The 57,671-nt window shown below is 72.5% G+C and carries 44 protein-coding genes, 1 tRNA gene and 2 pseudogenes (2 of these 47 running past the window's edge); 30 read left to right on the top strand and 17 right to left on the bottom strand.

Annotation, left to right across the window (positions count from 1 at the left end):
• The 6 genes from pknB to GBN72_RS21910 form a co-directional block, all read right to left on the bottom strand.
• Positions 1–427, bottom strand: partial view of a Stk1 family PASTA domain-containing Ser/Thr kinase gene (gene pknB / locus GBN72_RS21940; RefSeq protein WP_151773584.1) — the start only. 1,514 nt of this gene lie to the left of the window's left edge; 427 of the gene's 1,941 nt are visible here — the first part of the coding sequence; its start codon is at positions 425–427; its stop codon lies beyond the left edge, outside the window.
• Positions 428–622: 195 nt separating this feature from the next.
• Complete coding sequence (locus GBN72_RS21930) at positions 623–2,074, bottom strand: penicillin-binding transpeptidase domain-containing protein (protein ID WP_151773583.1); 1,452 nt, start codon at positions 2,072–2,074, stop codon at positions 623–625.
• Positions 2,071–3,495, bottom strand: coding sequence for an FtsW/RodA/SpoVE family cell cycle protein (locus GBN72_RS21925; protein ID WP_151773582.1), 1,425 nt, complete (start codon positions 3,493–3,495; stop codon positions 2,071–2,073). Before GBN72_RS21925 ends, GBN72_RS21930 begins: the two co-directional genes overlap by 4 nt.
• A gap of 27 nt (positions 3,496–3,522) precedes the next feature.
• On the bottom strand, positions 3,523–5,010 hold the full coding sequence (locus GBN72_RS21920) for a Stp1/IreP family PP2C-type Ser/Thr phosphatase (protein WP_151773581.1): 1,488 nt from the start codon (positions 5,008–5,010) through the stop codon (positions 3,523–3,525).
• A gap of 153 nt (positions 5,011–5,163) precedes the next feature.
• On the bottom strand, positions 5,164–5,685 hold the full coding sequence (locus GBN72_RS21915; protein ID WP_151773580.1) for an FHA domain-containing protein FhaB/FipA: 522 nt from the start codon (positions 5,683–5,685) through the stop codon (positions 5,164–5,166).
• Between the two features lie 10 nt (positions 5,686–5,695).
• Positions 5,696–6,577, bottom strand: a complete 882-nt coding sequence (locus GBN72_RS21910) for an FHA domain-containing protein (RefSeq protein WP_151773579.1) — start codon at positions 6,575–6,577, stop codon at positions 5,696–5,698.
• A gap of 510 nt (positions 6,578–7,087) precedes the next feature.
• Between GBN72_RS21910 and GBN72_RS21905 the strand changes: the two genes are divergently transcribed.
• The 7 genes and pseudogenes from GBN72_RS21905 to GBN72_RS21875 all read left to right on the top strand — a co-directional run bounded on the left by GBN72_RS21905 (position 7,088) and on the right by GBN72_RS21875 (position 13,873).
• Positions 7,088–7,171: transfer RNA gene (locus GBN72_RS21905), tRNA-Leu, on the top strand.
• A 418-nt stretch (positions 7,172–7,589) separates the two neighbouring features.
• Entirely contained in the window at positions 7,590–9,011 is a 1,422-nt protein-coding gene (locus tag GBN72_RS21900) for a DUF2252 domain-containing protein (protein WP_151773785.1), read from the top strand.
• Between the two features lie 186 nt (positions 9,012–9,197).
• Positions 9,198–10,034: a hypothetical protein gene (locus tag GBN72_RS21895; RefSeq protein ID WP_151773578.1), complete on the top strand. Its 837-nt coding sequence runs from the start codon at positions 9,198–9,200 to the stop codon at positions 10,032–10,034.
• Positions 10,035–10,139: 105 nt separating this feature from the next.
• A complete protein-coding gene (locus GBN72_RS21890; RefSeq protein WP_151773784.1) occupies positions 10,140–10,469 on the top strand; it encodes a rhodanese-like domain-containing protein in 330 nt (109 codons plus the stop codon).
• Between the two features lie 205 nt (positions 10,470–10,674).
• Positions 10,675–11,355 (top strand): DUF5819 family protein, encoded by a 681-nt coding sequence (locus GBN72_RS21885; RefSeq protein WP_246212748.1) that lies wholly within the window; start codon positions 10,675–10,677, stop codon positions 11,353–11,355.
• Positions 11,352–12,635 (top strand): annotated as a pseudogene (locus GBN72_RS21880) (HTTM domain-containing protein); the annotation flags it as partial. The gene GBN72_RS21885 and the pseudogene GBN72_RS21880, both read left to right, overlap by 4 nt.
• Before the next feature lie 467 nt (positions 12,636–13,102).
• Entirely contained in the window at positions 13,103–13,873 is a 771-nt protein-coding gene (locus GBN72_RS21875; protein WP_151773576.1) for a TrmH family RNA methyltransferase, read from the top strand.
• 85 nt (positions 13,874–13,958) lie between these two features.
• Here GBN72_RS21875 and paaN read toward each other — a convergent pair whose 3' ends face one another.
• Entirely contained in the window at positions 13,959–15,695 is a 1,737-nt protein-coding gene (gene paaN / locus GBN72_RS21870) for a phenylacetic acid degradation protein PaaN (RefSeq protein WP_151773575.1), read from the bottom strand.
• A 150-nt stretch (positions 15,696–15,845) separates the two neighbouring features.
• On the opposite strand from paaN, the gene GBN72_RS21865 reads away from it, so the two are divergent.
• Both GBN72_RS21865 and GBN72_RS21860 read left to right on the top strand, forming a co-directional pair.
• Positions 15,846–17,363: a 3-hydroxyacyl-CoA dehydrogenase gene (locus GBN72_RS21865; RefSeq protein WP_151773574.1), complete on the top strand. Its 1,518-nt coding sequence runs from the start codon at positions 15,846–15,848 to the stop codon at positions 17,361–17,363.
• A gap of 14 nt (positions 17,364–17,377) precedes the next feature.
• Positions 17,378–17,962, top strand: a complete 585-nt coding sequence (locus GBN72_RS21860) for a TetR/AcrR family transcriptional regulator (RefSeq protein WP_151773573.1) — start codon at positions 17,378–17,380, stop codon at positions 17,960–17,962.
• Positions 17,963–17,977: 15 nt separating this feature from the next.
• On the opposite strand, the gene GBN72_RS21855 is transcribed toward GBN72_RS21860, so the two are convergent.
• Positions 17,978–18,514 carry an Lrp/AsnC family transcriptional regulator gene (locus GBN72_RS21855; RefSeq protein ID WP_439959793.1) on the bottom strand — a complete coding sequence of 179 codons (537 nt, stop codon included), beginning with the start codon at positions 18,512–18,514 and terminating at the stop codon, positions 17,978–17,980.
• A gap of 173 nt (positions 18,515–18,687) precedes the next feature.
• Between GBN72_RS21855 and pdhA (GBN72_RS21850) the strand changes: the two genes are divergently transcribed.
• The 10 genes and pseudogenes from pdhA (GBN72_RS21850) to GBN72_RS21805 all read left to right on the top strand — a co-directional run bounded on the left by pdhA (GBN72_RS21850) (position 18,688) and on the right by GBN72_RS21805 (position 29,040).
• Positions 18,688–19,845 carry a pyruvate dehydrogenase (acetyl-transferring) E1 component subunit alpha gene (gene pdhA, locus GBN72_RS21850; RefSeq protein ID WP_151773572.1) on the top strand — a complete coding sequence of 386 codons (1,158 nt, stop codon included), beginning with the start codon at positions 18,688–18,690 and terminating at the stop codon, positions 19,843–19,845.
• The gene (locus GBN72_RS21845; RefSeq protein WP_151773571.1) at positions 19,842–20,870 is read left to right on the top strand and encodes an alpha-ketoacid dehydrogenase subunit beta; all 1,029 of its coding nucleotides are present in this window, start codon (positions 19,842–19,844) and stop codon (positions 20,868–20,870) included. The genes pdhA (GBN72_RS21850) and GBN72_RS21845 overlap by 4 nt, the downstream gene beginning before the upstream one ends.
• Positions 20,870–22,351, top strand: coding sequence for a dihydrolipoamide acetyltransferase family protein (locus GBN72_RS35910; RefSeq protein ID WP_151773570.1), 1,482 nt, complete (start codon positions 20,870–20,872; stop codon positions 22,349–22,351). The genes GBN72_RS21845 and GBN72_RS35910 overlap by 1 nt, the downstream gene beginning before the upstream one ends.
• A gap of 25 nt (positions 22,352–22,376) precedes the next feature.
• Positions 22,377–22,749, top strand: a pseudogene (locus tag GBN72_RS21835) (NTP transferase domain-containing protein); the annotation flags it as partial.
• Between the two features lie 281 nt (positions 22,750–23,030).
• Positions 23,031–23,933 (top strand): DUF6457 domain-containing protein, encoded by a 903-nt coding sequence (locus GBN72_RS21830; RefSeq protein WP_151773782.1) that lies wholly within the window; start codon positions 23,031–23,033, stop codon positions 23,931–23,933.
• Positions 23,930–25,405, top strand: a complete 1,476-nt coding sequence (locus GBN72_RS21825) for a molybdopterin molybdotransferase MoeA (RefSeq protein ID WP_151773569.1) — start codon at positions 23,930–23,932, stop codon at positions 25,403–25,405. The genes GBN72_RS21830 and GBN72_RS21825 overlap by 4 nt, the downstream gene beginning before the upstream one ends.
• On the top strand, positions 25,402–26,529 hold the full coding sequence (locus GBN72_RS21820; RefSeq protein ID WP_151773568.1) for a potassium channel family protein: 1,128 nt from the start codon (positions 25,402–25,404) through the stop codon (positions 26,527–26,529). Before GBN72_RS21825 ends, GBN72_RS21820 begins: the two co-directional genes overlap by 4 nt.
• Positions 26,530–26,574: 45 nt before the next feature.
• A complete protein-coding gene (locus GBN72_RS21815) occupies positions 26,575–27,561 on the top strand; it encodes an NAD(P)H-quinone oxidoreductase (protein ID WP_151773567.1) in 987 nt (328 codons plus the stop codon).
• Positions 27,562–27,790: 229 nt separating this feature from the next.
• Positions 27,791–28,360, top strand: coding sequence for a hypothetical protein (locus GBN72_RS21810; RefSeq protein ID WP_151773566.1), 570 nt, complete (start codon positions 27,791–27,793; stop codon positions 28,358–28,360).
• A gap of 143 nt (positions 28,361–28,503) precedes the next feature.
• Positions 28,504–29,040: a bacterial proteasome activator family protein gene (locus GBN72_RS21805; RefSeq protein ID WP_151773565.1), complete on the top strand. Its 537-nt coding sequence runs from the start codon at positions 28,504–28,506 to the stop codon at positions 29,038–29,040.
• A 117-nt stretch (positions 29,041–29,157) separates the two neighbouring features.
• Here the strand turns inward: GBN72_RS21805 and GBN72_RS21800 are convergent, their stop codons facing one another.
• A complete protein-coding gene (locus tag GBN72_RS21800) occupies positions 29,158–30,789 on the bottom strand; it encodes a protein kinase domain-containing protein (RefSeq protein ID WP_151773564.1) in 1,632 nt (543 codons plus the stop codon).
• 387 nt (positions 30,790–31,176) lie between these two features.
• Between GBN72_RS21800 and GBN72_RS21795 the strand changes: the two genes are divergently transcribed.
• From GBN72_RS21795 to GBN72_RS21780, 4 genes are all read left to right on the top strand, one after another.
• Complete coding sequence (locus GBN72_RS21795; RefSeq protein ID WP_151773563.1) at positions 31,177–32,871, top strand: protein kinase domain-containing protein; 1,695 nt, start codon at positions 31,177–31,179, stop codon at positions 32,869–32,871.
• 491 nt (positions 32,872–33,362) lie between these two features.
• A complete protein-coding gene (gene pdhA / locus GBN72_RS21790) occupies positions 33,363–34,565 on the top strand; it encodes a pyruvate dehydrogenase (acetyl-transferring) E1 component subunit alpha (RefSeq protein ID WP_151773562.1) in 1,203 nt (400 codons plus the stop codon).
• 2 nt (positions 34,566–34,567) lie between these two features.
• Entirely contained in the window at positions 34,568–35,575 is a 1,008-nt protein-coding gene (locus GBN72_RS21785) for an alpha-ketoacid dehydrogenase subunit beta (RefSeq protein ID WP_151773561.1), read from the top strand.
• Positions 35,576–35,589: 14 nt separating this feature from the next.
• Positions 35,590–37,035, top strand: coding sequence for a dihydrolipoamide acetyltransferase family protein (locus GBN72_RS21780; RefSeq protein ID WP_151773560.1), 1,446 nt, complete (start codon positions 35,590–35,592; stop codon positions 37,033–37,035).
• A gap of 139 nt (positions 37,036–37,174) precedes the next feature.
• Here the strand turns inward: GBN72_RS21780 and GBN72_RS21775 are convergent, their stop codons facing one another.
• Positions 37,175–38,137 carry a D-alanyl-D-alanine carboxypeptidase family protein gene (locus tag GBN72_RS21775; RefSeq protein ID WP_246212744.1) on the bottom strand — a complete coding sequence of 321 codons (963 nt, stop codon included), beginning with the start codon at positions 38,135–38,137 and terminating at the stop codon, positions 37,175–37,177.
• 207 nt (positions 38,138–38,344) lie between these two features.
• On the opposite strand from GBN72_RS21775, the gene GBN72_RS21770 reads away from it, so the two are divergent.
• Positions 38,345–38,995: a GntR family transcriptional regulator gene (locus tag GBN72_RS21770; RefSeq protein ID WP_151773558.1), complete on the top strand. Its 651-nt coding sequence runs from the start codon at positions 38,345–38,347 to the stop codon at positions 38,993–38,995.
• Complete coding sequence (locus GBN72_RS21765; protein WP_151773557.1) at positions 38,992–40,323, top strand: MFS transporter; 1,332 nt, start codon at positions 38,992–38,994, stop codon at positions 40,321–40,323. The genes GBN72_RS21770 and GBN72_RS21765 overlap by 4 nt, the downstream gene beginning before the upstream one ends.
• A gap of 49 nt (positions 40,324–40,372) precedes the next feature.
• Here GBN72_RS21765 and GBN72_RS21760 read toward each other — a convergent pair whose 3' ends face one another.
• Positions 40,373–41,197, bottom strand: coding sequence for a maleylpyruvate isomerase family mycothiol-dependent enzyme (locus tag GBN72_RS21760; RefSeq protein ID WP_151773556.1), 825 nt, complete (start codon positions 41,195–41,197; stop codon positions 40,373–40,375).
• A gap of 146 nt (positions 41,198–41,343) precedes the next feature.
• Here GBN72_RS21760 and GBN72_RS21755 point away from each other — a divergent pair, with 146 nt between their 5' ends.
• On the top strand, positions 41,344–42,147 hold the full coding sequence (locus GBN72_RS21755) for a carbon-nitrogen family hydrolase (protein ID WP_151773781.1): 804 nt from the start codon (positions 41,344–41,346) through the stop codon (positions 42,145–42,147).
• A 64-nt stretch (positions 42,148–42,211) separates the two neighbouring features.
• Here GBN72_RS21755 and GBN72_RS21750 read toward each other — a convergent pair whose 3' ends face one another.
• On the bottom strand, positions 42,212–44,335 hold the full coding sequence (locus tag GBN72_RS21750; protein WP_151773555.1) for a YncE family protein: 2,124 nt from the start codon (positions 44,333–44,335) through the stop codon (positions 42,212–42,214).
• A gap of 1,289 nt (positions 44,336–45,624) precedes the next feature.
• Positions 45,625–46,128, bottom strand: a complete 504-nt coding sequence (locus tag GBN72_RS21745) for an LURP-one-related/scramblase family protein (protein WP_151773554.1) — start codon at positions 46,126–46,128, stop codon at positions 45,625–45,627.
• Between the two features lie 120 nt (positions 46,129–46,248).
• On the opposite strand from GBN72_RS21745, the gene GBN72_RS21740 reads away from it, so the two are divergent.
• Entirely contained in the window at positions 46,249–48,072 is a 1,824-nt protein-coding gene (locus GBN72_RS21740) for a thioredoxin-like domain-containing protein (RefSeq protein WP_151773553.1), read from the top strand.
• A 113-nt stretch (positions 48,073–48,185) separates the two neighbouring features.
• Here GBN72_RS21740 and GBN72_RS21735 read toward each other — a convergent pair whose 3' ends face one another.
• The 3 genes from GBN72_RS21735 to GBN72_RS21725 form a co-directional block, all read right to left on the bottom strand.
• Complete coding sequence (locus tag GBN72_RS21735) at positions 48,186–48,407, bottom strand: DUF6458 family protein (protein ID WP_151773552.1); 222 nt, start codon at positions 48,405–48,407, stop codon at positions 48,186–48,188.
• Positions 48,408–48,487: 80 nt separating this feature from the next.
• The gene (locus tag GBN72_RS21730) at positions 48,488–49,783 is read right to left on the bottom strand and encodes a M18 family aminopeptidase (RefSeq protein ID WP_151773551.1); all 1,296 of its coding nucleotides are present in this window, start codon (positions 49,781–49,783) and stop codon (positions 48,488–48,490) included.
• Positions 49,784–49,898: 115 nt separating this feature from the next.
• Positions 49,899–51,719 (bottom strand): acyl-CoA dehydrogenase, encoded by a 1,821-nt coding sequence (locus GBN72_RS21725; RefSeq protein WP_151773550.1) that lies wholly within the window; start codon positions 51,717–51,719, stop codon positions 49,899–49,901.
• A gap of 276 nt (positions 51,720–51,995) precedes the next feature.
• On the opposite strand from GBN72_RS21725, the gene GBN72_RS21720 reads away from it, so the two are divergent.
• Positions 51,996–53,027 (top strand): endonuclease/exonuclease/phosphatase family protein, encoded by a 1,032-nt coding sequence (locus tag GBN72_RS21720; RefSeq protein WP_151773549.1) that lies wholly within the window; start codon positions 51,996–51,998, stop codon positions 53,025–53,027.
• A 22-nt stretch (positions 53,028–53,049) separates the two neighbouring features.
• Here GBN72_RS21720 and GBN72_RS21715 read toward each other — a convergent pair whose 3' ends face one another.
• Positions 53,050–55,119: a PhoX family protein gene (locus GBN72_RS21715; RefSeq protein ID WP_151773548.1), complete on the bottom strand. Its 2,070-nt coding sequence runs from the start codon at positions 55,117–55,119 to the stop codon at positions 53,050–53,052.
• A gap of 281 nt (positions 55,120–55,400) precedes the next feature.
• Between GBN72_RS21715 and GBN72_RS21710 the strand changes: the two genes are divergently transcribed.
• Together GBN72_RS21710 and metG are read left to right on the top strand one after the other, a co-directional pair.
• Positions 55,401–57,332: a VWA domain-containing protein gene (locus GBN72_RS21710; protein ID WP_151773547.1), complete on the top strand. Its 1,932-nt coding sequence runs from the start codon at positions 55,401–55,403 to the stop codon at positions 57,330–57,332.
• A gap of 130 nt (positions 57,333–57,462) precedes the next feature.
• Positions 57,463–57,671: the 5' portion of a methionine--tRNA ligase gene (gene metG / locus GBN72_RS21705; RefSeq protein ID WP_151773546.1), read on the top strand. 1,501 nt of this gene lie beyond the right edge of the window; the window shows 209 of its 1,710 coding nt (coding positions 1–209); it begins with the start codon at positions 57,463–57,465; its stop codon lies off the right edge, out of view.

Genomic DNA, 57,671 nt, shown 5'->3' with positions numbered 1-57,671 from the left:
TCGCCGGCTTGATGTCGCGGTGGACGATGCCGTTGCGGTGGGAGTACTCCAGCGCCTGGAGGATGCCGATGGTCATCTCCATGGACCGCTCCGGCAGCAGCTTGCGCCCGCTGTGGAGCAGCTCACGGAGGGTGGAGCCGTCGACGTACTCCATGACGATGTACGGGATCGAGACCCCGTCGATGTAGTCCTCGCCCGTGTCGTAGACCGCGACGATCGCGGGGTGGTTGAGCGAGGCGGCCGACTGGGCCTCACGGCGGAACCGGGCCTGGAACGACGGGTCACGTGCGAGGTCCGCCCGTAGCGTCTTCACCGCCACGGTGCGGCCGAGCCGGGTGTCCTGCGCGAGGTAGACCTCCGCCATGCCACCACGGCCGAGCACATGGCCCAGCTCGTACCGGCCGCCGAGGCGACGCGGCTCTTCCATAGCTACCTACCAGCCCTCTCCGTCGGTCCCAACCGCACCCTTCATGGATTCGGCGGTGTGCCGTCCGGGCATACCGTACCCGGCTCGCGGTGTCTCGCCCGGCCACGCCCGTCACCCGATACACGACCGGTATGGACGGCCCTCGCGGGCGTCGCGGTGGGTGACGGAGAGGCGGCGGGAGTCACTCCCCGGCCATCACTTGCCGAGCACGGCTTCCATGATGTCCTTCGCGATGGGCGCGGCGAGGCCGCCGCCGGAGATGTTCTCGCGGACCGCGGAACCGTCCTCGACGACCACCGCGACCGCGACGGACTTGCCGTTGGAGTCCTTCGCGTACGAGATGAACCAGGCGTACGGGTTCTTCTCGTTGTTCTCGCCGTGCTGGGCCGTACCGGTCTTGCCGCCCACGGTCACACCGGGGATCTTCGCGGTGGTGCCGGTGCCGGTCTCCACGACCGTCTCCATCATGTCCTGCAGCTTCTGGGCGTTCTCCGGCGAGACCGCCTGGGAGAGCTCCTCCGGCTCGGTCTTCTCGATCGTGTCCAGGTCGGCCGAACGCAGCTGGTCCACCATGTACGGCTTCATCAGCTTGCCGTCGTTGGCGACGGCGGCGGCGACCATGGCCATCTGCAGGGGCGTGGCGCGGTTGGACGCCTGGCCGATGCCCGCCATGGCGTTCTGCGGCGGGACGTCCTTGGGGTAGATGCTGGCGTCCGCGCGGACCGGGGTGAAGATCTCCTCGTTGAACCCGAACTTGTCCGAGTGCTCGATCATCGTCTTGTTGCCGAGCTCGTCGCTGATCTTGCCGAAGACGGTGTTGCAGGAGATGCGCATCGCCTCGCGCAGGCTCACGTTCTCGCAGACGCCGTGGTCGTTGGTGAGCTTGGAGGACGACTGCGGCAGCGGGAACGGGTCCGGGCTGTCGGTGGAGGCGTCGATGTCGTCGATCAGCCCCTCCTCCAGCGCGGCCGCCGCGGTGACGACCTTGAAGGTGGAACCGGGCGGGTACGTCTGGCGCAGCGCCCGGTTGAGCATCGGGTCGTCCTCGTTGTTCTTCTTCTGCAGCGAGTTCCACGCCTCGGAGTCGGAGTTCATGCTGCCGGCGAACGTCGACGGGTCGTAGGAGGGCGCGGAGACCAGGGCGAGGATCTTGCCGGTGGCCGGGTCGAGCGCGACGGCCGCGCCCTTCTTGCCCTTCAGCCCGTTCCAGGCGGCCTTCTGGGCGGCGGTGCTGAGCGTGGTGACGACGTTGCCGCCCTGGCGCTCCTCACCGGTGAGCATGTCCAGGGTGTTGCGGAAGAAGAGCCGGTCGTCGTTCCCGGTGAGGATGCCGTCCTCGAGCTTCTCCAGCTGGTTGGAGTCGAACGCCTGCGAGGAGTAGCCGGTGACCGGCGCCCACATGGGGCCGTTCTTCCAGGTCCGCTTGTACTGGAACTCGCCGTCGGTGCGCTTGGAGCCGGTGATCGCCTTGCCGTCGACGATGATGTCGCCGCGCGGGATCGAGTAGCGCTCGATGCGGACCCGGCGGTTGTCGGAGTCCTTGGCGAGCGCGTCGGCCTGGGCGTACTGGAGCCAGTTGTCGCGCAGCAGCAGGGCCAGCATCAGCAGGCCGCAGAAGATCGCGATCCGGCGCAGGGGCTTGTTCACGGTCGGACCACCTGGGTCATCTCGGCGTCGGGGTTGGGAGCCGGGGCGGGCGCGGGCCGTCGTGCGGTGTCACTGATCCTGAGCAGCACGCCGATGAGCGCCCAGTTGGCGATGACGGACGAACCACCGTACGCCACGAACGGCAGGGTCATACCGGTCAGCGGGATGAGCCCCATCACGCCGCCGGCCACCACGAACACCTGGAGCGCGAACGCGCCGGACAGGCCCACCGCCAGCAGCTTGCCGAACGGGTCGCGGGCGGCGAGGGCGGTGCGGATGCCGCGCTGCACGATGAGCACGTACAGCAGCAGGATCGCCATCACACCGGTCAGGCCGATCTCCTCGGCGAAGGTCGCGAGGATGAAGTCGGAGTTGGCGGCGAAGCCGATCAGGTCGGAGTGTCCCTGGCCCCAGCCGCTGCCCAGGGTGCCGCCGGAGCCGAAGGCCCACAGCGCCTCCTGTGACTGCTCGGTGTGGCCGACCACGCCCTGGCGGCTCAGCTCCCACTCGCGCATCGGGTCGAGCCAGGCCTGGACGCGCTGCTGGACGTGCGACTCGAAGGTGGCCACCGTCACGGCGCCGACCGCGGACATCAGCAGACCGAAGACGATCCAGCTGGTCCGCTCGGTGGCGACGTACAGCATGATCACGAACATGCCGAAGAACAGCAGCGAGGTACCGAGGTCGGTCTCGAAGACCAGGATCAGGATCGAGACCGCCCAGACCACCAGGATGGGGCCGAGGTCGCGGCCGCGCGGCAGGTAGAGACCGAGGAAACGACGGCTGGCCAGGGCCAGGGCGTCCCGCTTGACCATCAGGTAGCCGGCGAAGAAGACCGCGATCACGATCTTGGCGAACTCGGCCGGCTGGATGGTGAACCCGCCGACCTTGATCCAGATCTTGGCGCCGAAGATGTTGACGCCCAGTCCTGGGACCAGCGGCAGCAGCAGGAGGACGAGCGCCGCGAGCATGGAGATGTAGGTGTAGCGCTGCAGGACGCGGTGGTCCTTGAGCAGGAACAGCACGGCCGCGAACAGCACGATGCCGAGACCGGAGTAGATCAGCTGGTTGGTCGCGGCCTCCACGAAGGCGTCGCGGGCCTGGAGCCGCTCCGACTGGTCCAGCCGCCAGATGGCGACCAGGCCGAGCCCGTTGAGCAGGGTGGCCAGCGGCAGCAGCAGCGGGTCGGCGTACGGCGCCAGCTTGCGCACCGCCAGGTGGCCGAGGGCGGCCATGGCGCCCAGGCTCAGGCCGTAGGTGGCCAGCCCGGCCGGGATCGAACCGTCGATGGCCAGGCCCACGTTGATGTAGGCGAAGACCGGGATGGCGACGGCGAACACCAGCAGCGCGAGTTCCGTGTTGCGCCGGCTGGGCGCGCCGACGGCGCCGATGGTGGACGTCTGATGGGTACTACTGCTCATCGTGTTCCAGGGCCCCTCACGGCTTGCCTACTGATCGCCGCACAGCGAGACCAGCTTCATCTCCTCCTCGGAGAGGCTGGGGCCGGGGCTGGGAGCGGACGTCGTGTTCTTGGTCGGGGACGGGCTCGCGGTCACCGCGTCGGGGTTGGTGGCTTCGGCGGAGTCCGCGGGCTTCTTCCCCTTCGGGTTCTGCTCCTCGGCGGCCTGCTGCTCGGCGTTCTTGCGGCAGGCGGAGGCCTGGACCTTGAGCTCCTCGATCTTCTCCACCGCCTCGCCGCGTCCGCCCTGGGCGATGGTGGCCTTGACCTGCTTCTGCTGGTACGCCGGCAGGTACTTGAGTTCGATCTCGGGGTGGTCCTTCTCCACCTTCGAGAGCGACACCCAGCCCAGGTCCTGGCTGATGCCCCGGTACAGCGCGACGTGTTCGTCGTTGGTGCCGACGTAGAACTGGGTCTGCGTCCAGCGCCAGCCGCCGTACAGGCCGCCGCCGATCACACCGAGCGCCAGCGCCGTGTAGAACGATCTCTTCAGCCACCGGCGCCCCTTGCGGGGCTTGGCGAGGTCCTCGTCGGTCCAGTCGCGGAAGTTCTCGCCGCCGGCCAGGTAGCCGGTGTCGCCGCTGCCGGGCGGGCCGAACTCGCCGCCCTGGCCGGGCGCGGGACGGCCCAGGCCGGCCGCGCGGCCGGCGGGCGTCTGCATGGCGCCGTTGTCGTTGCTGACCTGGTTCTCGGCGACCGCGCCGACCACCACGGGGGTGTCGGACAGCCGCGCCCCGGCGAGGGTCTCGCCGGTGTCCAGGTCGAGGACGTCGGCCACGATCACGGTGATGTTGTCCGGGCCGCCGCCGCGCAGGGCGAGCTGGATGAGTTCCTGGACGGTCTCGTCGGGCCCCTGGTAGCTGGCGAGGGTGTCCTCCAGGGTCTGGTGGGACACCACGCCGCTCAGGCCGTCGGAGCAGATCAGGTACCGGTCGCCCGCCCGGACCTCGCGGATGGAGAGGTCGGGTTCGACGTGGTCGCCGCTGCCCAGCGCGCGCATCAGCAGGGAGCGCTGCGGGTGGGTGGTGGCCTCCTCCTCGGTGATGCGGCCCTCGTCGACCAGACGCTGCACCCAGGTGTGGTCCTGGGTGATCTGGGTGAGGGCGCCGTCACGCAGGAGGTAGGCGCGGGAGTCGCCGACGTGGACCAGGCCGAGGCGCTGGCCGGTCCACAGCAGGGCGGTGAGCGTGGTGCCCATGCCCTCGAGACGGGGGTCCTCCTCGACCATGATCCGCAGCTGCTCGTTGGCGCGCTGCACGGCCGTGCCGAGGGAGGTAAGGATGTCGGAACCGGGGACGTCGTCGTCGAGGGCGACGATGGTGGAGATCACCTCGGAGGAGGCGACCTCACCGGCGGCCTGGCCGCCCATGCCGTCGGCGATGGCGAGCAGGCGCGGACCGGCGTAGCCGGAGTCCTCGTTGCCCTCCCGGATCATTCCCTTGTGCGATCCGGCGGCGAAACGCAGTGACAGACTCATGCGCACCTCACCCGCCGGTTGTTCCGACGGCTGTTGCGGGGAAAGCCGCAGCCGGTCCTGTCGAGCCACCCTGCCCACCCTCCGGTCGGGAGCGCGCCGGCGTCCTGGGTGGGGACGTGTGCCGCGTGCTCGCTCCGCTCGCTCATTCTCGTACTACTTCCGCAGCTCGATGACGGTCTTGCCGATGCGGATCGACGCGCCCAGCGGGATCGGCACGGGAGTCGTCAGCCGGTTCCGGTTCATGAACGTGCCGTTGGTGGATCCGAGGTCCTCGACGATCCACTGGCCGTCGCGGTCCGGGTAGATCCTGGCATGGCGGCTGGACGCGTAGTCGTCGTCCAGCACGATCGTGCTGTCGTGGGCGCGGCCCAGGGTGATCGTCTGGCCCTGGAGGGCGACGGTGGTGCCGGTCAGGGTGCCTTCGGTCACCACCAGCTTGGTCGGGGTGTTCCGCCCGCGTCGGCCGCCCGCGGCGGCCTGACGGCCCTGCGGCTGCGGCGCGGCGGGCTGGCGGCCGGCCCGCTCCGCGGGCCGAACGGCCTCGCGGCGGGCACCGCGCTGGGTGACCCGCACGCCGAAGAGGTCACTGCGGATGACCTGCACGGCCACGATCACGAACAGCCACAGGACGGCCAGAAAACCCAGCCGCATGACCGTGAGGGTCAGCTCTGACATTGCCCCCGCTTCACCCTTCGGCTTGCCGGTAAATGATGGTGGTGCTGCCCACGACGATCCGCGAGCCGTCGCGGAGCGTAGCGCGGGTGGTGTGCTGTCCGTCCACCACGATGCCGTTGGTGGAACCGAGATCCTGCACGACGGACGGGTTTCCGGTGTGGATCTCGCAGTGTCTGCGGGAGACCCCGGGGTCGTCGATGCGGACGTCGGCGTCGGTGGACCGGCCGAGCACCAGCGTGGGACGCGAGATCTGGTGGCGGTTGCCGTTGACCTCGATCCAGAAGCGGGTGCGTCCGCCTGCCGCCGGTCCGCCCGTTCCGGGACCCGCTGCCGGGCGTCCGCCCGCGGGCGGATAACCGTAGCCCCCGGGCGCGCCCGGGGCGCCCATGCCGGGCGGGGTGGAGGGCATCGGGGGAGGCGGGGCGGCCGCACCCGGCCGGCCCGCGGCGGGAGCCGGGTAGCCGTAGCCGCCGGGGGCGGGACCGCCCGCGGCCGGAGGCGCGCCCTGCTGGTCCGTGGAACCGGCGAGGGTGCGGCTGCGGACCCGGTACAGACCCGTGTCCAGGTCGTCGGCCTTGGAGAGGTGGACCTTGATGGGGCCCATGAAGGTGTAGCGCTGGTGCTTGGCGTAGTCGCGCACCATGCCGGCCAGCTCGTCACCCAGCTGGCCCGAGTACGGGCTGAGCCGCTCGTAGTCGGGTGTGCTGAGTTCCACGATGAAGTCGTTGGGGACGACGGTGCGGTCCCGGTTCCAGATCGTGGCGTTGTTGTCGCACTCGCGCTGCAGCGCGCCGGCGATCTCCACGGGCTGGACCTCGGCCTTGAACACCTTGGCGAAGGTGCCGTTGACCAGACCTTCGAGACGCTGCTCGAACTTCTTCAGGACTCCCATGGGGCACCTCCTCCGTCCCTGTCCTTGCCGTGCAGCGGGTGCCGCTGCGGGTACCGCTTCCGGTACTGCTTACTGATCGTATCCACGCGGACGTGAATCGCCTGGTTCCCCCTGTCGGCCCAAGTGTGGCTCCGTGCGGTCGCCGCTTCCGGCCGACTGTGGCCGACTGCGCTGACTGCGAAGGTTCCCTGCGAAGTCCGCCTTCGAACTTGCTCGGCGGGTCTTGCCGCTTGCTGCTGTTCGGTGCTGCTGTTCGGTCCTGTCCCTGGATCGTACGGGCGGTCCACGACCAGTGTCCCGCACCTGTGGACGGAGCGGTCTCCTCTGTGGGGAGGACTACATGGACCGGTACAAGGTTGATACGTAAACCAGTCTGTAGGCCCAGGACCTGGGAGGGTCTTGTGGATCATCGCCGAAAAGGGATGTGAACCCACCCAGGAGGCGTGCTAATGTTCTGCATGTCGGAAGGCGGCGGCGCCGAAAGGGCCGAAGCCGGAAGGCACACCCAATGCGCGGGTGGCGGAATAGGCAGACGCGCTGGATTCAGGTTCCAGTGCCCGCAAGGGCGTGGGGGTTCAACTCCCCCCTCGCGCACAACAGGGCAACGGGCGGCATCGTGATCACGATGCCGCCCGTTCCTTTATGTCCCGATGCCCCAGCCTGATGTCCATGCCTGATGCCTGATGCCTGATGTCTGATGCCCATGCCTGATGTCCGATGGTCAGGGCGGGCGTCGGGTGGGCGGGGAACCCGGGCCCCGCCGAGGAACACTGCTGTGTGCGGTCCCCCACAGTTCGGCGTGAACCACCGGCCCCGGGCACCGGTCCGCCATCACCGGCCGCCGGTCACTGGTCGATCCTTGCCCTGTCGCGGGCGGGGGCACGGCGATAGCGTCAGCGCCGTTCGCTTGTTCGGTGGTGCGGGAGAAGGTGGTCCGGTGGCCGGTACCGGGGTGGAGACGGGGACAGGGACGACGGCCGCGCCGCCCCGGCAGCGCCAGGGTGGACAGCCGCTGGAAGGCCGGGAGACCGGGGGGAGCGGGCCGCGGCTGCCGGTGGTGCGGGGGTTCGCGCCCTGTTCCGTGCCCGGCGGGGCGGCCGGTGCCAAGGCGCGCGGCAAGGCGCTGCGCCGGGCGGTTCCCCGGGCGGAGCACGCCCGCCTGGACCTCGCTCCCGGGCGGCCAGACGCGCTGCGCGCGGTGGAGGAGTCCGGCCGGGGCCGCATACCCGAGCTGACCCCGCTGCGGGTGGGGCGGATGGCCGCGAGCCCCTTCGCCTTCCTGCGGGGCACGGCCGGCCTGATGGCGTACGACCTGGCGCGCACCCCCGTGACCGGGGTCACGGCGCAGATCTGCGGAGACGCCCACGCCGCCAACTTCGGCCTCTACGGCGATGCCCGCGGTGGCCTGGTGATGGACCTCAACGACTTCGACGAGACGGTGCGCGGCCCCTGGGAGTGGGACCTCAAGCGGCTCGCCGCCTCGCTGGTGCTGGCCGGCCGGGAGGCGGGCGTGGACGAGGACGGGTGCCGGGAGGCCGCCCGGGACGCGGCGGGCTCCTACCGCCGCACCCTGCGGCTGCTGGCCCGGATGCCCGCCGCCGAGGCGTGGAACGCCATCGCCGACGAGCGGCTCGTCTCGCACGCCGATGCCCGTGACCTGCTCGGCACGCTGGAGCGGGTGGCCGCCAAGGCACGTTCCAACACCAGTGGGCGGTTCGCCGCCAGGTCCACGGAGGCAGCGCCGGACGGTGGGCGGCGCTTCGTGGAGGCACTGCCGGTGCTGCGGCGGGTGCCGGACGCGGAGGCCGCGGCGGTGGCGCTCTCCCTGGAGAGCTGGACCGCCACGCTGCCCGAGGACCGGCTGCCGCTGCTGGCCCGGTACGCGGTGCACGACGTCGCGTTCCGCGTGGTGGGCACCGGCAGCGTCGGTACCCGTTCCTATGTGGTGCTGCTGCTCGACCACCGTGGTGAGCCGCTGGTCCTCCAGGTGAAGGAGGCCCGCCCCTCGGCGCTGCTGCCGCACCTGGCGGCGGCCGGGACGGCCACACCGCCGGTGGAGCACGAGGGCCGCCGGGTGGTGCTGGGGCAGCGGCACATGCAGGTGGTCAGCGACTTCCTGCTCGGCTGGACGACGGTCGAGGGGCGGCACTACCAGGTGCGCCAGTTCCGCAACCGCAAGGGCAGCGTGGACGCCACCTCGCTGACCGCCGGGCAGATAGACGACTACGCCCGGATGACCGGCGCCCTGCTGGCCCGTGCGCACAGCCACAGCGCCGACCCGCGGCTGCTGGCCGGGTACTGCGGCAAGAACGGGGAGCTGGACGAGGCGGTGGCCTCGTTCGCGGTGGCCTACGCCGACCGGACCGAGGCCGATCACGCGGATCTGGTGGCCGCTGTGCGGTCCGGGCGGATCGCGGCGGAGACGGAGGGCTGAGCGGGACGGCTGAGCGGGAGGGCTGAGCGGGACGGGCTGAGGGGTCCGCGCCGAGCGGTGCGGCGTGGCGAGGGCCGGAGTGCGGCCCGGCACTCCCCCGGACGCGGGTCCGGAGCCGGTCACGGGCCGGGCGTGAGCGATCACCGTGGACGGCACGGGACTTGGCAGGTGGCCTACGCTGGGCGGATGACCACCCCGGAAGCTGACCGGACTCCGCCCGAGCCCGCGGAGGGAGCCGGCGGAGCCGCTCCCCGTCCCGAGGAGCGTCTGGAGCGCGCCGTCATGGCCGCCGAGAAGGCGCTGATCGAGTACGAGATCGCCGTGGAGACGTTCCGCGTCGAGATCGAGAACTTCTCCCGGCTCCACGAACAGCGGCTCGGCCCGCTGTACGCGCGGCTGGAGGAACTGGACGCCCTGATCGCCGAGGCCCGTGCGGCCCGTACCGGCGACCCGGAGGACGTGCGTCTGGCGCAGGAGGCCCGTGCGCGCGTGACGCCGATACCCGGTGTCGAGGAACTGCTGCACGGCTGGATGGACGGGCAGGGGCTGTTCCCCGAGTCCGTGGCGATGCTCACCGACCAGAGCGTGCAGCCGCCGCCGCGGGTCCGGCCGGGTGAGGAGGCCCGCCGGCTCTACCGGGAGCTGGTCCGCAAGGCCCACCCGGACCTCGCGCAGGACGAGGGCGAGCGCAAGCGGCGCGACGAGTTCATCTCCCGGGTGAACGCCGCCTACGCCCGGGGCGACGAGAAGCGGCTGCTCGCGCTGCAGGAGGAATGGGCGGCGGGTCCGGTCGTGAAGCGCCGCGCGACCCCCGCCGACGAGCTGTACGACCGCCTCGAGTGGCTCGCGGCCCGCAAGGAGATGCTCACCGAGCTGGCGGCCAAGCTGGAGGAGAGCGCCATCGCCTCCATGCTGCGGCTGGCCCCGGACGACCCGGACGGGCTGCTGGAGGACATCGCCCGTCAGCTCACCGGTGACATCACCGAACGCGAGGCCCGGCTGATGGAGCTGCACCAGCCGTAGAGGTGGCCGCGGCGTCGCGGTGGCTGTGACGTAGCGGGCCCGCGACCGTAGCGGTGGTACCGGTGGTGGTCGGGTAGCGTCGGTGGCATGAACTTTGGAGCTGGTGTGCCCACCGTCCAGGTCACGGACCTCAAGGACGGCGACTTCCTGCTGGACGTCCGGGAGGACGACGAGTGGCGGGCGGGTCATGCCGCCGGCGCGCTGCACATCCCGATGAGCGGGTTCGTGGCCCGCTACGGCGAGCTCACCGAGGCGGCGCCGCAGGACGGCCGGGTGAACGTCATCTGCCGCTCCGGCGCGCGGTCCGCGCAGGTCACCGTGTACCTGGCGCAGCAGGGCATCGACGCCGTGAACGTGGAGGGCGGCATGGGCGCCTGGGCGGCCGCGGGCAGGCCGGTCGTCGACGACGAGGGCAAGCCGGGACAGGTCGTCTGAGACCCCGGTCCGGCACCGCGGTGTCCGCGGTGCCGGTCACGGGGCCGCACCCGTTCAGGTCGCCCGCGGAACGTAGGGTGTCGACCGCTGTGGAAGACCTGGGCGCCCCGTCGTCCGCACTCCTGTTGTCCACAGGGGTGTCCCGGGGCCGCCGTTACTCAGTACGGTGCGTGCGAACGACCGGGACGGGGGAGACGGGGCGCGAATGGAAACACACCAGGGCGGGCCTCCGCCCGAGGAGACGAATCCCCCGACCGGTGTGGCGGCGCTCGGTCTGCCCGGCCGGATCGCGGCGGCGGTGGCGCTCGCGGCGGTCGCGGCCCTCGCCTGTGCGCACCTCGGCATGGTGTTCCTGCACGTCGCGCCGTCGAACACGCTCAGCAAGCGGCACGCGGAGGTCGTGGACGACTGGGTCTACCCCGAGTTCGAACAGAACTGGAAGCTCTTCGCCCCCAACCCGCTCCAGCAGAACATCGCCGTGCAGGTCAGGGCGGAGATACGGACGGGGGACGGGGACGTACGGACGGTGGACTGGACCGATCTCTCCGCCGAGGACGGCCGCGCCATCGACGGCAACCCGGCCCCCAGTCACACCCAGCAGAACGAACTCCGCCGTGCCTGGGACTTCTACGTCTCCTCGCACGACGACGAGAACCGTGCGGTCGGTCCCCGGGGCCGGCTGGCGGAGGAGTACCTGCGGCGCATCGTGGTGATGCGGCTGGGCCGCACCTACCAGGCCGAGGTGGACCGGATGCAGATCCGCTCCCGGACCCTTCAGGTGACGCCGCCTGCCTGGAGCGGTGAGAAGACGGAGTCCGAGCCCCGCTTCCGGGTCCTGCCCTGGTGGAACGTGTCCGCGGACGACGTCCCGGGAGGCAGCCTGTGAACCGCCCGGACCTCGCCCTCGGAAAGCTGGCCTCCCGGGTCACCGACGCCGCGCTCGGCCCGTACCAGAGCGCGGTGATACGCATAGGCTTCGCGGCCACCTGGCTGCTCTTCCTGCTGCGGGAGTTCCCGCACCGCCACGAGCTGTACGGGCCCGACGGCCCGTGGAGCTGGGAGCTGGGGAACCGGCTCGTCTCGGACAACGGCGCCTTCACGGTGCTGCTGTGGACCGACTCGGAACTCTGGTTCGAGGCCGTCTACCTCCTCGCCGTCCTGGCGAGCCTGCTGCTCGCGCTGGGCTGGCGCACCCGGGCCATGTCGGTCCTCTTCATGGTGGGCGTGCTCTCCCTGCAGAACCGCAGTGTCTTCATGGGCGACGGCGGCGACAACGTCGTGCACCTGATGGCGGTCTACCTGGTCTTCACCCGGTGCGGCCGGGTCTGGTCGCTGGACGCGCGCCGGGCGCGTCGTCGCGAGGCCGCCCGGCGTGACGTGGGCGTGGGGCGGGCCGGGGGTCCTTCGGGCCGGCGTCCTGCCGACCTGGGCGGGCCCGTGCTGTGGAGCGTCTTCGGGCTGGTGCTGGTGCCGGCGACGCTGCTGGGCGGCCTGGACGGTGATCCGTTCGTCCCCTGGCTGCTGTGGGTGATGTGGATCGCCCTGGGCGCCTGGGGGGTCGTCGAGCGGGCCGCGCCGCGTTCCCAGGTGCGCGCGCTGTTCGACGTGGTGGGCAACATCGTCCACAACGCGGCACTGCTGGTCATCATGGTCGAGGCCTGCCTGATCTACGCGACGGCGGGCTGGTACAAGATCCAGGGATCGCGCTGGCAGGACGGCACCGCGCTGCACTACCCGCTCCACCTGGACTACTTCTCGCCCTGGCCGGCGCTGGCCGACCTGCTCGCCTCCAACGGCACGCTGGTCATGCTGATCACCTACGGCACGGTCGCGGTGCAGGTCGCGTTCCCGTTCACGCTGTTCAACCGCCGGGTGAAGAACGTGCTGCTGGCGGCGATGATCACCGAGCACGTGGCGATCGCGGTGGTGCTCGGGCTGCCGTTCTTCTCGCTGGCGATGATCGTGGCCGACTCGGTGTTCCTGCCGACGACGTTCCTGCGCCGCGTGGGCGGTGCCGCCACGCGCCTGGCCGGCCGGCTCCGGCCGGGGGGTCGCGGCGGTGCCGTGGCCGCGGCCGCGGAGGCGGCCGTGCCGTCGTCCGGGTCGGTGGTTGCCGCGGCGGGGCCGACGCCGGGTGCGCCGGAGCGGGAGCTGGGCGCGCGGGTGCCGGCCCAGGGCGGCCCTCGGTGGGCAGCGGAGGAGAGGGCGGAGGCCGGGGCTCCCGTGCACAGGACTCCCACCGCGCCGGACGACGCGGCCACCGAGCCGCCACGCCCGGAGCACGCGGCGGCCGAAGGCGCTGACGCGGCCGAAGGCGCTGACGCGGCCGGAAGCGCTGACGCGGCTGACGCGGCCGGTGCGGTCGACGTGGTCGGGGCCGAGGGGCACGGGGAGGGCGTCGGGCCCAGGCAGTCCGGCGGAACCGCCGGACCCGGGCGGCCCGGCTAAGGCGTCGGGGACCGGTGCGTGGCGCAGGCTTGCGGGACTGGCGTGCGGCCGGCCCGCGGGGCGGAGGGGAAGAAGGGCTCGCGCGGCCGAAGGGGCCCGCACGGCCGTAGGGCCCGTGCGGAGCGGGGAGGCCAGGGGTTGGCCGCCGCGTGGACGTGTGGGGAGGCCCGCCTAGGCTTCGGTCCATGACCGCCTCCCCCGACATTCCGCGCGCCTGGCACCGGCACGGCGCCGACGGCACGGTTCTCCTCGACGGGTTCCACGCGCTGAAGCACGCCCTGCGTTTCGGGGCCTCCGTGCCGCTGGCCGTCGCGACCGACCGGGCCGCGGCGCTGGCCCTCGCGGAGGACCTGGCCCCGGATGTCCGGGAGGCGCTGGACGGTCTGCTGACCGAGGTCGACGAGGAGGTCTACGCGCAGCTGGTACCACGCCCCCACCCCACCGGCGTGGCGGCGCTGGCCAGGCGCCCGGACCGCGAGGCCGGGCTGCGCGCCCTCGGGCGGCTCCCCCGCACAGCCCCCGTCGTGGTGCTCGACCAGCCCCGCAACCTCGGCAACGCGGGCGCCGTGGTCCGCCTGGCCGCCGGGTTCGGAGCGACCGGCGTCGTCACCACGGGCACCCTCGACCCCTGGCATCCCACCGTGGTGCGCGGCGGGGCCGGGCTGCACTTCGCGACCGTCGTGGAGCGGCTGGACGTCGCCGCACTGCCGCCCGGGCCGGTGTTCGCGCTGGACGCCGAGGGCGAGGACATCCGCGGCGTCCAGCTGCCGGACGACGCCGTGCTGGCCTTCGGGTCCGAGCGCAGCGGGCTCACCCCCGAGCTGCGGGCCCGGGCCGACCGGCTGCTGTCGCTGCCGATGCGGCCCCAGGTGTCCAGCTACAACCTGGCGACCAGCGTCGCCATGACGCTCTACCACTGGAGCGCGCAGTCCCCGGCGGGGGCGCCCCGGCCGTGACCGGCACCGCCCCGGCCGTGACCGAGGCCGCCCCGGCCGTGACCGGCACCGCCCGCGGGGATGGGCGGCCGCGCGCACCCCGCGCCTAAGCCTCCCGGCGCACCTCCACCACACGGAAGCGGTTGGCGACGAACGCGGCGTCGCACAGCGCCGCGTTGGCCGCCGGGTTGCCGCCGGAGCCGTGGAAGTCGGAGAAGGCGGCCGTCTGGTTGACGAAGACCCCGCCGGTCAGGTTGAGGGAGAGCTGGGCGCACTCCTCGAGGCAGACCTCCTCGACCGCCCGCTCCACCTCCGGCGAGGTGGTGTACGCGGCGACCGTCATGGCGCCCTTCTCCCGGACCGTGCGCCGCAGCAGCTCCACGGCGGCGTCGGCGGAGTCGACGGCCACGGCGAACGAGACGGGGCCGAAGCACTCCTCCAGGTAGGCCGGGTCGTCGTCGGACTTGGCCGCGTCGAGGCGGACCATCACCGGCGTGCGGACCACCGCGCCGGGGAAGTCCGGGTGGGCCACCTCGCGCGAGGGCAGCACCACCTCGCCCAGCTCGGCCGCGGCCTCCAGACGCGTCCTGACGTCCGGGTTGACGATCGCGCCGAGCAGCCCGGCCGCCCGGGCGTCGTCGCCGAGCAGCTTGGAGACGGCGGCCGCCAGATCGGCCGTCACCTCCGCGAAGGAGCGGTGGCCCTGGTCGGTGTCGATGCCGTCCCGGGGGATCAGCAGGTTCTGCGGGGTGGTGCACATCTGGCCGCTGTACAGCGAGAGGGAGAAGGCCAGGTTGGACAGCATGCCGCGGTAGTCGGCGGCCGACTCGATGAGCACCGTGTTGACGCCGGCCTTCTCGGTGTAGACCTGCGCCTGGCGGGCGGTGGTCTCCAGCCAGTCTCCGAAGGCCGTGGAGCCGGTGTAGTCGATGATCCGGATCTCCGGGCGCACCGCCAGCGTCTTCGCCAGGCCCTCGCCGGGCCGCTCGGCGGCCAGGGCGACCAGGTTGGGCTCGAAACCGGCCTCGGCCAGCACCTCGCGGGCGATCCGCACGGTGAGCGCCAGCGGCAGCACGGCCCGCGGGTGCGGCTTGACCAGGACCGGGTTCCCGGTGGCCAGGGAGGCGAAGAAGCCGGGGAAGCCGTTCCACGTGGGGAAGGTGTTGCAGCCGATCACCAGCGCGATGCCGCGCGGCACGGCCGTGAACTCCTTGGTCAGGCGCAGCGGGTCGCGCTTGCCCTGGGGCTTGCTCCAGTCGGCCGAGCCCGGTACCCGGGTCTGCTCCTGGAAGGCGTGGGCGACCGCCTCGAGCCCGCGGTCCTGCGCGTGCGGCCCGCCGGCCTGGAGGGCCATGACGAAGGCCTGGCCGCTGGTGTGCATGACGGCGTGCGCGAACTCGTGGGTGCGGGCGTTGATCCGCTTGATGATCTCCAGGCAGACCAGGGCGCGCAGCCGCGGTCCGGCGTCCCGCCAGCCGCGCATGCCCGCCCGCATTGCCGGGAGCAGCACGTCGACGTCCGGATGGGGGTAGGTGACGCCCAGCTCGACGCCGTAGGGGGAGGTCTCGCCGCCCACCCAGTCGTCCGTGCCGGGCTGGTCGAGCTCGAAGCGGCTGCCGAGCAGGGCTTCGTAGGCGGCCTGGCCCTCCGCGGCGGACAGCGTGCCGTTCTCCCCGTACGCCTTGGGGTGTTCGGGATGGGGCGACCAGTAGGCGCGGGTCCGGATGGTCTCCAGCGCCTGGTCGAGCGTGGCCTGGTGGCGGTCCGCGAGTTCGGCGGCGGTGAGGCCGCCCTCGCCGGACGGGGTCGTGGCGGGGACGTGCGCGGTCGGTGCGGTGGCCATGGGTGGACCCACCTCCTCCTCGGACCGGCTCCTCGTCGAACCGGCGCGCTGGGCAGGAACAGAAGGACAGGGCTAGAGTAACCGAACGATCGGTCGGGACAAGGGGGTCCGCCGCGGCTGTGGACAACCCGGTGCGGGAGGATCGCGCTCATGACAGCACTCGACCTGAACAGCCCCGTGGCAGTAGTCGGTTCCGGCACCATGGGCCAGGGCATCGCCCAGGTCGCACTGGTCGCCGGACACCCCGTCCGGCTCTACGACGCCGCCCCCGGCCGGGCCGGGCAGGCCGCGGCCGAGATCGTGGCCCGCCTGGACCGGCTCGTCGAGAAGGGCCGTCTCGCCGCCGCCGACAGGGACGCCGCCCGTGGCCGGCTGGAGGCCGTCGGAACCCTCTCCGAGCTGGCCGGATGCGGCCTGGTGGTGGAGGCGGTACTGGAGCGCCTGGACGTCAAGCAGCAGCTGTTCCGCGACCTCGAGGAGGTCGTCGGTGAGGACTGCCTGCTCGCCACCAACACCTCCTCCCTCTCCGTCACCGCCATCGGCGGCGCGCTGCGCCTGCCCGGCCGCTTCGTCGGACTCCACTTCTTCAACCCGGCCCCGCTGATGCCGCTGGTCGAGGTGGTCTCCGGGTCCGCCACCGACGCCGGGGCCGCCGGTCGCGCGCTGGAGACGGTGCGGGGCTGGGGCAAGACGCCCGTGGCCTGCGCCGACCAGCCGGGCTTCGTCGTGAACCGGATCGCCCGGCCGTTCTACGCGGAGGCCTTCGAGCTGTACGAGACGCGGGCCGCCGACCCGGCCACCGTCGACGCGGTGCTGCGCGAGAGCGGCGGCTTCCGGATGGGCGCGTTCGAACTCACCGACCTGATCGGCCAGGACGTCAACGAGGCGGTCACCCGGTCGGTGTGGGAGTCCTTCTTCCAGGACGTCCGCTTCCGTCCTTCGCTCGCCCAGCGCCGTCTGGTGGAGTCCGGCAGGCTCGGCCGGAAGTCCGGGCACGGCTGGTACCCCTACGCGGAAGGCGCCGAGCGTCCCGAGCCGCACACCGCCGGCCCCGAGGAAGCACCCGGCCATGTCATCCTCCTGGGTGACCTCGGCCCGGCGGCTGACGTCGTCGAGCTGATCCGCGAGGCCGGCATCGACCTGCGCATCGAGGACGAGGGCTTCGCGGCGGAGGAGGAGAAGGGCCGCCTGGTGCTGCCCGGCGGTGGCACGCTGGTCCTGGCGGACGGCGAGACGGTCGGCGAGTACGGCCCGGACCTGGTCTCCTTCGACCTCGCGCTGGACTACCGGGCGGCCACCCGGATAGCCCTGGCGGCCTCCCCGGTCACCTCGCCGGACACCCTCGCCGAGGCGGTGGGCCTCTTCCAGGCGCTGGGCAAGAAGGTCAGTGTGGTCGGCGACGTGCCCGGCATGATCGTCGCCCGGACGGTCGCCCGGATCATCGACCTCGCCTTCGACGCGGTCGCCCGCGGCGTGGCGGGTGAGGAGGACATCGACACCGCGATGCGACTCGGCGTCAACTACCCGCTCGGCCCCTTCGAGTGGAGCCGCCGGCTCGGCGACGACTGGGCCTACGGCGTCCTCGACGCGGTGCACGAGCGGGAACCGTCCGGCCGCTGCGCCCCGTCCCTCGCGTTGCTGCGGCACGCGTTCACCGCGGCCAAGTGACGGAAGGCTTCGCGATGACCACACTCAAGCGTGACACCTACACGCCGGACTCGCTGCTCCAGGTGGCCGTCCAGGTGTTCAACGAGCGCGGCTACGACGGCACCTCCATGGAGCACCTGGCCAAGGCGGCCGGGATCTCCAAGTCGTCCATCTACCACCATGTCTCCGGCAAGGAGGAACTGCTCCGGCGTGCGGTGAACCGGGCGCTCGAAGGTCTCTTCGGCATCCTCGACGAGCCGCAGGCCCGGGAGGGACGTGCCGCGGACCGCCTGGAGTACGTGGTGCGGCGGATGGTCGAGGTGCTGATCGCCGAGCTGCCCTACGTGACGCTGCTGCTGCGGGTACGCGGCAACACCGGCACCGAGCGGTGGGCGCTGGAGCGCCGGCGCGAGTTCGACCACCGGGTGGCGGAGCTGCTGAAGAACGCCGCGGCGGAGGGCGACGTGCGCGGGGACGTCGAGGTGCGGCTGGCCACCCGGCTGGTCTTCGGCATGATCAACTCGATCGTCGAGTGGTACCGGCCCGACGGACGCACCGGCGCCCGCCGGGAGGTCGCCGACGCCGTGGTCCAGCTGGTCCTCACGGGCCTGCGGGGCTGACGGCTCCCCTCGCCCTCACACCGGGTTGTGCGGGCTCTCGATGTCCTCCACCTCGAAGACCAGCAGGGTCCGGGTGGAGAGCACCTCGGGCATGGAGTGCAGCCGGGTGAGCACCAGCTCCCGGAGCGCCCGGTTGTCCGGGGCGTGCACCAGCATCAGGACGTCGAAGTCGCCGCCCACCAGTGCGAGGTGCGAGGCCCCGGGCAGCGCGCGCAGCCGCTCGCGCACGGTGCGCCAGGAGTTCTGGACGATTTTGAGCGTGATGTAGGCGGAGGTGCCCTGACCGGCCCGTTCGTGGTCGATCCGGGCACCGAAGCCGCGGATCACCCCGTCCTCCATCAGCCGGTTGATCCGCGCGTAGGCGTTGGCCCGGGAGACGTGCACCCGCTCGGCCACCGACCGTATGGACGCACGGCCGTCCTTCTGCAGCATCCGCAGAATGTCCTCGTCTATGGCGTCCAGGACCCTCGGGGGCGGCAGCGGGCGGGGGCTCGCGGCGGGCACCGGGGCGGCACCTTCCTCCGGGCCGTCGGCCATTTGTTCAGGTCGCATGCTTCCCCGCCTCCCTCCCCTGGACACCGTGCCTCCATCTCAGGCTGTGCAGAACCGTTTGTCCACAGGCTGAAGTCGCCTGTAGCCAAATTGCGCCGTCGACCGAACAATCGGTAGGTGAGGTGCGTCACACCCGGCGGCCTCGTCAGCCACTCCCACGAGGAGGTGCCGTCATGACGGTGATGGAGCAGCGGGACACCTACCGCCCCGCCCCGCCGCCCGCCTGGCGACCGCGCACGGACCCGACGCCCCTGCTGCCCGACGCCGAGCCCTACCGCGTCCTCGGCACACCGGCCGCCGACGAGGCCGCCGCGGCCGATGCCGGTCTGCTCCGCCGCCTGTACGCCGAGGTGGTGCGCGGCCGCCGCTACAACGCCCAGGCCACGGCGCTGACCAAGCAGGGCCGCCTCGCCGTCTACCCGTCCAGCACCGGCCAGGAGGCCTGCGAGGTGGCCGCCGCCATGGTCCTCGCCGACCAGGACTGGCTGTTCCCCAGCTACCGGGACACCCTCGCCGTGGTCGCCCGGGGCGTCGACCCGGTGGAGGCGCTCACCCTGCTGCGCGGTGACCGGCACACCGGCTACGACCCGTACGCGAACCGTGTGGCCCCGCTGAGCACCCCGCTGGCCACCCAGCTCCCGCACGCGGTCGGTCTGGCCCACGCCGCCCGGCTCAAGGGCGACGACGTGGTGGCCCTGGCGATGATCGGTGACGGCGGCACCAGCGAGGGCGACTTCCACGAGGCGCTCAACTTCGCCGCCGTCTGGCAGGCCCCCGTGGTCTTCCTGGTGCAGAACAACGGCTTCGCCATCTCCGTCCCGCTGGCCAAGCAGTCCGCGGCGCCCTCCCTCGCCCACAAGGCCGTGGGGTACGGCATACCGGGCCGGCTGGTCGACGGCAACGACGCGGTCGCGGTCCACCAGGTGCTGACCGAGGCCGTCCGGCACGCGCGCGAGGGCGGCGGTCCGGTCCTGGTGGAGGCGATCACCTACCGCGTCGACGCCCATACCAACGCCGACGACGCCACCCGCTACCGCGAGTCCTCCGAGGTGGACGCCTGGCGTGACCACGACCCGGTGCCGCTGCTCGAGCGCGAGCTGACCGCGCGCGGCGTGCTGGACGAGGACGCGATCCGCGAGGTCCGCGAGGCCGCCGAGGCGATGGCCGCCGACCTGCGGGCCCGGATGAACCAGGACCCCGAGATCGACCCCATGGAACTCTTCGCCCACGTCTACGCCGAGCCCACACCCCAGCTGCGGGAGCAGCAGGAGATGCTGAGGGCCGAGCTGGAGGCCGAGGCGCACTCGAAGCGGGAAGGAACGGCCCGATGACCACGGTCGGCACCGCCGTCGACACCACCGTCGCGGTCAAGCAGACGCCGATGGCCCAGGCGCTCAACCGCGCCCTGCGGGACTCCATGGCCGAGGACACCTCGGTGCACGTCCTCGGTGAGGACGTCGGCACCCTGGGCGGCGTCTTCCGGATCACCGACGGTCTCGCCGCCGAGTTCGGCGACGACCGGTGCACCGACACCCCGCTCGCCGAGGCGGGCATCCTCGGCACCGCCGTCGGCATGGCCATGTACGGGCTGCGGCCGGTGGTCGAGATGCAGTTCGACGCGTTCGCCTACCCGGCGTTCGAGCAGTTGCTCTCGCACGTCGCGAAGATGCGCAACCGCACCAGGGGCGCGATGCCGCTGCCGATCACCGTGCGTGTCCCCTACGGAGGAGGCATAGGCGGTGTGGAGCACCACAGCGACTCCTCCGAGGCCTATTACATGGCGACCCCCGGACTCCACGTGCTCACGCCGGCCACGGTCGCCGATGCCTACGGCATGCTGCGGCAGGCCATCGCCTCCGACGACCCGGTGGTCTTCCTGGAGCCCAAGCGGCTCTACTGGGGCAAGGACTCCTGGGACCCGGAGGACCCTACACCGGTCGAGCCGATCGGCAAGGCCGTGGTCCGCCGCACCGGGCGCAGCGCCACGCTGATCACCTATGGCCCGTCGCTGCCGGTCTGCCTGGAGGCCGCCGAGGCGGCCCGGGCCGAGGGCTGGGACCTGGGCGTGGTCGACCTGCGGTCGCTGGTGCCGTTCGACGACGAGACGGTCTGCGCCGAGGTGCGGCGCAGCGGGCGCGCCGTCGTGGTCCACGAGTCGGGCGGTTTCGGCGGGCCGGGCGGGGAGATCGCGGCGCGTGTCACCGAGCGGTGCTTCCACCATCTGGAGGCGCCCGTTCTCAGGGTCGCCGGATTCGACATCCCGTATCCTCCGCCGATGGCGGAGCGGCATCACCTGCCCGGCGTGGACCGGATTCTGGACGCGGTGGGACGGCTGCAGTGGGAGGCGGGCGACTGATGGCCGAGGTATTCGAGTTCAAGCTGCCCGACCTGGGCGAAGGGCTGACCGAGGCACAGATCGTGCACTGGATGGTCGAGGTCGGCGACGTGGTCGCCGTCGACCAGCCCGTCGTCGAGGTCGAGACGGCCAAGGCGATGGTGGAGGTGCCCTGCCCGTACGGCGGGGTGGTCACCGCGCGGTTCGGCGAGGAGGGCGGCTCCCTTCCGGTGGGGGCCCCGCTGCTCACGGTCGCCGTGGGCGCGGACGCGGACGGCGGCACCGCCGGGTCCGGTGCCGCGGGCGGCACGGTGAACGGCACGGCCGTCGCGGGCGCCGAGGGCTCCGGGAACGTGCTGGTCGGCTACGGCACCTCGGCTCCGCCGGCCAGGCGCCGCCGGGTTCCGCCGCCGTCACCGGTGCGCGCCCGGCCGCAGTCCCGGCCGCAGGCGCAGCCGGCTCCCGCGTCGCGGCGGGTGCCGGGCGGGACCGGCGGCCCGGGGGAGCACGTGAACGGGACGGCCGCCCCCGCCCGCGCGGCGGGGCTCGCGGACGGTGCCGGGCCCGGCGCCGGGGCCGCCCAGGACGGCCCGGTCCCGGTCATCTCCCCGCTGGTGCGCCGTCTGGCCCGGGACAACGGACTGGACCTCCGGGAGATCATCGGCTCCGGCCCCGAGGGCCTGATCCTGCGCGCCGACGTCGAGTACGCCCTGCGTGCGGCGGCCTCCCGTGAGCAGGTGGAGGTGCAGGAGCCGCGTGCCGAGGCGCCCGCCCCGCACACGTCGGGCGGCCGGGCCGCCGTGGTCTCCGGGGGCACGACGCGGATTCCGCTGCGCGGTCTGCTGGGCGCGGCGGCCGACAAGTTCACCCGGAGCCGGAGCGAGATCCCGGACGCCACCTGCTGGGTGGACGCCGACGCCACCGAGCTGCTGAACGCCCGGGCGGCGATGAACGCCGGTTCCGGGCCAAAGATCTCGCTGATCGCGCTGCTGGCCAGGATCTGTGCCGCCGCCCTGGCCCGTTTCCCCGAGCTCAACGCCACGGTCGACACCGAGGCGCGGGAGATCGTGCGGTTCGAGGACGTGCACATCGGCTTCGCCGCGCAGACCGAGCGGGGGCTGGTGGTGCCCGTGGTCCGCGACGCCCACCGGCGGGACGCCGAGTCGCTGTCCGCGGAGTTCGCCCGCCTCACCGAGTCCGCGCGCAGCGGAGGACTGCGGCCCACCGAGCTCACCGGGTCGACGTTCACCCTCAACAACTACGGGGTGTTCGGGGTCGACGGCTCGACCCCGATCCTCAACCACCCCGAGGCGGCCATGCTGGGCGTGGGGCGGATAACCCCCAAGCCCTGGGTGTACCGGGGGGAGCTGGCGGTGCGTCACGTGACGCAGCTCTCGCTCACCTTCGACCACCGGGTCTGCGACGGAGGGACCGCGGGCGGGTTCCTCCGCCATGTGGCCGACTGCGTCGAACAGCCGGCGGTACTCCTCCGTTCCCTGTGATCGGGGCGCCCTCCATACTCGTGGGGTGACCGACCACGAGAGCTCCCCCGCGGCGCGGGGTGCCGAGCACCACGGCTATGACGCCGTGGTGCTCGCCGGTGGCGCCGGCCGCAGGCTGGGCGGCGCCGACAAGCCAGGCGTGCGGGTCGGCGGTAGGGCGCTGCTCGACCGGGTCCTCGCCGCCTGTGCCGGGGCCGGCCGGACGGTCGTGGTCGCCGAGCCCCGGCGCACCGCGCGGCCGGTGCGGTGGGCGCGTGAGGAGCCGCCCGGTGGTGGTCCGCTGGCCGCCTTGGCGGCGGGCCTCCAGCACACCACCGCCGACCGGGTCGTCGTGCTCTCCGCCGATCTTCCCTTCCTCACGCCCGAGACGGTCACCCGACTGGCATCCACCCTGACCCCGACCCCGGCCCTGACCTCGACCTCGGCCCCGGCCCCGGCCCCGCCTTCCGATCCGGCTCCGTCTTCCGCCCCGGTCCAGGCCCCGGGTCTGTCTTCGGCCCATGCCTCGGCTCCGGTTCCGACGCCAGCTCCGGCTCCGGACCCGACTGCGGATCTGGCTTCGGGTTCGTCTCTGGCCCCGGCTCCGGATCCGGCTTCGGGTTCGTCTCTGGCCCCGGCTCCGGATCCGGCTTCGGGTTCGTCTCTGGCCCCGGCTCCGGATCCGGCTTCGGGTTCGTCTCTGGCCCCGGCCCCGGCCCCGGGTACGCCTCCGGCCCCGGCTCCGGGTGCGACTCCGGCTCTGGCCGCGGGCCCGTTCGCGGCTCCGTCCGCGGTCCCGGTCCCGTCCGCGGGTGTGTCTTCGGCCGCGCCCGTGGTACCGGGCTCGGCTCCGGCTTCGGCCGCGGATTCGTCCTCGGCGGCACCCGTGGCGCCAGGCCCGGTTTCGGCTCAGGCTTCGACCGCGGCCCCGGGGTCGTCTTCGGCTCCGGCCGAGGTGCCGTCTTCGGCCGCGCTCGCGGCACCGGGCTCGGCCGCGCTCGCGGCACCGGGCTCGGCCGCGCCCGTGGCACCGGGCTCGCCTGCGGCACCGGGCTCCGCGTCCGTCGGGAGGCCCGATGCCGTGCTGGTCGTCGACGGAGAGGGCCGGTGGCAGCCGCTGGTGGCGGCCTACCGCGCCGAGCCGCTGCGGAAGGTGCTCGCAGAGGTGGCCGAGGCGAACGGCGGTCTGACCGGACTGCCTCTGCGGCGAGTGACCGAGGCGCTTCAGGTCACACTCATCACCGACCCCGCCGCGTCCTACGACTGCGACACCTGGGAAGACATCGAAGCCGCCCGCGCACGCATCAGGGAGCATGAGCACGTGTTGGATGAATGGATCACCGCAGCCAAGGACGAGCTGGGCATCGACCTGGACGTCGACCGCGCCCTGCTCCTCGATCTCGCCCGTGACGCCGCGCACGGCGTCGCCCGTCCCGCGGCGCCCCTGACCACCTTCCTGGTGGGCTACGCCGCAGGCCGTGCCGGCGGCGGTCCCGAGGCCGTCGCCGAGGCGGTCCGCAAGGCCGTCGCCCTCGCCCAGCGCTGGGCCGAGGAGGGCGCCTCCGGGGAGGCCGCCGCCGCCAGGACCACGGACGCCGGATGACGACCCCCGGCAACTCCGCCGGCCGTCCTCCCGCGGACGGCGGCGACCTCGCCGGCCTCGCGGGCCTCGGCGACCTCGACGACCCCGGGGATCTCGACGCCCTCGGGGGCCTCGACGACCGTGACGTGCAGGAGGCGCTGTCCCTCGTCAACGAGGGCCGGACCACGGCCGTACCCGCCCCCGGCCGCCACCCGGCGTCGCCCGCCGTGTCGCCCGTGGCGTCCCCCGCGGCGCCTCCGACGGGTCACCGGCACCACGGCGGCACCCCCTGGCAGCAGGCGCGCGCCCTCGCCGACAGGGCGGGCCGCTCCGCCCGGGCCGCGCGGCGGAGCGGCCGTACGCCTGTCCAGGTTCCGCTCGAAGCGGCCCTGGGATTCGTCCTGGTGGCTCCGCTGACCGCACTGACCGACCTGCCGCCGTTCGACACCTCCGCCATGGACGGCTGGGCGGTCGCCGGCCCCGGCCCCTGGCAGGTACGGGACGACGGGGTCCTGGCCGGGGACGCCGAGCCCGCCCCGCTGGCCGACGGTGAAGCGGCCTCCATCGCCACCGGCGCACGTATCCCCCGCGACACCACCGCGGTGCTGCGCTCCGAGCACGGCCGCCTGGACGCGTCCGGCCGGCTGCACGCCCAGCGGGACACCGGGCACGGTCAGGACATCCGTGCGCGCGGCCAGGAGTGCCGTTCCGGCGATCAGTTGCTGCCCGAGGGCACGCCCGTCACCCCGCCGGTCCTCGGCCTCGCCGCCGCGGCCGGCTACGACACGCTCGGCGTCGCGCCCAGGCCGTCCGTCGACATCCTGGTGCTGGGCGACGAACTGCTCACCGAGGGCCGCCCCCGGGACGGCCTGATCCGTGACGCCCTCGGCCCCATGCTTCCGCCCTGGCTCCGGGTGCTCGGCGCCGAGGTGACGGCCGTCCGGCGCCTCGGCGACGACGCCGAGGCCCTGCGCCGCGCGGTCACCGGCAGCGAAGCCGACCTGATCGTCACCACCGGCGGTACCGCCGCGGGTCCGGTCGACCATGTCCACCCCATTCTGCGCAAGGTGGGTGCCGAGCTGCTGGTCGACGGCGTCCAGGTCCGCCCCGGCCACCCCATGCTGCTGGCCCGCCTCCAGGACGGACGTCATCTGGTCGGCCTGCCGGGCAACCCGCTGGCCGCGGTATCCGGCCTGCTCACCCTCGCCCAGCCGTTGCTGCGTGCCCTGGGCGCGCACCCCGTCACCGACACCTACACCCTGCCCCTGGCCGAAGGCGTCCAAGGGCATCCCCAGGACACGCGGCTGGTGCCGGTCGTGCTGCGCGCCGACCGGGCCCACCCGCTGCATTACACCGGTCCCGCCATGCTCCGTGGCATGGCGGCGGCCGACGCTCTCGCCGTGATCCCGCCGGGCGGGTTGAAAGCGGGAGAGGAGAGCGAGCTCCTGGATCTGCCCTGGACGCTCGCCGGAACGGGAGTGTGTTTCACGTGAAACTGCCGGGACAGGACGTCATCGCCCGAGAGGCGGGCGAACGTCTGGTCACCCACCGGGTGAAACTTCCGCAGAAGGCGGTGCCGCATCCGCTCCGCCAGGTCAGCAAGCGGCTTTCCATGGCGCTGCTGGTGCTGGTGGCGACCGCGTTCATCGTCTACCTGGACCGCGACGGCTACAACGACAACGCCGGTGGCGGACTCGACCTTCTCGACAGCTTCTACTACGCGACGGTCACCCTCTCCACCACCGGCTACGGCGATGTCACCCCGGCCAGCGACAGCGCCCGGCTGACCAACATCCTCGTCGTCACTCCCCTGCGCGTGATCTTCCTGATCATCCTCGTCGGCACCACCCTCGAGGCGCTCACCGAACGCACGCGGGAAGAACTGCGCCTGAACCGCTGGAGGCACACCTTGCGGGACCACACTGTCGTCGTCGGCTTCGGCACCAAGGGGCGGTCGGCCCTGCAGACGGTCCGTGCCTCGGGTGTTCCCGCGGACCAGATCGTGGTGGTGGACGCCAGCGGCAAGGTGATCGAGTCCGCCGCCGCCGCGGGGTACGCGGGGGTGGCCGGCGACGCCACCCGCAGTGACGTGCTGAAGCGCGCCGAGGCGCACAAGGCACGGCAGATCATCATCGCCACCCAGCGCGACGACACGGCGGTGCTGGTCACGCTCACGGCGCGCCAGTTGAACCGCGGTGCCAAGATCGTGGCGGCGGTCCGCGAGGAGGAGAACGCACCGCTGCTCAGGCAGTCGGGCGCCGACGCGGTGATCACCAGCGCCAGCGCGGCCGGCCGTCTGCTGGGGCTCTCGGTGCTGAGCCCGGCCGCCGGCATGGTGATGGAGGACCTGATCCAGCAGGGCAGCGGCCTGGACATCGTGGAGCGCCCGGTCATAAAGGCCGAGGTGGGCAAGAAGCCCAGGGAGCTGGACGACATGGTGATCAGCGTGCTGCGCGGTCACCGGGTCCTCGGTTTCGACGACGCCTCGCTCGGAACGCTGCAGATCGCGGACCGAGTCATCACCATCGTGCGTTCCTCGCAGGCGCGGCAGGTCGCCCCGGACCAGCGGCCGCTGCCGCACCCGGACCGGCAGTCGGGGACGATCGACCGGCCGTGACGGGCCGCCTGGGGCTTCGTCCGCCGAGGGAGTAGCGTCGCTTCCATGCATGCGATCACGATTCCCGAGGCGGGCGGCCCCGAGGCCCTGGTCTGGGCAGAGGTGGCGGATCCGGTGCCCGGAGAGGGCGAGGTCCTGGTCGAGGTGACGGCGGCGGCGGTCAACCGCGCCGATCTGCTGCAGCGCCAGGGGTTCTACGATCCGCCGCCGGGCGCCTCTCCGTATCCGGGGCTGGAGTGCTCCGGCCGTATCGCCGAGATCGGCCCGGGGGTGTCCGGGTGGAGCGTGGGCGACGCGGTGTGCGCGCTGCTGTCCGGTGGCGGCTACGCCCAGAAGGTGGCTGTCCCGGCGGGGCAGCTGCTGCCCGTTCCTGCGGGCCTCTCCCTGGTGGAGGCGGCGGCACTGCCCGAGGTGACCTGCACGGTCTGGTCGAACGTCTTCATGGTCGCCCATCTGCGCCCCGGGGAGACGCTGCTGGTCCACGGCGGGTCGAGCGGCATCGGCACCATGGCGATCCAGCTGGCCAAGGCGGTCGGGGCCAAGGTGGCGGTGACCGCGGGCAGCCAGGAGAAGCTGGACCGCTGCGCGGAGCTGGGTGCGGACGTCCTGATCAACTACCGGGAGCAGGACTTCGTCGAGGAGATCGCCAAGGCCACGGACGGGGCCGGGGCCGACGTCATCCTCGACAACATGGGGGCCAAGTACCTGGACCGGAACGTGAAGGCGCTGGCGGTCAACGGCCGTCTGGCGATCATCGGGATGCAGGGCGGCGTCAAGGGTGAGCTGAACATCGCGACGCTGCTGAACAAGCGGGCGGCGGTCAGCGCGACGTCGCTGCGGGCGCGGCCGCTGCACGAGAAGGCGGCGATCGTGGCGGCGGTGCGGGAGCACGTGTGGCCGCTGGTGACCGACGGGCATGTCCGGCCGGTGATCGACCAGGAGCTGCCGATGGAGGCGGCGAGGGACGGGCACCGGGTCCTGGAGGCCAGCGGCCACGTGGGGAAGGTCCTCCTCGTCGCGCCAGGCGCGTGACGGTACGGCCCGCCCGGCGCCCGGTCCGCCCGGCGCCCGCCCGCGACGGAGACCGGCCGCATGGCCGCTCGCGCGCGGGGGAGGCCGTGCGGCCGGCCGCTCGCGCGGGACCGCCCCTGGTCAGTCGTCCCGCCGGAGACGGAGCGCCTGGAAGGTCAGGGCCAGGGCCAGGCCGGTGAGGATCAGGCCCACGCCGAGCGGGGCCGTGTTCCTCGGGGGCCGCCGCGCCATGACGGCAGCCGCGCCGGAGGGGCCCGGGTCGGCCGAACTCCTGGGAACCGGGGGCCCCACCGGCGCCTCCGGCACACTGCCGGTCCCGGGGTACGCGCCCGAGGGGCCGACCGACGGGTACCCCGGCCAGGCCGACGCCGACAAAGACGCCGAAGGCGCCGGGACCGATCCCGGTGGCACGTCCGGCGCCGAGGACGGCTGCGCGCCCGGTGGCTCCGCCGGCCCCGGCACGAACCCCGACGCGGCGGACGCCCCCGGCGTCACCCCCGGGGCGGCGGACGGCCCCGGCACCGACCCGGAGGGCCAGGCGGAGGCGGGCCCGGACCCCCGCGGTACGGGCGGCGGCGCCGTGGACGCGCCGGGCGGCGGGGGAGACACCGTGCGGCCGGGCCGCTCGCGGCCCTCGCCCACCGCGCTGCCCGCCCGCGGGGGCGTCGTCGTGGCCGTCGCGGACGGTTTCGGCGACCCGGCCGCTGCGGCCGGCATGGGAATGAGAAGTCCGGGCAGGAGCAGTGCGGCCGCCAGTGCCCGTCGGCCGTGGGTGGCCATACCGATGCCCCCCTGCTGATACGGAGCCCGAGAGCGACACGCTCAGCGTCACACGCGGCCGAGGACGTGGCATCCCGGGTGATCCGGACGGAGTATCAACCGACTCGTCGGGCAAGGACGGTAGTGACGGTGCTGGGACAACAGGTGCGAGAGAATGGCGGCATGGAGATGCCGAGGAACGAAAGGCCGCACGAGAACCCGCAGATCCTGGTGGTCGGCCAGGACGGTATGGCGCTCGGAGGCGGCGGGGACGACGAGTCCCGCGAGACCCCGGTGACCGAGCAGGTGGAACAGCCTGCGAAGGTCATGCGGATCGGCAGCATGATCAAGCAGCTGCTGGAGGAGGTGCGCGCCGCGCCTCTCGACGAGGCGAGCCGGGTGCGTCTGAAGGAGATCCACGCCAGCTCGGTGAAGGAGCTGGAGGACGGTCTGGCCCCGGAGCTCGTCGATGAGCTGGAGCGGCTCTCACTGCCGTTCACCGACGAGGGCACGCCGAGCGACGCGGAACTGCGGATCGCCCAGGCGCAGCTGGTGGGCTGGCTGGAGGGCCTCTTCCACGGCATCCAGACCACGCTGTTCGCCCAGCAGATGGCCGCGCGGGCCCAGCTGGAGCAGATGCGCCGCGCCCTGCCGCCGGGCGTCGCCGCCGAAGGCGACGACCCCCGTGCCACCGGCCGCTCGGGTGGCCCCTACCTGTGACCGTGATGCCCTGACCCGACGTCCGTCTTCCTGACGTACGTTCCGACCTGGACGGAGACGGGCCCGGGCCGGCGCTGCGCGCGCCGGCCCGGGCCCGTCTCCGTCGTCCCGACCGGACTACTCGGAACGTCCGGTCGAGATCTCCAGCTCGATCTCGACGTTGTCCTCGTCGACCTCGGTGCCCGGCTTGGGGAACTGGCGGACGACCATGTCGTCGCCCCACGTGGTGTCGGGGACTTCCTTGGTGTCGTAGTGCCAGCGGCCGTCCTGGAGGCAGGCCTGCACGGAGGGCCAGTACTTGTACCGGAAGTCGGGGATGACGATCTTGCTCTCGTCGTCGTAGGCCTCGTCCGGTTCGCTGCACTCCGTGGGATCGATCGTCTTGTCCTTCTCCGGCCCCTTGTAGTCGTCGGTCGGGTCGGCGGACGCGGAGGCCGTGGTGCCCCCGCCGCCGCCGGTGGTGGTCTTCGCGTCGTCCTCCGGGAGCATCAGGGCGGCGACCACGCCGCCGGCCACCAGTACGGCGGCCACGGCCCCGATGAGCACGGATCTGTTCTTCCCGCCCCCGCCACCGGGCCGGCCGCCCGGTGCGGTGCCGGCGCCGGGGCCGGTGGGGTAGCCCGGTCCGGGGGCCGCCGGGGTCGTGTACACCGGCTGCGGCTGCTGGTAGCCGCCGGAGTGCGGGTAGCCGTAGGCCGGCGGCGGCGTCCCGTAGGGGCCGGGCGTGGGCGTCTGCGGCTGGTACGGCGTGTGCACGTCCACCGGCGGCGGCGTCTGCTGCCCGATCGGCGGGAAGACGGCCGAGCCGACGCCCGCGCCGCTCTGCTGGGCGGTGCCCGGGACGATGCTGGGAGCGACCTGCTGGAGCGACTGCATCACCCGCAGGCACTCGTCGCGCATCGCCACGGCGCTCGGGAAGCGCTCGTTCGGGTTCTTGCGCAGCGCCCGTGCGACCAGCGCGTCCACCGCCGGGGGCAGCGACCGGTTGATCGAGGAGGGCGCCACCGGCTCCTCCTGGACGTGCGCGTAGGCGATGGCCAGCGGGGAGTCGGCGTCGAACGGCAGCCGGCCGGTGACCAGCTGGAAGAGCATGATGCCGACCGAGTACAGGTCGGAGCGGGCGTCCACGCCCCGGCCGAGCGCCTGCTCGGGCGACAGGTACTGCGGGGTGCCGACCACCATGCCGGTCTGGGTCATGGACGTGACCCCGGACTGCATGGCGCGGGCGATACCGAAGTCCATCACCTTGACCACGCCGCGCTTGGTGACCATCACGTTGCCGGGCTTGATGTCCCGGTGGACCAAGCCCTCCTCGTGGCTGATCTCGAGCGCCGCCAGGACGTCGGCGGTGATCTTCAGCGCCCGGTCGGCGGGCATGGCGCCCTGCCGGTCGATGTCGGCCTGGAGCACCGAGCCCAGCGGGCGGCCCTCGACGTACTCCATGACGATGTAGGGGGTCGTCAGCTCGCCGAGGACGTCCTCGCCGGTGTCGAAGACCGAGACGATGTTGGTGTGGGCGAGCTTGGCGACGGCCTGCGCCTCGCGGCGGAACCGCTCGCGGAAGGCCTGCTCGCGGCCGAGCTCGGTGTGGAGGGTCTTGATGGCGACCTGCCGGTCCAGCACCGTGTCGTAGGCGAGGTGCACGGAGGCCATGCCGCCCTGGCCGAGGAGGTCGCGGAGCTGGTAGCGCCCGCCCGCGAGTGACTGTCCCGCGTACCGGCCATGGCTCTGTGCGCCGTCCTGGCTCATCTGTGTGCGTCCCCCATCGGCTTCGGCACGGCGGCAGCGGCCGGAAGCCGTCCCGCGAGTGGGTGTCGACCGTGACCGGCCATCTCTTTACCGGCCAAGTCTGCCGTAGGGCACAGACACGTCAAGCGTGGTGCCCGTTCCGTGACCGTACGCGAAGGAAGCGTCGCGGAAGCGTTACTCGATCTCCTCCCCGGATACCGGAAATTTGCATGTCACACCCGCTACCGGGTTTGATGGCCGGTCCGTCTCCGGCCGGGTCGGCGGGGTGTCTCCCCGACCGGATCCTGCGGCCGACCCCGGACGGAGGAGTCCGGGAAGCCTGTAGCGTGGCTGACGGAGACCGCAACAACACTGCGCGCACCGCGGGCAGAAAGACGGCGAGGACTGATGGCACAGCAGCATCCCGCTCAGGGCCCGTCCGATCCCGAGGCGGCCGGCGGTGGCATGTCTGACGCGCCGGATAATTGGGGCAACGGCGGACTGGTAGGCGACGGACGATATCGGCTGACCCGCAGACTCGGGCGGGGCGGCATGGCCGAGGTGTTCGCGGCCGAGGACGTGCGCCTCGGACGCACCGTGGCGGTGAAGCTGCTCCGCGCGGACCTCGCCGAGGACCCGGTGTCCAAGGCGCGCTTCACCCGCGAGGCCCAGTCGGTGGCCGGGCTCAACCACCACGCGATCGTCGCCGTGTACGACTCCGGCGAGGACGTCGTGGACGGCTCCTCGGTCCCGTACATCGTGATGGAGCTGGTCGAGGGCCGGACCATCCGCGAGCTGCTGATCGAGTCGGAGGCCCCGGGCCCCGAGCAGGCGCTGATCATCGTCTCGGGCGTCCTCGAGGCGCTGGCCTACTCCCACCAGCACGGCATCGTGCACCGTGACATCAAGCCGGCCAACGTGATCATCACGCACAACGGCGCGGTCAAGGTCATGGACTTCGGCATCGCGCGCGCCCTGCACGGCGCGCAGTCGACCATGACCCAGACCGGCATGGTGATGGGCACCCCGCAGTACCTGTCTCCCGAGCAGGCGCTCGGCAAGGCCGTCGACCACCGCTCGGACCTTTACGCGACGGGCTGCCTGCTCTACGAGCTGCTGGCGCTGCGTCCGCCCTTCACGGGCGAGACCCCGCTGTCGGTGGTCTACCAGCACGTCCAGGACATCCCGCTCCCGCCCTCCGAGACGGGCGCGCAGGTGCCGCCGGAGCTCGACGGCCTGGTGATGCGCTCCCTCGCCAAGGACCCGGACGACCGGTTCCAGACGGCCGAGGAGATGCGCGGGCTGGTCCAGTACGCCCTGGAGATGCTGTACGAGCAGGGAGGCCACACCGGCACCTGGAACACCGGACCGGTCCTCGCCAACGGCGGCGGCCGGGGCGGCGCGGGCGCCACCGCGGCGACGGCCATGCTGCCGCAGGGTGGTCATGGGGGCATGGGCGGCGGACGCCCCGGCGTGGGCTCGTCGACGACGCAGATCCCGCAGCCGATGATCCCGTCGTACAACCCCGGCGACGACGGGGGCTACACCGGCGGCGCGGGCGGATCCGGCGGCGGCCGGGGCAAGATGCTGCTGCTCGCCGCGCTGGCGGTGATCGCCGTCGTGGCCGGCGTGGCGCTGGCGATCAACGGCACCGATGAGATCAACGGCAAGACCCCGAAGGACACGCCGAGCACCTCGCAGTCCTCCGCCCCGGAGAAGGAGTCGGAGAGTCCCGCCGAGGAGACCCCCGACGAGGAGGACACCGCGGACACCGGCAACGGTGACCAGTGGGACGACTGGCCGTCGGACGACTACACCGGCGAGCCCACCGAGGACGCCGAGTCCCCCACCACCGGCGGCGGGACCGACGGCGGCAGCGGCAACGGCGGCACCACGAACGGCGGCGCCTCCGGCAACGGCGGTACCGGCACGAACGGCGGCACGTCCACGGACGGCGGTACGTCCTCCTCCGACGGCGGCGTCACCACGGGTACCACCGAGGGCGGCGAGGCCGACGGCGGCAGCAGCACCGGTACCACCGACGGCGGCGAGACCGGCGACGGCGGTGTCATCGGCGACGTGGTCGCCGGCAGCGGCACCTGACCAGGCGGTACAGGAAAAAGGGGCGGAGGAGCACATGTGCTCCTCCGCCCCTCGCCGTTTTCCGCGGGGAGCTTCGTGCGATCCGGGAAAGCAGGGCACGAATGAGGAGAAAAAGAGCCGTACGGAGTCTTCCGTGAGGCCGCTGTCCGTTATACGGTGCGCGATGTTCCGGCCACCTGCGGGACGTTCCGGGGCCGCCACCAGCGGTTCTTCCGAGTCATTTGCGAGATGGTCGGACTTCCGAGTTCTTTTACTTGGAAATCCAATCAAAATCGCAGGTCAGGCGTGGTTTCACGAAATTGCGGAACCGCGGGTAACGTGATTTCTCGCAGGGCACTCGCCGGGACACTGTCACGCCTGTTCCCGGCCGAGGGCACCCACCCCGTGCGCGCTGTCGGGGCCGGGCGAGTCGTTCCCCCGCGTCCCAAAGGGCGAGGGGGGCATTCCCAGGTCACCCGGCAACCCCGGGTACCGGACGACGGAGGAGCAACGTGACCGTGGAGAGCACTGCCGCGCGCACCCAGCGACGCAGCGCCGCCTCAGGCAAGGCCGGGGCGTCCCGTGGCCGTACGGCGGCGAAGAAGTCGGCCAAGGGCGCCGATCCCGTCACGGCGGAGCCGGAGCTGGTGCAGCTGCTGACTCCCGAGGGACAGCGGGTGAGCAACCCGGAGTACGACGCGTACGTCGCCGACATCACTGCGGACGAGCTGCGCGGCCTGTACCGGGACATGGTGCTGACCCGGCGTTTCGACGCCGAGGCCACCGCCCTCCAGCGTCAGGGCGAGCTGGGCCTGTGGGCCTCGCTGCTCGGCCAGGAGGCGGCGCAGATCGGCTCCGGCCGGGCGCTGCACGACGACGACTACGTCTTCCCGACCTACCGCGAGCACGGCGTCGCCTGGTGCCGCGGGGTCGACCCGACCAACCTGCTGGGCATGTTCCGCGGCGTGAACCACGGCGGCTGGGACCCCAACACCAACAACTTCCACCTGTACACGATCGTCATCGGCTCGCAGGCCTTGCACGCCACCGGCTACGCCATGGGCGTCGCCAAGGACGGCGCGGAGAGCGCGGTCATCGCCTACTTCGGCGACGGCGCCTCCAGCCAGGGCGACGTGGCGGAGGCCTTCACCTTCTCGGCCGTCTACAACGCGCCGGTGGTGTTCTTCTGCCAGAACAACCAGTGGGCGATCTCCGAGCCGACCCACCGCCAGACCCGGGTGCCGCTCTACCAGCGCGCCCAGGGCTACGGCTTCCCGGGCGTCCGCGTCGACGGCAACGACGTGCTGGCCTGCCTCGCGGTGACCAAGCAGGCCCTGGAGCGCGCCAAGCGCGGCGAGGGCCCGACCCTGGTCGAGGCCTTCACCTACCGCATGGGCGCGCACACCACCTCCGACGACCCGACCCGCTACCGCGGTGACGAGGAGCGCGCGGCCTGGGAGGCCAAGGACCCGATCGCCCGCCTGCGCGCGTACCTCCTCGCCGAAACGGACACGAACGAGGGATTCTTCGAGGAACTCGAGACCGAGAGCGAAGCGTTGGGCAGGCGGGTGCGCGAAGCGGTGCGCGCGATGCCCGAGCCGGACAAGTTCGCGATGTTCGAGCACACCTACGCCGACGGTCACGCACTCGTCGACGAGGAGCGTGCCCAGTTCGCCGCCTACCAGGCGTCGTTCTCCGAGGGTGAGGGGGCCTGACCATGGCTGTGGAATCCGTGAAGACGCTGGAGTCCGTCAAGACGCTGGCGATCGCCAAGGCGATCAACGAATCCCTGCGCAAGGCCCTGGAGACCGACCCCAAGGTCGTCGTCATGGGTGAGGACGTCGGCAAGCTCGGCGGCGTCTTCCGCGTCACCGACGGTCTCCAGAAGGACTTCGGCGAGGAGCGGGTCATCGACACCCCGCTCGCCGAGTCCGGCATCGTCGGCACCGCCATCGGCATGGCGCTGCGCGGTTACCGGCCCGTCGTGGAGATCCAGTTCGACGGCTTCGTGTTCCCCGCGTACGACCAGATCGTCACCCAGCTCGCCAAGATGCACGCCCGCTCGCTCGGCAAGATCAAGCTGCCGGTCGTCATCCGCATCCCCTACGGCGGCGGCATCGGCGCGGTCGAGCACCACAGCGAGTCCCCCGAGTCCCTGTTCGCGCACGTCGCCGGCCTGAAGGTCGTGACGCCGGCGAACGCGTCGGACGCCTACTGGATGATGCAGCAGGCGATCGAGAGCGACGACCCGGTCATCTTCTTCGAGCCCAAGCGCCGTTACTGGGACAAGAGCCAGGTCGACACCGAGGCGATCCCCGGTCCGCTGCACAAGGCGCAGGTCGTCCGCCAGGGCACCGACCTCACGCTCGCCGCGTACGGCCCGATGGTGAAGCTCTGCCAGGAGGTCGCCGACGTGGCCGCCGAGGAGGGGCGCTCGCTGGAGGTGCTGGACCTGCGGTCCGTCTCCCCGCTGGACTTCGACGCCATCCAGGCCTCGGTGGAGCGCACCGGCCGCCTGGTCGTCGTCCACGAGGCGCCGGTCTTCTTCGGTTCGGGCGCGGAGATCGCGGCCCGGATCACCGAGCGGTGCTTCTACCACCTGGAGGCCCCCGTGCTGCGGGTCGGCGGCTACCACGCCCCGTATCCGCCGGCCCGGCTGGAGGAGGAGTACCTGCCCAGCCTGGACCGTGTGCTCGACGCCGTCGACCGCGCGCTCGCGTACTGAGAGGAGGCCGGAACATGAGCACCTCCGTGCGCGAGTTCAAGATGCCCGACGTGGGCGAGGGCCTCACCGAGGCCGAGATCCTGAAGTGGTACGTCCAGCCGGGTGACACGGTCACCGACGGCCAGGTCGTCTGCGAGGTCGAGACCGCCAAGGCGGCCGTCGAGCTGCCCATCCCGTACGACGGTGTGGTGCGCGCCCTGCACTTCCCGGAGGGCACCACGGTCGACGTGGGCACGTCCATCATCGCGGTGGACGTGGCCGGCGGCGCCCCCGCCGTGGAGGACGCGGCGCCCGCGGCCGAGGCGCCCGCCGCGGCCCCGGCCGGTGCCGAGGAGGCCAAGCCGCAGGGGCGGCAGCCGGTGCTGGTCGGGTACGGCGTGGTGGAGTCCTCCACGCGCCGCCGCCCCCGCAAGGGTGCCGCGGCACCGGCCGCCGCCGAGGCGCCCGCTGCCCCCGCGCCCGCCCCGGCCCCCGCGCCCGTCGCGGTCAACGGACACGGCGCGACGGCGGGCGTTCCCGGCGCACCGGAGCGCCCGCTGGCGAAGCCGCCGGTGCGGAAGCTGGCCAAGGACCTCGGTGTCGACCTGTGGGCGGTCCGTCCGACCGGCCCCGACGGGATCATCACCCGGGCCGACGTCCAGGCCGCCGCGGCCGCCGCCGTGCCCGAGGTCCAGGCCCCGGAGCCGGTGGCCGAGGCGCCGCAGGCGGTCCGGGCCGCCGCGCCCGTCACCGCCGCGCCCGTCGCCCCGGCCGCCGGCGCGCGGGAGACCCGGATCCCGGTCAAGGGCGTCCGCAAGGCCACCGCCCAGGCGATGGTCGGCTCCGCCTTCACCGCCCCGCACGTCACCGAGTTCGTGACGGTGGACGTGACGCGGACGATGAAGCTGGTCCAGGAGCTCAAGCAGGACCCGGACCTGGCGGGCGTGCGGGTCAACCCGCTGCTGCTGGTCGCCAAGGCCCTGCTGGTCGCCATCCGGCGCAACCCCGGGATCAACGCGTCCTGGGACGAGGCCAACCAGGAGATCGTCGAGAAGCACTACGTCAACCTGGGTATCGCGGCGGCCACGCCGCGTGGGCTGATCGTGCCGAACATCAAGGACGCGCACGCCAAGACGCTGCCGGAGCTGGCGGCGTCACTGGGCGAGCTGGTGGCGACGGCCCGTGAGGGGCGGACCGCCCCGGCCGACATGCAGGGCGGCACCGTCACCATCACCAACGTGGGCGTCTTCGGCGTCGACACCGGGACGCCGATCCTCAACCCGGGGGAGGCGGCGATCCTGGCGTTCGGGGCGGTCAAGCCCCAGCCGTGGGTCCACAAGGGCAAGGTCAAGCCGCGGCAGGTCACCACGCTCGCCCTCTCCTTCGACCACCGGCTGGTCGACGGCGAGCTCGGCTCCAAGGTGCTGGCCGACGTCGCGGCGGTGCTGGAGCACCCGAAGCGGCTGATCACCTGGGCCTGATCAACAGCGCCTGATCAACAGCGCCTGATCACGGCCCGGCACGGCGGGGGCCCGCCACGCGCACGCGTGGCGGGCCCCCGCGCCGTTGCCGGCGGTCTCACCCAGGCGGTCTCACCCAGGCGGTCTCACCCAGGCGGTCTCATCCCACGCGGGCGAAGCCGTGGTTCAGCAGACGGGTCGCGTCGGTGGTGCGCTGCGCCGACGACGTCGAGGCCAGCACCGTGCCGATCACCGTCTTGCCGTTGCGGGTGGCCGAGAACACCAGGCAGTAGCCGGCGACCTGGCCCGAGCCGGTCTTCACGCCGGTCGCCCCGCTGTAGCTGCCGAGCAGCGGGTTGGTGTTCTTCCAGGTCGCCATCGTGCGGGTGGAGCCGCTCTTGGTGACGGTCTTCGCGGTGTACGACTTGGTCTTCACCACGGAACGGAAGGTCGAGTTCTTCATCGCGTCGCGGGCCAGCTTGGTCAGGTCGCGCGGCGTCGAGTAGTTGGAGCCGTTGCTGATGCCGTCGAACGAGTCGAAGTGCGTGTTGGTCATGCCGAGCTTCTTCGCGGTGGTGTTCATCTTGCCGATGAACGACTTCACCCGCGCGTCCCGCGTCGTGCCGGTTCCGTACTTGTCGGCGAGCGCGTAGGCCGCGTCGCAGCCGGAGGGCAGCATCAGGCCGTGGAGGAGCTGGCGGACGGTCACCTTGTCGCCGACGACCAGGTTCGCCGAGGAGGCGCCCTTCCTGACCACATAGTCCTTGTACGCCTGCTGGATGGTCACCTTGGCGTCGAGATTCAGGTTCGGCTGGCTGAGCACCACCTCGGCCGTCATGATCTTGGTGGTGGAGCCGGTGGGCCGTCGGGTGTCGGCCGCCTTGCTGAAGGTGGTCCGGCCGTGCTCGCTCTCCATCACGAAGCCGCCCTTGGCGACGATGCTGGGCGAGGTCACGCTCTTCAGCGGCGGCGGGACCGCGGCGACGGGGCGGCCGGGCGAGTTGTTCACCGGGGCGGCGTGTGCGGGCGCCGCGGCGAGCGTCCCGCCGAGGAGCAACGCGCCTCCGGTGACGAGGGAGACCGCGGCTCTGTGCGGGCGGCGGCTTCCGATGCCGGTCTTCACGTGGGGAACCCCCGGATGTGATGTGCCCCTGAACGCTCCCTGGGGCAGGGCGCCGCCGCGGGATACGGCGGTGCGTGATGTCCGACGACTACCGGGGCCCATAGGTTGCGCGCGGAGGAGGGGTGTTTTTCCCCGTTTCCGGTCCGAGGGCCGTCCGCATGCCGGATCCGGGAACGGATGCGCACGTGTTGTATCTATGCTGTCCGCATGACCGCCCCGCCGAAGCAGCCGCCCGCCGCCGAGCGGGTCTACATCCACATCAAGCAATCAGTCCTCGACCGGACGTACGAGGGAGGCAGTCTTCTCACCGAGGGCGAACTCGCCGAGGCGGTGGGGGTGTCCCGCACCCCGGTGCGGGAGGCGCTGCTGCGGCTCGAGGCGGAAGGGCTGATCAAGCTCTATCCCAAGAAGGGCGCGCTGGTCCTGCCGGTCACCGCGCAGGAGATCGCGGACGTGGTGGAGACCCGGCTGCTGGTGGAGGAGTACGCGGCCCGCAAGGCGGTGCCCGCTCCGCCGCGGCTGATCGCCCGTCTGGAGGAACTGCTGGAGCAGCAGCGGCAGCAGGCGGCCGGCGGGGACTACGCGGCCGCCGCGGTCACCGACCGCTGCTTCCACGCCGAGATCGTCCGCAGCGGCGGGAACGCGATCCTCTCCCACCTCTACGACCAGCTCCGCGACCGGCAGTTGCGGATGGGCGCCGCGGTGATGCACTCGCACCCCGACCGGGTGGCCAAGACCCTGGTCGAGCACGGGGAGATCCTGGACGCGCTGCGTGCGGGCGACGCCGACCGGGCGGTCGAGGCCGTGCACGGGCACGTGGGCTGGTTCTCCCACCTGGCACGCGGGGAGGCCCGATGACCGACGGATCCCCCGCCCGGGCCGCCGGGGTGGAACGCGCCGGGCCGCACACGCCGCCGCCGGACCCGCCGGGCGGCGGGCGGGCCGTGGCCGTCTGGTCGGTGGGTGTCTCGGTCTACTTCGTGGCCGTCCTCTTCCGCACCTCACTGGGCGTGTCCGGCCTGGACGCGGTGGAGCGCTTCCACGTCAGCGCCTCCGCGCTCTCCACCTTCTCGATGCTGCAACTGCTGGTCTACGCGGGGATGCAGATCCCGGTGGGCCTGCTGCTGGACCGTTTCGGCACCAAGAGGGTGCTGGTCGTCGGGTGTGTGCTCTTCACGCTGGGGCAGCTCGGTTTCGCGCTGGCGCCCTCGTACGGCATGGCGCTGGTCTCCCGCGCGCTGCTGGGCTGCGGCGACGCGCTGACCTTCCTCAGCGTGCTGCGGCTCGGCGCGCGCTGGTTCCCCGCGAGGCGCGGGCCGCTGATCGGGCAGCTCGCCGGTCTGATCGGGCAGGGCGGCAACGTGGTCTCCACCCTGGTGCTCTCCCGGGCGCTGACGCAGTTCGGGTGGACGGCGTCGTTCGTCGGCAGCGCGCTGTGCGGCGTGGTGGTGCTGGTGCTGACCCTGCTCTTCCTCAAGGACCATCCGGACGGGTACGGCACCGAGCGGACCGGCCACCGCGGGGCCCGGTACGTGCGGCACCAGATCACCGAGTCCTGGCGCGAGCCGGGGACGCGGCTGGGGATGTGGACCCACTTCACCACGCAGTTCCCGGCGATGGTCTTCCTGCTGCTGTGGGGCATGCCGTTCCTGGTCGAGGACCAGGGCATGGACCGAGCCCGGGCCGGCACGCTCCTGACGTTGATCGTGCTGGTCAACATGGTGGTCGGCGTGCTCTACGGGCAGCTCGTCGCCCGCCGCCACGGGGCGCGGATGCCGATCGCGCTGGGCACGGTCGGAGCCACCGCGGTGGTGTGGGCGGTGCTGCTGGCCTGGCCGGGGCGGGCCCCGCTGGCGGTCTTCGCGTTGCTCTGCCTGGTTCTGGGCGCGTGCGGGCCGGCTTCGATGATCGGGTTCGACTTCTCGCGTCCGGCGAATCCGGCGGAGCGGCAGGGGACGGCTTCGGGGATCACCAACATCGGCGGGTTCACCGCGTCGATGACGACGCTGCTGGCCATCGGGGTCCTGCTGGACCTCACCGGGGACGACTACCGGGTCGCGTTCGGCGTCGTGTTCGTGGTGCAGGCGCTGGGTGTCTCCCAGATGCTGCGGCTGGGGCGCGCTGCCGCACGCCGTGAGCGGGAGCGGCTCACGGCGGGACGCGTCGCGGTGGTGCACAAGCCGTAGCGGCCGCGGGGGGCGGTGGGGGCGGCCCGCGGCGGCCCCGCCCCGAGGCTCACCGGGTGACGGTGAACTCCCGGAGGATGGCGGCCGCCAGCTCGAGGTCGCCCTCCTCCTTGACGCGGTCGGCGACCGCGGCCGGCCTCACCCGGCCGCAGGCCAGCTGGACGTAGGTCTCCCAGTCCAGGGTGAGGGTGGCCGCCGGGCCGAGGGCCGGGGCCGTCTCCACCGTGCCCCGCCCGCGGATGTCGACGCGGACCGTGCGGAGGAACTCCAGCGGGCCGTGCACGTCGACGACCACGGCCGAGCTGCGCGGCGCGCCCGCACGCTCGGCGACGACCTCCGGCAGCGCGTCCAGCAGGTAGTCGCGGGCGACCAGCGCGCCCGGCGAGTCCCAGTTCCCCGGCACGCCGAGCGCCGCGCGCAGGTCCTGCTCGTGCACCCAGACGTCGAAGGCGTGGTGGCGCATCGACTCCTCCAGGGTGATCTCCCGCCCGAGGTGACCGCGCACCACGGTGTCCGGCTGCCGGGTCTCGTTGCGCAGCTGCCGGTTGCGGCGGATCACCGTGTACTCCAGCTCGGAGGTCATCTCCGGCGCCGTGTGGTGCCGACGTACGTCGACCTGCATCTCCATGTACCGCTGGTGCTCCGTCGTCACGTGGTACAGGTCGCGCGGCAGGGAGTGGATCGGGCGGGGGTCCCCGAGCATCTCGCAGTCCAGCCCGATGACATGCGACACGACGTCCCGGACGGACCATCCCGGGCAGGGCGTCCGCCGGTTCCACTCGCCCTCGACGAGGGGCTGCACCAGCTCGGATATCGCCTCGATCGAGTGAGTCCAGGCGTCGGCGTAGGGCTGAAGGGCAGGATGCAGACTCACGGAACGGGACCCCTCGGGCGGTTGGTTCTCGGGCAGTGCCAGCGTCTTGAAGAGCTAAGTTACGCTGCGGGGAGGTACCCCGGCAGAGCTTTCGTGTGACGATCGTAGAGCGGGGTGGAGGACTCGACGGTCAGGGCGGTGGTACGGTGCGCGCCTCTCTTCTCCAGATGCGTGTGGACGAAGGCGAATCGGTCGGGGAGCGCCGGCTGCGGGCCTCCGCGCTGGTGCGCGGGCAGGCCGGAGCGGATCTGGTCGTCCTGCCGGAACTGTGGACCACCGGCGCCTTCGCCTTCGAGGACTTCGACGCCTGGGCCGAGCCGTTGAAGGGCCCCACCCACGACGCCATGTCCGCCGCGGCGCGCGACGCCGGCGTCTGGCTGCACGCCGGGTCGATCCCGGAGCGCTCGGACGACGGCACGCTGTTCAACACCGCCCTGGTCTTCGCGCCCTCCGGTGAACTGGCCGCCTCCTACCGGAAGATCCACCGCTTCGGCTTCGACAAGGGCGAGGCCGTGCTGATGGGCGCGGGCGGCGACCTGGTCACCGTCGCGCTGCCACAGACCACGCTGGGGCTGGGCACCTGTTACGACCTCCGTTTCCCCGAGCTGTTCCGCGGGCTGGTCGACGCGGGGGCGCAGACGCTCGTCGTCCCGGCCGGGTGGCCGGAGCGGCGCCGCGCGCACTGGACCCTGCTCGCCCGGGCGCGGGCGGTGGAGAACCAGTGCTTCGTCCTCGCCTGTGGAACGGCGGGGACGCACGCGGGAGTTCCGCAGGCGGGTCACTCGATCGTGGTGGATCCGTGGGGCGAGGTGCTCGCCGAGGCGGGTGGCGGGGAGGAGATCCTCACCGTCGACTTCGACCCGGCCCGTGTCGTCGCGGACACCCGCCACGCGTTCCCCGTGCTCAAGGACCGCCGCCTCGGCCTGCCCACGCCGCCCCGCCCGGCCTGAGGCCCCCGCACACAGCGCGACGCCGTGTCCCGGAGTTCCGGGACACGGCGTCGTCGTGCGGGCGTCAGTTGGTGAAGTACAGGTACTTCCAGGAGCCGTACGTCGTGGAGTTGACGTTGTCGCCGGACGAGTTGTTGATGTAGTTCGTCCGGACCCGGGCCTTGATGCCGGCCTCGCCGGCGGCGCCCATGTTCACCGTGATCTTGCCGGTGCTGCTCAGCTTGAAGTACTCCGAGCCGCCGGAGTACCACGTGCCGTTGTAGTAGACCTGCACGTCGTAACGCACCTTGCGGCCCGTGTAGTAGCTCATCGTGGTGCTGACGAGCGGGGCCTTGGTCTTGCGGAACCAGTAGTAGTTGTGCGAGCCGACGTAACCGGTCTTGTAGTGGCCGGAGACGGAGTTGGAGATCGAGACCGTGGCGTAGCCGACCGACGTGACCGTCTTGGCCGCGGACTTGGCGTCGCCCTTGAACACGGCGGTCACCGTGGTGTCGCGCTTCATGTCCACGACCGCGGAGATGTTGCCGCTGGAGTTGACCTTGCCCGACTTCAGCAGCTTGTTCGGCTTGTCCGAGCCGAAGGGGTTGGCCCAGATCTCCACCGTGCGGTTGGAGTACGTCTTGCCCAGGTGGGCGGTGAACGTGACGTCCTTGCCGTACGTGTAGACCTTGCCGTTGTTGTTCAGGGTCAGCGAGGTCGAGGTGCGGGGGATGACCACGGTGTCGGACTTGACCACCGAGGTGTGCTTGGCGTCGCCCGCGTACGTCACCCGGTAGACCACGTCACCGCCGGCCGGCGGCGTGTCCGTGAAGCTGAACGTCCCGTCCGCCTTGGCCGTCACCGACGCGAGCGCCTTGCCGCTGGGGCTGGACACGTCGATGCGGGCGACCGACAGCTTCACCCCGGCCGGCAGCGGGACCGTCGCCGTGATCTTGCCGGTGACGGTGAGCTTGGTGCCGATGGTGCCCTTGGAGGGGGCGCTGACGGTCAGGGTCGGGACGTTGAGCTTGGGGCCGGTGAAGGCCTTCAGGGTGTAGGTCCCGTTCGACGCCACGAGGGCGAAGAGCCGCGACGCGTCCGGGGCCCAGGTCACGTCGGCGGTGGTGCCGCCGGCGGAGAGGGTGCGCAGCGGCTGGGTGCCGTTGGGCGCGTAGACGGAGATCGTGTCGTCGACGAAGTTGGCGACGGTGCCGTCACGGTTGACGTCGGCCTGGTAACCGGTGACCGGGTAGCCGCCGGCGTCGGCGAACGTGCCGTTCGCGTACGACAGCCGCTTGTTGCCGTTGATGAGCACCTGCGAGCCGCCCGGCACCAGGTCGATGTCACCGATGCCCCAGGTCAGCGAGTAGTTGCCGCCGTGGTGGGCGACCACCTCCGGCGTGCCGGAGGAGACGTCCAGGACCGAGACGGAACCGGTGCTGATGCCGACCTCACCCATGGCCAGCAGACCCGGCGAGGAGGGGTCGGTGTCCAGGTCGGCCGGGTCGTACCACATGGAGCCGTGCGGGGAGAGCCCCATCCTGACCGGCCCGTCCTCCTCGGAGGCCGTGGAGAGCTCCGCCGGGGCGGGCTCGGTGGGCTCCGCGGGAGGCTCGGTCGGCTCGACGGGCGGCTCGACCGGCGGTTCCGTGGGCTCGACGGGCGGCTCGACCGGCGGTTCCGTGGGCTCGACGGGCGGCTCGACCGGCTCGACGGGCGGTTCCGTGGGCTCGACCGGCGGCTCCGGCGCGGTCCAGTTGGGGTCGATCGACCCCAGGTTGCCGTCCCACTGGTCGCCGTAGCTGAACCAGACCTTGCCGGCGGTAAAGGCGATCCCCCGGGGGCCCTCGGTGGTGTCGATGGTCCAGCGGCCGGTGACCGCGAGCGACCCCGCGTCGAAGGCCACGACCTCGTGGCTGCCCTCGGCCGCGGCGTACAGGGTGGAACCGTCGTCGGAGAGCACCAGACCGGTGACGCCCGGAACGCCGGAGACCTTCTTGATGAGGGCGCCGGACCAGTCGGCGACCGTGATGGTGCCGCCGCTGCGGTCGGCGACGAAGACGCGCTGGAGGCCCGCGTGGGCCACCATGCCGCCGGGTGCGGCGACGGAGGCGGCGGCCGAGGCGGTCCCGGCCGCGGTGACGGTCAGTGCCGCCGAGCTGAAGAGGACGGCGAGAGCCGTCGCGGTGGAGATGCTGCGCCTGCGCACAGGTGGTGTACCCCCCAAGTGGCCCGGTGATCGCCGGGCACGAAGGTCGCGCGACAACACACGCGTGACACCGCCATCGAGTGGTCCGAGTGGCTGGTGATGCACGCGGGGCGCGACTGCTGGGAGCAGCATATGACGTGCCTGTGACAAGAGAACAGCGGGATTCCTCGCAGAATCTCCACAGCCTCGACCGCTCCTCCTCCTGTCCCGCGGCAGGCGGTCGCACCGGGCGGTCAGACACACGGGCAGTCAGGCCGGGCGGTGGGCGGCGGTCAGGCAGACAGGCAACCGGGCCGACGGGCGGGACGGCTGTCAGGCAGACAGGCCGCCCGGGTGGGCAGACGGTCAGCCGGGCCGGCGGGACGGCTGTCGGGCAGACAGGCGGGCGGGCAAGCGGTCAGTTGGGCTGGCGAGCAGGCACACAGACAGGCCGGCAGACGAGCAGGCTTGGCGGGCCGAGGGGCCGAGGGGCCGAGGGGCCGAGGGGCCGACGGGCCGGCGGTCAGGCAGGCGGGCTGGCAAGCGGTCAGCTTGGTCGGCCGGGTGGGCCGGTCGGGCAGGGCAGACTGGCCGGGCGGCGTCCGCCCCGGCGGTCGGGCAGGCGGGCCGGCCGGCGGTCGGGCAGGGCTGGCAAGCGGTCAGCTGAGCCGGCCGGGTGGGCCGGGCGGCCAGGTGGTCAGGCCGGGCGGCGGTCAGGCAGTCAGGCAACCGGGCCGACGGGCGGGACGGCTGTCAGGCAGACAGGCCGCCCGGGTGGGCAGGCGGGCAGACGGTCAGCCGGGCCGGCGGGACGGCTGTCGGGCAGACAGGCGGGCGGGCAAGCGGTCAGTTGGGCCGGCGAGCAGGCACACAGACAGGCCGGCAGACAAGCAGGCTTGGCGGGCCGAGGGGCCGAGGGGCCGACGGTCGGGCAGGCAGGCAGGCAGGCCGGCCGGCGGGCAGGCAGGGCAGGCGGGCGGGCGGGCAAGCGGTCAGTTGGGCCGGCCGGCGGGCGGCGGGCGGTGGGCGGCGGTCAGGCAGACAGGCAACCGGGCCGACGGGCGGGACGGCTGTCAGGCAGACAGGCGGTCAGGCACGCAGGCCGGCCGGCGGGCAGACAAGCAGGCTTGGCGGGCTGAGGGCCGAGGGGCCGAGGGGCCGACGGGCCGGCGGTCGGGCAGGCAGGCCGGCCGGCGGTCAGGCAGGTCAGGCAGGCGGGCGGGCAAGGGGTCAGCTGGGCCGGCCGGGTGGGCCGGGCGGCCAGGCGGTCGGGCAGGGCAGACTGGCCCGGCGGCGTCCGCCCCGGCGCCCTACTCGCCGCCGCCCGCGCGCTCCTTCTCCGCCAGGTGGATCACGCAGATGGTCACCGCGGCAAGCAGCGCGGGATCGGCGTCCTCGCGGACCACGTCGATGCCGTAGGTGTCCCGCAGGGTCAGCCAGCGGCGGGAGATCACCGCCAGGAGTTCGCCCCGGTGCTCCACGGCGAACTCGCGGTCGGCGATCTTTCCGCTGACGTCCAGCTCCGTGCCGTCGGCCATGGTGACCTTGTAGTGGTTCCGCAGCAGCGACAGCGACTTGCGGCGGACGGTGGCCAGCAGCTCGCCGTCGCGCTCGATCGCCATCGTCGCGCGGAGGGCGACCACCTTCTTGCGGATGACGAGGAGCACCTCCTCCGTACGGCCGTGCTTCAGCTCGAAGGTCTCCCGCAGCCGCATGGCCTTCCCGTCGACCAGGTAGACCTTGTTGCCGTTCTCGTCCTCGATCCAGTAGTCGTCGCCCACGGCGACCAAGCGTTCGCGCACCACGAGTCTCATGGGGGTGGAGTTCCCCACGGAGCGGCCCGGGACGCGGTGAGTACACCGAACGGCGGTCCGTCCGCAGGAGGCGGACGGGGCCCCACGGGCCCCGGAGGACCCCCGTGGCACTCTTGAAGGATGAACGACTCCGCGCCCCGTCGCGCCCGCGTCCGCGCCCCCGAGCTGATCGGCAAGGGTGGCTGGCTGAACACGGGCGGTAAGCAGTACACCCTCGCCGACCTGCGAGGACGCATCGTCGTCCTCGACTTCTGGACCTTCTGCTGCGTGAACTGCCTGCACGTCCTGGACGAGCTGCGGGAGCTGGAGGAGAAGCACCGGGACACCCTGGTGATCATCGGCGTGCACTCGCCGAAGTTCGTCCACGAGGCGGAGCACCAGGCCGTGGTCGACGCGGTCGAGCGGTACGGCGTGGAGCACCCGGTGCTGGACGACCCGGAGCTGGCCACCTGGAAGCAGTACGCGGTCCGTGCCTGGCCGACGCTGGTCGTGATCGACCCCGAGGGCTACGTCGTCGCCCAGCACGCCGGTGAGGGCCACGCGCACGCCATCGAGAAGCTGGTGGAGGAGCTGGAGGCCGAGCACGAGGCGAAGGGCACCCTGCGCCGCGGCGACGGCCCCTACGTGCCGCCGGAGCCGGAGCCCACCACCCTCCGCTTCCCGGGCAAGGCGCTGCTCCTGCCGAGCGGGAACTTCCTGGTCAGCGACACCACCCGGCACCAGCTGGTGGAGCTGGAGGCGGACGGCGAGACGGTCGTGCGCCGGATCGGCGGCGGTTCGCGGGGCCTGGCCGACGGGGACGCGGCGATCGCCCTGTTCAGCGAGCCGCAGGGCCTCGCGCTGCTGGACGACACCACCGTGGTCGTCGCGGACACGGTCAACCACGCGCTGCGCCGCCTGGACCTGGCCACCGGCGAGGTGACCACGGTGGCCGGCACCGGCCGGCAGTGGATGCAGGGCGAGCCCACCGAGGGTGCGGCCCGCGAGGTCAGCCTCTCCTCGCCGTGGGACGTCGCCCACTGGCAGGGCAAGGTGTGGATCGCCATGGCCGGCGTCCACCAGCTCTGGGCGTGGGACCCGGCGGCCGGCACGGTCGAGGTGACCGCCGGCACCACCAACGAGGGCCTGGTCGACGGACCCGGCCGTGAGGCGTGGTTCGCGCAGCCCTCCGGACTCGCGGTCTCCACCGACGGCGAGCGGCTGTGGCTCGCGGACTCCGAGACCAGCGCGCTGCGCTGGGTGGAGAAGGACGGCGCCGTGCGCACCGCGGTCGGCACCGGGCTCTTCGACTTCGGGCACCGCGACGGCGAGGCCGGGCAGGCGCTGCTCCAGCACCCGCTGGGCGTCACCCCGCTGCCCGACGGCTCGGTCGCGGTCAGCGACACCTACAACCACGCCCTGCGCCGCTTCGACCCCGCCACCGGCGAGGTGACCACGCTCGCCACCGATCTGCGCGAGCCCAGCGACGCGGTACTGGCCGGCGAGGACATCGTGGTCGTCGAGTCGGCCCGGCACCGGCTGACCCGGCTGCGGCTGCCGGAAGAGGCGGTGCGGGTGGAGTCGGTGGCGCACCGTACGCAGCGTGCGGCGACCGAGGTGGCTCCGGGACGGCTGGAACTCGACGTCATCTTCCAGGCGCCCGCGGGCCAGAAGCTGGACACCCGCTACGGGCCGTCGACCCGTCTGCTGGTCTCCTCCACCCCGCCGGAGCTGTTGCTCGCGGGCGAGGGCGCGGACACCGACCTGGGCCGTGCGCTGGAGCTGAACCCGGACGTGGCGGAGGGCGTGCTCCACGTCTCCGCGATGGCCGCGTCCTGCGACGACGACCCGGCGAACGAGTACCCCGCCTGCCATGTGCACCAGCAGGACTGGGGCGTCCCGGTCCGTCTCACGGCCGACGGGGCGACCCGTCTGCCGCTGGTGCTGGCCGGCCTGGACGCGTGACGACGCGTGACGACGCGTACGTCGCGTACGTCGCGTACGTCGCGTACGACGCGTCCGTCGCCGGGGAGCCCCGTCAGGTCCTGACAGGCCCTTGCCGGTCCTGTCAGGTCCTGTCAGTAGTGACGGCGGGGCTCCTCCTCGACGACCGGGGTCGTCGGCGGCATGACCACGCGGCGGCGCCGCGCGATGCTGGTGAAGGTCGCCACTCCGATGAGGCCGACCAGCATCAGGATGATGCCGACCAGGTCGACGTTGACGCCGCTCATCTCCCAGTCCGTGGCGAAGGTGAGGATCGCTCCCACCCCGATCAGGACGATGCATCCGCCCAGGCCCATGAGTTGTTCCTCTCTCGTGAGGATTCTTCGTCAACTCCGGATACCCGGGCGGGTGCCGCCCATGTGTCGTTCAGGCCCCGTCAGCCCTCGAGGAACGCCGCCAGCGCGTTGGCGAGCAGGAACGGGTCGTCGGCGGCGCAGAGTTCGCGGGCGCTGTGCATCGACAGGATGGCCACGCCGATGTCCACGGTGCGGATGCCGTGCCGGGCCGCGGTGATCGGGCCGATGGTGGTGCCGCAGGGCATCGAGTTGTTGGACACGAAGGACTGGTACGGCACGCCGGCCCGCTCGCAGGCCGCCACGAACACCGCGCGGCCCGAACCGTCCGTGGCGTAGCGGTTGTTGACGTTCACCTTGAGGATGGGCCCGCCGCCCGCGCGCGGGTGGTGCGTCGGGTCGTGGCGCTCGGCGTAGTTGGGGTGCACCGCGTGGCCGGTGTCGGAGGAGAGGCAGACGGTGCCGGCGAGGGCGCGTGCCCGGTCCTCCAGGCTGCCGCCGCGGGCCAGCACCGAGCGCTCCAGCACGGTGCCGAGCAGCGGGCCGTCGGCCCCGGTGTCGGACTGCGAGCCGGTCTCCTCGTGGTCGAAGGCGGCCAGCACGGGGATGTGCGTCAGGTCGCCCCGGGCGGCCACGGCGGCCAGCGCGGCGGTGCCGGCGTGCACCGAGAGCAGGTTGTCCATCCGCGGGCCCGCCACCAGTTCGCGGTCGCGGCCCAGGTAGGCGGGGGCCTCCACGGAGTGGACCATCAGGTCCCAGCCGACGGCCGAGCCGCGCTCGAGACCGGCCTCGTTCTCCAGGAAGGCGATCAGGTCGCCCTCGCTGACGTCGTCGCCCAGGCCCCAGACGGGCTGCATGTGGCGCTGCTGGTCGAGCTTGAGGCCGTCGGCGTGGATCGAGCGGTCCATGTGGACGGCGAGCTGCGGCACGCGCAGCAGCGGACGGTCCACGTTCACCAGCCGCTCGGATCCGTCACGCAGGGTGAGCCGGCCGGCCAGGCCCAGGTCGCGGTCGAGCCAGGAGTTGAGGAGCGGGCCGCCGTAGATCTCGACCGCCACCTGCCGCCAGCCGTGCGCGCCGCTGTCCGGGAGGGGCTTGACCCGCAGGTTGGGCGAGTCGGTGTGGGCGCCGACGATGCGGAAGGGGGTGTGCGGGGCGGCGCCCTCCGGGACGTACCAGGCGATCAGCGCGCCGCCGCGGATCACGTAGCACCCGCCGGCCGAGGCGTCCCAGGCGTCCGTCTCCGACAGCGGCCGGAAGCCTGCCTCCCGCAGCTTCTCGGCGGCGTTGGCCACCGCGTGGTACGGCGACGGGGAGGCCGCCAGGTAGGACATGAGGTCGTCGGTGTGGCCGCGGTCGAAGCGGGTTGGTGCGCTCATGGGAGTCAGCCTAGATCCAGCCGGGGAGCGCCGAACGGCAGGGCGGGGCGGCGCCGAAGCACCGCCCCGCCCTGCCGCATCCCGAACCGCTCGGGGGACCTGGGGGAGACCAGGATCAGAACGCCTCTTCGGGCAGCTCCATGATCTCCAGGTCGACGTTCTGCGCGACCTTGCGGGCGAGGGTGACGCCCGGCAGGACGGTCTTGGCGAAGAACTTCGCCGCCGCGATCTTGCCGGTGTAGAACGCCACGTCCTTGCCGGTGGCCGTCTGGAGCTTCTCGACGGCCACGGCCGCGCCCTTGAGCAGCAGGTGGCCGACGATCACGTCGCCGGCGGCCATCAGCAGGCCGGTGGTGTTGAGGCCGACCTTGTAGATGTTCTTGACGTCCTCCTGGGAGGCCATCAGGTCGGTCAGCATCTGCCCGACGATCGCCTCGAGCTCGCCGGCCGCGCGGCCGAGCTGCTCGCGGGCGGCGGCCAGCTCGTCGCCGCCGATGTTCTGGCCGATGAAGGACTTGATCTCCTCGGCGATCGCGGTCAGCGGGGCGCCGCCGGTGCGGACGATCTTCCGGAAGAAGAAGTCCTGGCCCTGGATCGCCGTGGTGCCCTCGTAGAGGGTGTCGATCTTGGAGTCCCGGATGTACTGCTCGATCGGGTACTCCTGCAGGAAGCCCGAGCCGCCGAAGGTCTGGAGCGACTGGGCGAGCTGCTCGTAGCCCTTCTCGGAGCCGTAGCCCTTGACGATCGGGAGCAGCAGGTCGTTGAGGGCGTGCTCGGCGGAGGAGTCCTCGCCGTTCGCCTCCTTGACCTGGATGGCGTCCTGCACGGAGGCGGTGTACGTCACCAGGGCGCGCATGCCCTCGGCGTACGCCTTCTGGGTGAGCAGCGAGCGGCGCACGTCGGGGTGGTGGGTGACGGTGACCTTCGGGGAGCCCTTGCCGCCGGCCAGGTCGTTGCCCTGGACGCGCTCCTTGGCGTACTCCAGCGCGTTGAGGTAGCCGGTGGAGAGGGTGGAGATCGCCTTCGTGCCGACCATCATGCGGGCGAACTCGATGATGAGGAACATCTGGCGGATGCCGTCGTGCTTGTCGCCGATCAGCCAGCCCTTGGCGGGGTGCTGGTCGCCGAAGGTCATCTCGCACGTGTTGGAGGCCTTGAGGCCCATCTTGTGCTCGACGTTGGTGGCGTAGACGCCGTTGCGCTCGCCCAGCTCGCCGGTCTCGAAGTCGAACTCGTACTTCGGGACGAGGAACAGGGACAGGCCCTTGGTGCCGGGACCGGCGCCCTCGGGGCGCGCCAGCACGTAGTGGAGGATGTTCTCCGACATGTCGTGCTCACCGGACGTGATGAAGCGCTTCACGCCCTCGATGTGCCAGGAGCCGTCCTCCTGCTGGACCGCCTTGGTGCGGCCGGCGCCGACGTCCGAACCGGCGTCGGGCTCGGTGAGCACCATGGTGGCGCCCCACTGACGCTCGACGGCGATCTGCGCGATCTTCTTCTGGACGTCGTTGCCCTCGTCGAAGAGGACGCCGGCGAAGGCCGGGCCGGAGGCGTACATCCAGATGGCCGGGTTGGCGCCGAGCAGCAGCTCCGCGTAGGACCAGATCAGGGAGCGCGGCGCGGGGGTGCCGCCGATCTCCTCGGGCAGGCCGAGGCGCCAGTACTCGGAGTCCATGAAGGCCTGGTAGCTCTTCTTGAAGGACGCCGGGACGGGCGCGGTGTTGGTGGTGGGGTCGAACACCGGCGGGTTGCGGTCCGCGTCGGCGAAGGACTCGGCCAGCTCGTTCTCGGCGAGGCGGGTGACCTCTTCGAGAATGCTGCGGGCGGTGTCGACGTCCATCTCCGCGAACGGGCCGGTGCCGTACAGCTTGTCGCGCCCGAGAACCTCGAAGAGGTTGAACTCGATGTCGCGGAGATTCGACTTGTAGTGCCCCATCGACGGCTCCGTAAGGGATCAGGTAGCGGATTCCGGCGGTCTACCGGCAAGTAACAACGATGATGCTACCCGTCGGTAATAAGCCGCAACCCTGCCTGGGTATCTGTGACCGAATACTCCCGGGACGCGTTCCACGTTCCAAGGGGGCGAAAAACACCGAGGGCGGTTTCCGGCCGGGGACCGGCGTCGGGACCGGCGTCCGGGACCGGCGTACGGGCCGCCACCCGTCCGGGGGATCCACCCCCCCGCCCGGCCTCCGTGGGGCACGATGAGGGGGTGGCCGCCACCGAGCAGGAGCAGCAGCGGGAGCCCGCGGCGGCGTCCCGGCGCCGGAGCCCCGCCCGCACCGTGGCCGCCTGGGGCGCCGCCGCGCTGCTGACCGGGGCCACGGCGGTGACCGCCTTCCGCGTCGCCGACGCCGACGGCCCCACGCCCGTGCCCCAGCTGCTCGCCTTCCTGCCCTGGCTGCTGGTGCCGGCCGGGCTGGGTCTGCTCTGCGCGCTGGCCGCCCGCCGCCCCGTCCTGGTGGCCTGGGGAGCGGGCCTGGCCGCGCTCCTCACCTGGTACACCGTCCCGCCGGGCGACGACCGTCCCGTCGAGGGCTCTCCGGTCGCCGGGCTGCGCGTGCTCACCGCGAACGTCCAGTTCGGCCGGGCGGTCGGCGCCGTGGTGGAGACGGTCCGCCGGGAGCGCCCGGACCTGGTCTTCGTCCAGGAGTGCGACCCGGCCTGTCTGGAGACGCTGACCTCCGCCGTCGCCGGGACCCACCCGTACGTCCGTGCCGTGGAGGGCGAGGGCCCCGCCGGTTCGGTCATCGTCTCCCGGCTGCCGCTGGCCCCGGCCGACCCGGTGCCCGCGGAGATGGGCCAGCCCGGGGCCGTCGCCGAGGTGGACGGCCACCGGATGCGCCTCCAGCTCGCCCACCCCGCGCCGCCGACGCCCGGCCGGCTCGGCGCGTGGCGGGAGGAGCTGGAGGGCCTGCGCCGCTGGGCACGGGCCCACGGCCCGGCCGGCGACGCCGGAGCCGCCGGTGAGGACACCCCCGTGATCCTCGCGGGCGACTTCAACGCCTCCCGCGACCACGCCGCCTTCCGCCGCCTCCTGGACGACGGCGGGCTGGCCGACGCGGCCGCCCTGGCCGGGGCCGCCCGGACGGCCAGCTGGCCGGTGACCGGCCGGCCGGTGCCGGGCGTGCAGATCGACCACGTGCTGGTCTCGGCGGACTTCACCGCGCGCGACGCGCGGTTCCTCGCGATGGAGGGCTCGGACCACCGCGCGCTGCTGGTGACCCTCACCCTCCACCGGTGAGACGGCTCTCCCGTAGGAGCCGTCAGACCCCGATGTCGCCGCCGTCCTGACGCCACACGGCGACCACGGCCGGCCGGACGTACGTGCCCGGACCGTCGGGCCACTGCGAGGCCGGGTTGGCCACGTCGGCCCCGTCGACCTCGCCCGGGTGCTGGACGGCGACCAGCACCCGGCGGTCCTGCACCAGCGGACCGCAGGTCTCCGCGCCCTTCGGCACGGTCAGGAACTGCTTGAGCTCGCCCCGGCGGTCACCCGTGACGGCGACGCCGAAGAGGCCGTCGTGGTTGCCCAGCGCGTTGCCGTCGGTGGAGATCCACAGGTTGCCGTGCGGATCGAAGGCCACGTTGTCCGGGCAGGAGATGGGGCTGACCTTCTCCTTGGGGAAACCGGCGAAGTAGGTGGCCGGGTCGCTCGGGTCGCCCGCCACCAGGAACAGCTTCCAGGCGAACTCGAGGGCGTCGGGGCGGTCACGCTTCTCGGTGAGCTCCAGGACCTGGCCGTGCTTGTTGAGGTTGCGCGGGTTGGCCTCGTCCGCACCGGGCTTGTTGGTCTTGCCGCGGTCGGTGTTGTTGGTGAGCGCCACATACACCTTGCCGGTGCGGGGGTTGGGTTCGACGTCCTCGGGGCGGTCCATCTTGGTCGCCTGGCGCTTGTCACCGGCCAGACGCGTGAAGACGAAGACCTCCTCGGCCGTCATGCCCGGCACGTGCGAGACCGCGCCGTCGGCGGTGGCGGTGGCCAGCGGGATCCATTCGCCACCGCCGTCGAACTCGCCGTCCGAGGGGAGCTTTCCGGTGCCGTCGAACTCGGCGACCGGGGAGTCACCCTTGAACCGGGCGACGTAGAGGGTGCCCTCGTCGAGCAGCGTGAGGTTGTGCTCCCGGGCCGCGCGGGAGTTGCCCCTCGCCATCCGCTTGGAGCCGACGAACTTGTAGACGTAGTCGAAGCGCTCGTCGTCGCCGGAGTAGATGACCGGGCGGCCGTCGGCGGTGAGGCTGACGGTCGCGGCCTCGTGCTTGAAACGGCCCAGCGCGGTGCGCTTGCGCGGCGTCGAGTGCGGGTCGGACGGGTCGAACTCGACCACCCAGCCGAAGCGGTGGACCTCGTTCGGCTCCTGGGCGACGTCGAAACGCTTGTCGAAGCGCTCCCACTTGCGCTCGGTGGCGCCGGTGCCGATGCCGTAGCGGGAGTCGGTGGTGCGACTGGAGTTGGCGAAGTACTGGTTGAAGTTCTCCTCGCCGTGCAGCGTGGTGCCCCACGGGGTGGTGCCGCCCGCGCAGTTGTTGAGGGTGCCGAGCACCCTGGTGCCGGTCGGGTCGGCGGAGGTCTTCAGCAGGTCCGAGCCGGCCGCGGGGCCGGTGAGGCGGAACTCGGTGGTCGCGGTGACACGGCGGTTGAGGCGGTGACGGCGGACGGGGCGCAGCGCCCCGGTCCGGCGGTCCTCCTCTACGACCACGGCGGACAGGCCGTGCGCCGCCCAGGCGATCTCGACCTGGTCGCGGGTCGGGTTCGCGGCGTCGTAGTCGCGGAACATCAGGATCTCGTCGGTGTACTCGTGGTTGGCGACGAGGATCTGGCGGTGCGGCTCGCCCTTCAGCGGGAGCAGCGCCAGGAAGTCGTTGTTGTAGCCGAACTGACCGGCCTGGGCGGCGGCGGTCTGGTTCTCCGGGTCGAACTCCGGGGCGCCGCGCAGGATCGGCTCGCCCCAGCGGATCACCACGTTCTGCCCGTAGCCGGCCGGAACGGTGACCTGGTCGGCGGTGTTGGGCGCGACCGGGGTGAAGCGGAGGCCGCGGGCGCCGTCCGGCTTCGCGGGCCGTCCACGGCCGGCCTCGGAGGCCTGCGCGGGGCGCGCGCCGCCCACCACTGCGGCCGAACCGGCCGCGGCGGTGACCGTGACCACGGCCGCGGCGCGCATCACCGAGCGGCGGCTGACGGCACCGGCCACGATGTCGCCGATGTAGTCGTTGTCGCTGGTGTTCGGGACCTCGTGGAAGCAGGCGTCACCACAACGGAAGCGACAGGTCAGGGCGGACCGGCCGCCGGGGTGCGCTTGGGACGGTGTTCCGATGAGCGGCAGCAGTTTGCGCACGTTCGATTCTCCCCTTGTGCCCTAGGTGTGGGCGTGACGCTAGGGAGGAAGACGTGCGGGAACGGATCGTCCGCGTGAATGCGGGGTGAACCGGGGGCAGCGAAACGGCTCTCGAACCCGCGTGCGGCGTGGGTGCACCCGATGGGATGCATCCGGTCGGGTGCGGGCAGGGGACCGGGGCGTGCGCCCCTTACCTGGCGGCCAGAAGGGGGCCGCTAACCTTACGTGTCCGTCCAGGCCAGTGTTCGACGGGCTTCAGCTCCTCCGAAGGGTAGCGACACATGGGCATCTTCTCTCTCCTGCGGAACGCGTTCGGAAAGGGGCGCAAGGAACGTGCCGCCGATCCGGAGCCCACGGTCCCGCCCCAGGGCGGTGCCCCGGACGAGACGTCCGTGAAGGTTCCGGCGCAGTCCTCCGCCCCGGACTCCGCCGACGCCCCCGCTTCTGCCGCTCCTGCCGCTTCCGCCTCTTCGGCCGCGGAGGTCTCCGAGCAGCCGACAGGTCGGACGGAACACGAGCTGGTGGCCGCCGCGTTCGACGGTGTCGCCATTCCGCGCCCCACCGAGCCGGGCGACGACGCCGCTCCTGCCACCGCCGCGGAGCCCGAGGCCGCACCCGTTCCGGAGACGGTGGCGGACCCGGCGGAGGTGGCCGAGGCGGAGGCCAAGGTCGCGGAGAAGATCGAAGACGCGAAGGCCACCGGGTCCGACGACGACGCGGAGGCCGCGGCCGCGGAGCCCACCGCCGCGGAGCCTGCCGCCGCGGAGCCTGCCGAGGCCGCCGAGCCCGCCGAGCCCGCCGAGAAGCCTGAGCCGAAGCCGGAGGCGGAGCCCACCGCCGACGCGGAGGCCGCCGCCCCGGAGGAGACTGAGGCGGAGGGTGTCGACGACGAGCGCGCCGTCGACCCGCAGCCGAGAGACGCCGCCGAGTCAGTGCCCGCCGCTGACGCCGACGAGCAGACCGAGCCCGCCGCCGAGGCGCAGCCGGCCGAGGCCGAGGTGGCCACCGAGGAAGAGCCCGCTGCCGAGGCCGAGGCCGCCGCCCAGGACGAGCCCGCTGCCGAGGCGGAGCCCGCCGCCGAGACGGAGACGTCGGCGGAGGCGAAGGCTGAGCCTGAGGTCGCCGCGGAGCAGGACGCCACCGTCGAGCCGGAGGCGGCGCAGGAAGCCGAGCCCGAGCCCGCCGGTCAGGATGACTCCGCCGCCGAGGCGCCGGCGGAGGCACAGGCGGAGACCGAAGCGGAGCCCGAGTCGGCCCCGGAGGCCGACGCCGAGCCTGCGGCCGAGGCCGAGCCGGAGCCCGCGGCCGAGCCCGAGGACGCGGCCGAGACTGCGCCGGAGCCGGCGCCCGCGGCTGACCCCGAGGCCGCCGCCGAGCCCGAGCCCGAGCCCGAGCCCGAGCCCGAGCCCGAGCCCGAGCCGGAGTCCGAGGCAGCCGAGGACGAGCCCGCCGCCGAGGCAGAAGCCGAAGCCGATCCCGCGCCCGCGGCCGAGGCCGCGCCGGAGGACGAGGCCGTGGTGGCCGGTGGGGGGAAGGCCACGGGCGCCGCTGCCGTGCCCGCACCGCTCGCCGCCGCCCACGCCGCCGCGACCGCCGCCCTGGAGGCCCGCGGCCTCGCGGAGGCCAAGGCCCGGGTGTACCTCGTCCTCGACCGGTCCGCGTCGATGCGGCCGTACTACAAGGACGGCTCCGCCCAGGCGCTCGGCGAGCAGGCCCTCGCCCTGGCCGCGCACCTCGCCCCGGGAAGCGCGGAGGACACCGCGCTCCCCGTCGTCTTCTTCTCCACCGAGATCGACGGCACCGGTGAGCTGACCCTCGCCGAGTTCGAGAACAAGGTCGACGACCTGCATGCCGGGCTCGGCCGGATGGGCCGCACCAGCTACCACGCCGCCGTCGCCGAGGTCCTGCGCCTGCACGACGCCTCGCAGGACCCGAAGGCCCCTGCCCTGGTGGTCTTCCAGACGGACGGCGCCCCCGACGCCAAGACCCCGGCCACCCAGGCGTTCACCGACGCCGCCGCCTCGCACCCCGGCGTCTTCTTCTCGCTGGTGGCATTCGGCGAGCACGACAACAAGGCGTTCGACTACGCCCGCAAGCTGAAGACCGGCAACACCGCGTTCTTCCACGCCGGCCCGACCCCGCTCGAGCTCACCGACCGCGAGCTCTACGACGGCGTCCTCGCCGCCTGGCAGCCCGGGGCCGAGAAGTCCTGACACCCGGGTCCAGAACCCCGCAAGATCAACGGCGCCGCCCCCTCCCGGCAGATAAAACGGGAGGCGGGCGGCGCCCGCATGTCGGCTACGATTTCAAGGTTCGAAGACATTGCGACCTGGGAGCAGCCCCGTGGCTCGACACCTCATCACCAGCGCCCTTCCGTACATCAACGGGATCAAGCACCTGGGCAACATGGTGGGGTCCATGCTCCCGGCCGACGTGTACTCCCGCTACCTGCGCCAGCGCGGCCACGACGTGCTGTACATCTGCGCCACCGACGAGCACGGCACGCCCGCCGAGCTCGCCGCGAAGGAGCGGGGCCTGCCGGTCGCCGAGTT

Source organism: Streptomyces abyssomicinicus (genome assembly GCF_008974245.1).
In the GTDB taxonomy this organism is placed as follows: Bacteria; Actinomycetota; Actinomycetes; order Streptomycetales; family Streptomycetaceae; genus Streptomyces; species Streptomyces abyssomicinicus.
This window is presented reverse-complemented; position numbering and strand designations above follow the sequence as displayed.

Bases quoted from the DNA above. Each gene is read 5' to 3' on its own strand.
- GBN72_RS21925 (WP_151773582.1), bottom strand. From the start codon at position 3,495: ATGAGCAGTAGTACCCATCAGACGTCCACCATCGGCGCCGTCGGCGCG.
- GBN72_RS21920 (WP_151773581.1), bottom strand. From the start codon at position 5,010: ATGAGTCTGTCACTGCGTTTCGCCGCCGGATCGCACAAGGGAATGATC.
- GBN72_RS21915 (WP_151773580.1), bottom strand. From the start codon at position 5,685: ATGTCAGAGCTGACCCTCACGGTCATGCGGCTGGGTTTTCTGGCCGTC.
- GBN72_RS21910 (WP_151773579.1), bottom strand. From the start codon at position 6,577: ATGGGAGTCCTGAAGAAGTTCGAGCAGCGTCTCGAAGGTCTGGTCAAC.
- GBN72_RS21895 (WP_151773578.1), top strand. From the start codon at position 9,198: ATGACCACCCCGGAAGCTGACCGGACTCCGCCCGAGCCCGCGGAGGGA.
- GBN72_RS21885 (WP_246212748.1), top strand. From the start codon at position 10,675: ATGGAAACACACCAGGGCGGGCCTCCGCCCGAGGAGACGAATCCCCCG.
- GBN72_RS21875 (WP_151773576.1), top strand. From the start codon at position 13,103: ATGACCGCCTCCCCCGACATTCCGCGCGCCTGGCACCGGCACGGCGCC.
- paaN (WP_151773575.1), bottom strand. From the start codon at position 15,695: ATGGCCACCGCACCGACCGCGCACGTCCCCGCCACGACCCCGTCCGGC.
- GBN72_RS21865 (WP_151773574.1), top strand. From the start codon at position 15,846: ATGACAGCACTCGACCTGAACAGCCCCGTGGCAGTAGTCGGTTCCGGC.
- GBN72_RS21860 (WP_151773573.1), top strand. From the start codon at position 17,378: ATGACCACACTCAAGCGTGACACCTACACGCCGGACTCGCTGCTCCAG.
- GBN72_RS21855 (WP_439959793.1), bottom strand. From the start codon at position 18,514: ATGCGACCTGAACAAATGGCCGACGGCCCGGAGGAAGGTGCCGCCCCG.
- pdhA (WP_151773572.1), top strand. From the start codon at position 18,688: ATGACGGTGATGGAGCAGCGGGACACCTACCGCCCCGCCCCGCCGCCC.
- GBN72_RS21845 (WP_151773571.1), top strand. From the start codon at position 19,842: ATGACCACGGTCGGCACCGCCGTCGACACCACCGTCGCGGTCAAGCAG.
- GBN72_RS35910 (WP_151773570.1), top strand. From the start codon at position 20,870: ATGGCCGAGGTATTCGAGTTCAAGCTGCCCGACCTGGGCGAAGGGCTG.
- GBN72_RS21825 (WP_151773569.1), top strand. From the start codon at position 23,930: ATGACGACCCCCGGCAACTCCGCCGGCCGTCCTCCCGCGGACGGCGGC.
- GBN72_RS21815 (WP_151773567.1), top strand. From the start codon at position 26,575: ATGCATGCGATCACGATTCCCGAGGCGGGCGGCCCCGAGGCCCTGGTC.
- GBN72_RS21810 (WP_151773566.1), top strand. From the start codon at position 27,791: ATGACGGCAGCCGCGCCGGAGGGGCCCGGGTCGGCCGAACTCCTGGGA.
- GBN72_RS21805 (WP_151773565.1), top strand. From the start codon at position 28,504: ATGGAGATGCCGAGGAACGAAAGGCCGCACGAGAACCCGCAGATCCTG.
- GBN72_RS21800 (WP_151773564.1), bottom strand. From the start codon at position 30,789: ATGAGCCAGGACGGCGCACAGAGCCATGGCCGGTACGCGGGACAGTCA.
- GBN72_RS21795 (WP_151773563.1), top strand. From the start codon at position 31,177: ATGGCACAGCAGCATCCCGCTCAGGGCCCGTCCGATCCCGAGGCGGCC.
- GBN72_RS21785 (WP_151773561.1), top strand. From the start codon at position 34,568: ATGGCTGTGGAATCCGTGAAGACGCTGGAGTCCGTCAAGACGCTGGCG.
- GBN72_RS21780 (WP_151773560.1), top strand. From the start codon at position 35,590: ATGAGCACCTCCGTGCGCGAGTTCAAGATGCCCGACGTGGGCGAGGGC.
- GBN72_RS21770 (WP_151773558.1), top strand. From the start codon at position 38,345: ATGACCGCCCCGCCGAAGCAGCCGCCCGCCGCCGAGCGGGTCTACATC.
- GBN72_RS21765 (WP_151773557.1), top strand. From the start codon at position 38,992: ATGACCGACGGATCCCCCGCCCGGGCCGCCGGGGTGGAACGCGCCGGG.
- GBN72_RS21745 (WP_151773554.1), bottom strand. From the start codon at position 46,128: ATGAGACTCGTGGTGCGCGAACGCTTGGTCGCCGTGGGCGACGACTAC.
- GBN72_RS21740 (WP_151773553.1), top strand. From the start codon at position 46,249: ATGAACGACTCCGCGCCCCGTCGCGCCCGCGTCCGCGCCCCCGAGCTG.
- GBN72_RS21735 (WP_151773552.1), bottom strand. From the start codon at position 48,407: ATGGGCCTGGGCGGATGCATCGTCCTGATCGGGGTGGGAGCGATCCTC.
- GBN72_RS21730 (WP_151773551.1), bottom strand. From the start codon at position 49,783: ATGAGCGCACCAACCCGCTTCGACCGCGGCCACACCGACGACCTCATG.
- GBN72_RS21725 (WP_151773550.1), bottom strand. From the start codon at position 51,719: ATGGGGCACTACAAGTCGAATCTCCGCGACATCGAGTTCAACCTCTTC.
- GBN72_RS21710 (WP_151773547.1), top strand. From the start codon at position 55,401: ATGGGCATCTTCTCTCTCCTGCGGAACGCGTTCGGAAAGGGGCGCAAG.